Raw genomic sequence first — 57,671 nt, forward strand, 5'->3', positions numbered from 1 at the left:
TGCGTGAATCGCCGCAACTGCATTGCGCCCGTTGACGGCCAGCCGGCGTTCGCAGCATCTGCTCAAAGCCATTCTCCGAATGACCGCTCTGGCACCGCGGAGTGCCTTTGATCTGCAATTGGTCGAGCGGCCGAGCTGGGTCGTAAGGACGCGTTCGTCGATGTGAGCGTCGCCGCTCAAGATCCGGCTCGAGCGAACGGCCGGTTAGCGTCGTGCAGCCGCCGTATCCGTGTCGGTAGCTGAGCGTCTGCAATGGCCGACAACTGCGCGTTGAGCATCTGGCGGGTTTCAGAGTGGACCGGTCGTTCGAACGACCACCGCATGACCCAGGCGAGCGGCAGAAAGTGGCCGACCACTGCCCGATGCGATTGGAGGTTCGTCTACATTGCAGCGTCGTGCACCTCGCGAGCAAGGGCAAGACTTAGCCTGGAGCAAAGCACGGTAATCCAACCACACCACAAGCTCGGCTCGACCCGGCCGCAGAAGAGCAGCCCGCTCGGCTCAGCAGATGCCCAAATATACCGGACGTCGCCTTCGCGTCCGTACCAGTAAGCGCCATTTGGGTCAGCCATCCATCCATCGAGTGTCTCGTAGATGGCTGCGACTCTTCGCCAGTCCTCTGGCGATAGGTTGGTTGGCACATTGAGCGTTATCGATTGTTCCATAAGCATGGGAGTAGACGCTTTCAGCGAATCGACGAGATCTTGGTGGTGCGCGCTCAGCCATCTGCGCTCAATTCGAGCAGCGGATTGAGTATTTGCAGGATGTCTGCAACGCCTACAACTCGCGACCCTTCAGCTACTTCAACACGTCGACCGATCCAAAACGTTTGCGGGTATGCCTCGGGCGTTAAAAGCCAGACATCCGCCTTGCTCCGCTGCCCCGTGCAAACTCCAGTCGCGTCGACGAACTCGTGATGTGCGGATGACCAGTAGTCAGCGCGCACCTTGTAGATCGGGCGATAGCCTGAAAAGACCTCCTTCGACGAACCGTCTGATCGGTGTGCTGTTAGGGAGAGGTTCACAACCAGGTCGGGCGGACGAGGGGGGCGGGACATAAACTGGTTGGCAGTAGCGGGGGTATTGAAACGACGATTGTCATCGATTTAGCTCGTCGCGTCGAATGTCCCCTCCTGGCCGCGTGCTGCCCGATGCGGTCGGCATACTTCGACCGCAATATTCCTCGACCCCCGGCGGGGGCCGTGCGTCGAAGGCCGCATCTTAAGAGCAAAGTGACGACTTTATTTCGCGTCTAGCAAACCCATGCTGAGTATTGCTCGCCACGCTATCGGGGCGATCCGTAGCGCCGAGTTGGCGACTTTATAGGCGCAACGTTGCCCCCCCAGCAATCCTTCCAGGCCGATCCGACTCAGCGCATGGCCTTTTTGACATCTTTCTTTTTGACGTCATTGCCGGGCCGTTTTGTCAGGATTGCGCTCGTAATAAGGTGAACTAGATGATCCGCCCGTGGCGCGAATGAGGGCAGATCAACAAGCCAGCCCAGCGCTGCCATCAGGCCGAACATGTCGTCCCCATTCATATCGGCACGTGCTGTCCCCGCGGCTTGGGCACGCAGCAACAGCCGTGCGCTCGCTGAGTGCACGGCTGCGCATGAAGCGTAAAGCGCGGAGTCCGGGTTGGTATGAGCTGCCGCCATCAGGGCGACAACGCCCCTATAGCTTTGGGCAAATGCGATCCATTCGCGAAACCAGGACACGAGCGCTTCGTCAGGTGAATTCGACGTTTCGAGTTCGCCTGCCTTCTGCGTCAGTTCGTCCAGATTCGTACACAACAACGCTTCAAACAAGGCTTCTCGCGTCGGGAAATGACGTAGCAATGTAGCCAACCCGACGCCGGCCCGGCGGGCGATATCTCGCATCGACGCGTCGACACCGTCCTTGGCTACCACGTCGTGGGCGACCGCAAGTAGATGGCTGTAATTTTTTTGGGCGTCGGCTCGCATGGGGTCCCTTGACAATCGGATCACTGATCCGTATATTTGGATCACTGATCCGGATACTGCGAATCAGGATATGGATCGGTGATCCAAATGATACAGCGCCTTTGTACCAATGGGAACAGCGGCGCTGCCTGACACCCTAAACGAGAGGCGAAAGATCATGAAGAAATTGGAAGGTAAGGTTGCAGTCGTCACAGGCGGAAGCAGCGGGATTGGCTTGGCCACAGCCAGGCGCTTCGTGGAAGAAGGTGCGCACGTTGTGATCACCGGGCGACGGGAGCAAGAACTTCAGAAGGCCGCTGCCACCATCGGGAGAAACGTTACGGCGGTCGCGGGCGACGTGTCGCGCCTGGAAGATCTGGACCGGCTCTTTGCTGTCGTGAAGGAGAAACATGGTCACATCGACATTCTCTTCGCGAACGCGGGCGCAGGGACGGTCGCGCCGCTCGCGTTAGCTAGTGAGGCGCATTTTGACCAGACCTTCGACGTAAACGTAAAGGGAATGTTCTTTACGGTGCAGAAGGCCCTTCCCCTCTTCAAGGACGGTGGCTCGATTATCCTGACCTCCTCGGTCGCAAACGTGAAAGGGCTTCCGGCATTTACTGCTTACGCCGCGAGTAAGGCGGCCGTGCGCAACTTCGCGCGCGGTTGGTCTTTGGAATTGAAAGACCGCAAGATCCGTGTGAATTGTGTGAGCCCCGGAGCAATCGACACCCCGGCCTTGACGACGACGACCGGCCTTACCGCTGAACAGGCTGAGCAAGCGCTCGCGCAGTTCATCGCGCAGATCCCGATGGGCCGCAGGGGCATGCCTGAGGAACTTGCGGCGGCAGTCGCGTTCCTCGCCTCCGATGAAAGTTCTTACATCACGGGTATCGATCTTCCCGTCGATGGGGGCTGGGCGCAGGGCTGATTCTGTTGCGCTCCCGTGGCTGGCCCACAAGCCCCGCCAGTCGTGGGACCACGTTGCTGCAATGCCGGCCGGCCTCTTTCCAGGGTGTTTGACCGACGCGACCGACGACAGGCTGATCGGGGCAACGGATAGTGACAGCGAGTTCTGATTGAGACACTTCGCGCGCGATCCGAACCGAGAGAAATGGAGAATTTCCGATGAGTACCGAGAAGAACGTCCAGACCGTGAAGGACTTCTTCGCCGCGATTGGCCGCGGCGACAGGAAGGGTCTGCTGGCGCTGGCCGCCGAAGACATCGAGTGGATCATTCCGGGCGAGGACTGGCCGTTGGCCGAGTAACGCATATTTGATGCCTCCGAAATAGTAGAACCGCAGAACGAGACGTTTGAGCGTGGTCGGGCTGCACTGTTTCAGGTTGGCGTGCTCTTTGATAAGGTTGGTAAATTTCTGCCGTCCAAGGTTAGACGGTATACGAAATTTGAGTATTAGGGATGGTCTGCAAAAGTCCTGGCGTCGAAGTCTGGTTGTCCTATCCTGGAAGAACGGGAATTAAAGGAGTTCCTCGATGACACAGCTCGGTCTTGGCCTGGATCTTTCAACGAAACGCACGCGCAAGCGGGAATTTCTCGATGAGATGAGGCGCGTTGTGCCATGGTCGAGGTTGATTGCGTTGATCGAACCGCACTATCCGAAGGGTAAGACTGGAAGGCCGCCGTTTCCGGTTGCGACGATGCTGCAGATTCACTTCATGCAGCAGTGGTTTGGGCTTTCGGACCCGGCGATGGAAGAGGCGCTTTATGACGTGCCGCTGTACCGTGAGTTTGCGGGGCTGGACGAAGGTATGACGCGTTTGCCAGACGAAAGCACGATTCTGCGGTTCCGCCACCTTCTCGAAACGCACGGACTGGCCGCGCAGATGCTCGCCCTGGTCAATGAGATCCTGAGTGAAAAAGGCTTGATGTTGAAGGCAGGGTCAGCGGTCGATGCGACCTTGATTAGCGCACCGAGTTCGACAAAGAACGGCTCTGGCAAACGGGACCCGGAGATGCATCAGACGAAGAAAGGGAATCAATGGTACTTCGGGATGAAAGCGCACATCGGCGTGGACGCAGAGTCGGGGCTGGTCCACACCGTCATTGGTACGGCAGCCAACGTGCACGACATCAATGCGGCCGAAGCGTTGTTGCACGGCCAGGAAAAGGATGTGTACGCTGACGCCGGATATCAGGGTATAGAAAAGCGATGTCAGGCGAACCCGGTACGCTGGCATGTCGCGATGCGACCGGGCAAGCGTCGACAACTGGACCTGACCAATCGTCTGGACGCGATATACAACCAGATTGAGCGCCTGAAGGCTGGCGTGCGCGCCAAGGTTGAACATCCGTTTCGCGTGCTCAAGCAGCAGTTTGGTTACACGAAGACCCGCTACCGAGGATTGGTGAAGAACACCGCGCAGATCACGACACTGTTTGCGCTGGGCAACCTCTGGATGGCGCGCAAGGCTTTAAACAAAGCGTGAAACGCCCGGCGCATCAGGCCGTGAATCTCGGCAAACGAAGGTCATCATGCTTCAAAAGCCGCACGATCAACCTGCTGGCAGACTCTGCGGCCGATACGCCCAACGTGAAAAAAGATCGGCGCACATGAAAACATGTTGTGCAGACCTTCCTTAGAGGCTTGATTAATTGCCAAAGATACTCCATTGTCTTCGAAGCATTCGAGTCGTTATCTGGAACAGCAAGTAGCGCAGACGGGAGGCAGAGTCGGCCCCAAGTTGCGTGGGGTTGTTTCATCAAGCCATCTATTTCGACAAGGCTAAATCTGCGGGGACGTCGCGCGGTTCGCGCTTCATTGGGCTCTCCAATCCACATTGCGTACACACATTCATCGAAGACGTGAGTGAGACGCAGAAACTGGGCGTGACCGTCCTTTATCACGCGCAAGACCATTCCGGGTCGCGGATGTGATATAGGACGTGGTTGGAAGTCAGTCATTATTGACACGGCGCAAAACGACGGGGCAGTTTTTCGCGATCCGCCCTGTCAGAGCAATGGGAATGAGGCGACACCACGCGCAATAGCGAAAAAGATCAAGTGCGGTGTCCGGGCGAATTTGGAGACCTTTGCGTGCTAAGTCGACCACTTCGCTGAGAACGAGGTTGTTCTGATAGTGATCCATGAAAAGCTTGGCGAACTTGAAGGCGATCTCGGAATCCGGTGCCACCCTGTGTCGATACCAACCGCGAATGAAGCGCAGTGAATCGAGCACTGTTCTATCTAGCGCTGACGTCCCGACCAAACTCCAGCCGATGCCGTGTTCGTCGCACCACTGTTGCGCGACTTGCTTAAGTCGTTGGTTCCTCACGGTAATCCGAGCGGGGTTCTCTACTAACGCGACGGCTCGAAAAGTGACCCCTTCGGAAGCTGTCTCCGTAATGAGAAAGTCAAGACTGATTGGCTCCGGAAAAATGTCATGCTTGGGATGCGATACGCCAAACTCAGAGCATAGTCGCAGTGTGCTATTGATATCGAGGATCGGCCAAGATTCCCGCACGTCCACAATCTCGGGCACACGTTCCAGAAGGAGCAGGTAGGTCAAAGCCCGTTGGTCAAGCAATTCGTATCGTCGATTTACACGTATGCCGTGCACGCAGGCGGCAGTGCCTTTGATACCCGAGTTTTGAATATTACGCCAAGGTTTGTAGGCTGTGCGCGACCCAACACCCAACCCGCGCCGGATTCGGGAACGTAGATAAACAGGATAGAGGTTTGAGTCTCGTCCCCATTCCATAGTGCTTTGAGAGTAGTTCGAGGGACGTAAAAATCCAAGGATTTGGAGAAAAATCCCGCTACTTTAGGAAACCGACGCCAGACTTCAAAGTTCCAACGGAAATCGGTTCTTGCACTGCCCGGCAGCGGATTGCCAAGCGGGTCGCTGCGGGCAAGTGCCCGATCCTGGCTGCGCACAGAAAAGCGCAGCATAATCGGAGGCACGAGGTGCACGGGCGCATTGAATGCGGGCGCTTTCACAACAGCTTGGCATGTGCGAGCCCATCAGCGTTTCGCAACGATTCAAAGGTCAGATCGTGAAATCCGGACAAGGCGCGATATGCGTCGCTCTCACCGCCGCTGCGCTATTTGGCGCCGCCACGCCGTTGGCCAAAGCGTTGCTTGGATCAGTCGATCCGTTCATGCTGGCAGGACTGTTTTATCTGGGCAGCGGAGCCGGGCTCGGTTTGGGTATCGCGTGGCGTTCACTGATGTCGCCCGGCTCGCGCCCGAGCACCGGCCATCGCCTCAATAAAGGCGAGCTGCCTTGGCTTCTTGGGGCGATTGCAACGGGCGGCGTGGCGGGTCCGGCGTTGCTGATGCTGGGACTATCGAGCACGCCGGCGGCCACGAGTTCATTGTTATTGAACCTCGAAGGCGTATTAACCGCTGTAATTGCCTGGGTGATCTTCCGCGAGAATGTCGACGTTCAGGTCTTCCTCGGCATGGCGGCGATCGTCGCGGGGGGCATGATTCTGTCGTGGCATCCGGGATCGACGCGCATACCTGTCGGGGCACTGGTGATTGTCGGCGCGTGTCTGTGCTGGGCTATCGACAACAATCTCACCCGCAAGGTCGCTGCAAACGACGCAATGGTGATCGCATGCGTCAAGGGCCTCGTGGCCGGTCCGGTGAATCTCGCGATTGCGATCGCCGCCGGCGCTTCGCTTCCATCTGCTGGAACCGTGGCGGCGGCCATGCTGACCGGGCTGGCCGGTTACGGCGTTAGCCTCGTGTTGTTCGTCGTCGCTCTGCGCCATCTCGGTACGGCGCGTACTGGCGCTTACTTTTCGGTCGCACCGCTATTCGGCGTGATGCTGGCACTGATCATCTGGCCTGCGCTGCCCGATCTGTCTTTCTCAGCCGCCGCTCTTCTGATGGCGCTGGGAATCTGGCTGCACGTGCGGGAAAGGCACGAGCATCGCCATAGTCATGAGCGACTTGAACACACGCACCGGCATCGTCATGATGAACATCATCGGCATGAGCACGACTTTCCTTATTCCGGCGACGAGCCGCATACTCATCCGCACGTCCACCTGCCGGTCACGCATTCGCATGCGCATTTTCCCGATATTCACCACCGCCACCGCCATTAGCGCCCGGCCGCGATAGGCGAGGGCAGTCATCCGCTTGCGCTTAGCGCCTTGAAGAGCGCGTGATGATCGAACGGTTTCTGACAGCGCGGATAGTGACGATAGCGTGCATCGACCGCGTCGATTCCATAGCCTGTCGCGAAAACAAACCGTATATGTCTCGATGCGAGCGCGTCCGCCACCGGATACGACGGTTCACCATTCAGATCGACGTCGAGAATCGCCGCGTCGATGTGTTCGTTGCCTTCCTCGACCAACGTGACAGCTTCGCGCGCTCCCGAAATCGGTCCCACAACGCTTGCTCCAGCGCCTTCCAGCACAGTGGAGAGCGCAAGCGCGACCAGGTAGTCGTCTTCGACCACCATGATCCTTTGACCTGTGAGCACGTTTGCGAACCCCATGTTCAACCCCTTTTGACCGCTGCCGCTAATGAACCGCAGGCATCGGTATTTCGATATGACACGAGACGCCGTCCGCATTGAACAGGAGCGCCGTCTTTGCGCCGAGAGTGAACTGCAGCGCCTTTTCGATCAATTGCCGGCCGAAGCCGGTCCTCGTGCTGTCCGGAGCGACACGCAAGCCGCTTTCGATCCAGTCGAACACCAGCGACGCAGCGCCCGGCAATTGCGTTTCGACGCGCCAGCGCACCGCGAGCCGCGCCTCCTTGTCCCTGAGTGCGCCGTACTTCACCGCGTTTGTCGCCAGTTCGTGCAGCACGAGTGCAATTGTCTGCACGTTCCGAAAACCCAGCGGCACGACGGGCCCGCGCAGTTCGATGCGCTCGCTGTCGGCCACGCCGAGCGCATCCAGTTCGAGGCGCACGATCTCCCGGAGGTCGATCAGATTGCCGTTTGCGTCGCCGATTAGCCCCTGTAGACGACCAAGCGCCGCAAGGCGGCTCGTGAACGTGTCGAGCGCCGGATCGCCTGCGAGCGTTTGTTGCGCGATTGACTGGATGACCGCCAGCAGATTACGCGTGCGGTGTTGCAGTTCCGCAATCAGAACCTCCTGACGTTCTTCCGCATGCACCATGCCCGTTATCTCGACGAAGGCGATAACCACACCGTCGGTTTGCCGGTCGCCATTGCGATAGGGGGCGAGGCGCACGAGAAAATGCGAAAGACCGTCTTTCCCGCTTACCTGGCGCTCTCTCGGCTGGTTCGTATTGAAGACAGCTTCGATATCGAGCTCCAGTCCGGGCAGGTCGAGACGGCTGACGAGCTCCGTGATAGGGCGCCCGCGGTCAATGGGGCGAATATGAAAGATGCCGCCCATTGCCGGCGTAAACGAGCGAATGACCAGATTGCGGTCGAGAAAAACGGTCGCAACCGAGGTGCTCTCGAACAGGTTTTGCAGGTCGCTGTTGGAGCGGTCGAGCGCGTCGATCTTGCCGTTCAGTTCGAGATTGACGGTGTGCAGTTCCTCGTTGAGCGAAACCAGTTCTTCCTTCGACGCCTCGAGTTCTTCGTTCGACGACTGCAGTTCCTCGTTGACCGATACGAGTTCCTCGTTCGACGATTTGAGTTCCTCCAGCGCCGTTTCGTATTCTTCGATCATCGATTGCAGGCGTTCGCGCGTGTCGCGCAACTCCTTTTCGAACTGCACGGCCGTGCCGTCATGCATGGACTGAGCGCGTGCAAGCGCCTCCTCGCGCGCGAGCCCCGGGCCCTGGTCCTCGAAGACAACGAGATACATGTGCTCGCCGTGCACCTGCTCGCTCAGCGGTTCGACCGTCAGGCTGATGATCTGCACGCGACCGCCTTCGCCCTCGACCACCACGCCTGCACGCGTAACCGTGCGGCCCGACTCGACAGCTTCGCGAAACACCGAGCGCAGATCGAGGCTGAGCCCCTTGCGCGCCAAGGCGAAGAGTTGCCGCGTCGGCACACCGGGAGCGGGCTCCAGGTACTTGCCCGTGCGGCCCGAGTAATACACGACGTCGCCCTCGCGCGTGACCAGCACGTGCGGCGGGGTGAACCGCTCGAGCATGTGGTTGTCGACCACGTGCCGCAGCCCCGCGCTACCCAGCGAAGGACGCGTCGGCGTGAGTGAAGCAATCTGCCCGATCCTCAGCGCCGATATGGTGAGAGGCAAACGAAGTTGCGGCGCGACGTCGGCCCTGCGCCGGAAAATTCGGTGCTTCTTGTCGACGGGCGTAAAGAGTTCGTCGAACTGGCTGACGTTTTCCGACGTGCCGAGAAACAGATAGCCGTCCGGACGCAACGCGTAGTGAAATGTCGGGATCACCTGGTTCTGGATTTCACTGCCAAAGTAAATTAGGAGATTGCGGCACGAGACCAGATCGATGCGCGAAAAAGGCGGGTCGCGAATCACGCTATGCGGCGAGAAAATACACAGGTCCCGCACTTCCTTCGAAAGCACGTAGCTGCTGCCGTCTTCAACGAAGAAGCGCCGCCGCCGTTCTTCCGAGACACCTTCGAGCAGCGGCAGCGGATAGCGTGCCGCGCGCGCGACGCCGAGCGCGCCGTCGTCAATGTCGGTCGCGAAAATCTGCACTTGCGGCGCGGTGGCGCGGCCCTCCATCTGCTCGCGCAAAAGTATGGCGATCGAATAGACTTCCTCACCGGTCGCACAGCCCGGCACCCACACACGCACGGTGTCCTCGGCGCCGCGTCCGTCGAGCAACTTTGGAAGCACCATCTCGGCAAGCGTCTCGAAAGCCGGTGCATCGCGGAAAAAGCTGGTGACGTTGATCAGCAGGTCGCGAAAAAGCGCGGCGACTTCTTCCGGTTCCCCGGCGAGTCGCGCCACATAGGCGTCCGGAGTCTGTATTTCAAGCACCTGCATGCGCCGCTGTACGCGGCGCAAGAACGTCTTGATCTTATAGCCGCTAAAGTCGTGCCCCACCTGATTGCGCAGGATCGCGTAGATCGCGTTGCGGGCTTCGTTGAAGTCGCTCGCGTCGCCTTCGCCGGCCGGGCCCGCAGCGCGTTCGTCGAGCGTTTCGAGCCCGTCGAGCACGAAGGCTCCCGCTGCGAAGTTGACCAGCTTGCCGCCCATTTCTTCGGCAGGCACCGCGAAATCGACAAGGCCTGTCGCGATAGCGCTTCTGGGCATGTCCGCATGGTGCGGACCGTAGCCGTCGCTAGCCTGGGCAAGGGTAAGTCCGCCGCGTTCCTTGATCGCCTTGATCCCCAGCGTGCCGTCTGTGTCAGCGCCGGAAAGGATCACGCCGGCAGAGAGTTCGCCGACGTCGGCAGCAAGCGTGCTCAGGAAAATGTCGATGGGTTTGCGCTCGCGCCGGCTCCTGTCCTGTTCCTGAACATGAAGCGTCCGGTTTGCCACGCTCACGACGGCATCGCTAGGCAGCAGATAGACGTTGTCATTCTGGATTCGCATGCCGTCGGTGATGGCGTGCACCGGCATATCGGTAAAGCGCGCCACGATCTCAGGCAGCATGCTTTCGCGGTCCGGACTCAGGTGCGTGACGATCACGCAGGCGAGGCCCGGCTTTTGAGGCAAGCCGCGAAAAAAGCCTTCCAGGGCCTCTACTGCGCCAGCAGAGGCTCCCACGCCGACAATGGGGAAGTCGGTGGCTGGCGCCATGGTTTCTCCTTGGTTCATGCCTCGCTACGGCCGTGGGTGCGCTCAATATGCGTTGTGCGCACTGCGCCGTTGCCGCTGCCGGACACTGCACGACGTGCAACGTCCTGTTTCAGCAAGCACGAACCGACACCCACGACTTCACTCACGGTGCCGTAGCGGCCTTTATTGATTTCTTTCCGTACGAACGAAGCCAGATGCTCCGTCAAGCTGACATTGGATGCATGCTTGCTGAGCACGTGAACCTTTCGTGACTGGTGGGATCACTCAATCTTACCCTTTCAATGCCACGGTCGGCGCATTTGCTGCTAAGGGAGCCGCCTTGGGATTGGTCACTCAACTGGTCACGCAACGACCGTTCCCGCTGTGTCGGATGGATAGCCGGGCAGCCCGATACGGCCTCAACCGAAGAATGCTGCTTACCTGTCGGCACATGGGTCCAAATCCGACGGCTTGCGGGTGATGCGTCGATATCCGGCGCACGGCGAAAGCGCCGGCGCGCTGCCGCTTGCGTCGGTCAACGCGTTGGACGATGATGGTGCGATGGTCTTCGCCTGTGTGCGTGGGGGTAAATGTCATGGCTACTTTCGGTATCGACGCTGTGCGTATCGACCCTTCGACCGACCGCATCACGCACGTGCGCTGGGCGGCTGTCGATCCGGCAACACGGAGCTGGCTGTCTCCCACTTCGATTGTCGAGGTGCCTCAGGTCGTGGCCGCTATCCGTCGCGGCGACGCCGTCTGGTCTCTCTTTACGCTCGGCGGCACGCGCTTTCTCGGGCCGAAAATCGTCGCCGTCGCTCATACCAGCGGGCACGACGGGATCGACACCGACGTTCCGGACGGCCACATCGAAAAATGCATTGACGACCTGCCGCGCATCTAGCGCGCGCGGTCGGCTTTTGCTGCACTTCGTCGGCAACCGCAGTTCTCCACCTCGGCCGATGGTCCGACAATTGGCTGCGAGCCAGCTCGCAGCGAGCCGCTGCATGTTCTTTATCGAGTCATGTCGATTTCCCCGTAGTCGGATCGTCGTATCAGTGTGTCCAACTTCTCAACTGAAAGGCTGACCATGACTACTGGAACCATCCGACTCCACCGTGTATTGCGCGCGCCTGCGGAACGCGTCTATCGCGCGTTCCTCGAACCGGACGCACTGGCGAAATGGCTGCCTCCGTATGGCTTTACTTGTCAGGTCCACCATTACGAAGGGCGCGTGGGCGGTACCTACAAGATGTCGTTCCGCAATTTCGGCAGCGGCAATAGCCACTCGTTCGGCGGCGAGTATCTCGAACTCGTGCCGTCCGAGAAAATCCGCTACACGGATCACTTCGACGACCCGAACCTGCCGGGCAAGATGTCCGCGACGATCACATTCCGCCGGGTGTCGTGCGGGACCGAGGTCTCGATTCTGCAAGAAGGCGTGCCCGAGGTCATTCCCGTCGAAATGTGCTACCTCGGCTGGCAGGAATCGCTGATGCAACTCGCGAAACTCGTCGAACCCGAGATCGTCGACTGAGCACCGACACCACCCGATTTTGTCCGGCGCCATCTGCGCGTAGACTGAATACAGGTCCCGTATCCGCTTGTGACGTGTCGTTCGTTGCATCCGGAAGACGTGCTGCAAAGCGGCGATCTGCTGCAATGCGGCATACGACCAGGCGGGCGCCGGCTCACGACGGGAGGTGGCGATGACCGATTTCAACGAAGCGCGCGAACGGATGGTCGAGCGGCAGATCGTCCGGCGCGGCATTCGCGATCCGCAGGTGCTGGCCGCAATGCGCGCGGTACCGCGCGAGGCTTTCGTGCCGGATTATGTTCGGGATCTGGCGTACGAGGACAGACCCCTGCCCATCGGCAACGACCAGACCATTTCCCAGCCGGCCATTGTCGCGACCATGATCGAGGCCGCGGAACTGCAGCCCGGCGACATCGTGCTCGACGTGGGCACGGGTTCCGGCTATGCAGCTGCCGTCGCGGCGACGATTGCCGCGCATGTTTATTCCATCGAGCGACACGCGGAACTCGTTGAGACGGCCCGCGACATTCTCGCGCGGCTGAATATATCCAATGTGACGGTTCATCTTGGCGACGCGACGACAGGCCTCGCGGAACACGCGCCGTACGACGCGATCATTGCGGCGGCGGGCGGGCCGCATATTCCCGCTGCATGGCGCAACCAGTTGGCTATCGGCGGCCGGATCGTCATGCCGGTTGGCCGTGAACTGCATTATCAACGGCTCGTCAAACTGGTTCGCCGCGGCAAAGACGACTATCACAGCAGCACGCTCGGCGAGGTAAGTTTCGTTCCGCTGGTAGGCGCCGACGCGTGGCCGGCGCCGGATGCGGCTCAGTGCGATGCGGGCGGCACAGTCGGCACCGGCGGCGCGGACGACCGGCGTCCGTGCCCGATGAGCGCCGGCGCACACGCCAGCCGGCATCGCTTTCTCGCAGTGGCTTGAACGGTATCGCACGGCGCCGGGGAGACATCGACATGAACGGTTACCAGATCACGTTTTTCACACAGCACGATCGCCGTCATCGCGGCAAGCCGGTTGCCGACTGGCTCGTCCATCTGGCCGGCGAACTCGGCTTGCGCGGCGCGACCGTGATACCGGCAAGCGAGGGTATCGGCCACCATCGCCGCGTGCACTCGTCGCACTTTTTCGAACTGGCGGACCAGCCTTTGTCGATCGTGATGGCGGTGACGACCGAAGAATCCGGCCGATTGTTCGAACGCCTGCGGGCCGAGGGCGTGCATCTGTTCTACGTGAAGACAGCCGTGGAATTCGGCGTAGTTGGAGATGAGAACAGCGGCGGGGTCGCGAATTAAAGAGCCGCATTGATCGCGACACAGCGATCAATGCGGCTCTCGTGAGCGTGTCGAAAACGAATGTTAGCCGTCCGGCTACCGCGTTGGCATTCAGCCGTGTTGCTGCTTGCGCGCCCATTGCGCGAGACCGGCGCAGGCAATCAGCAAGCTGCCCGTGACGAAGAACACCGAATGCAATCCCAGGTACACGCCGATCTGCCCGCCGATCACCGGCCCGATCACCTGGCCGCTGAATTGCGCGGACTGCAGATAGCCGAGCATCTGGCCGGTTTTGCTTTCGTCGACGGAGTGCCTTGCAAGCTTTGAGATGGCCGGCAGAAGACCGGCGAGGCTCATACCCATCAACAATCGCAAGCCGGCGAGTTGCCACCATTGCGTGACGAAGGCTTGCGGAATCATCGCGATACCGGTCACGACCAGGCATGCGACAATCACGTTCCAACTGCCGATGCGGTCGGCGAGTGCGCCAAGCCGGGCCGCCGTCAATATGCTGCCCAGCGCGGAACACGCCATGACCACACCGGCGATACGAGTAATGTTCCCGGGCGCCACGCCGAGCCCGCCAATGTAGACGGTGATGATCGGTTCGATCGACATGTTGGCGAGCAGCACCATCATCGCGGTGGCGAGCAGCGCGGTGACGATCGCGTAGTTCGTGCGACGGGCAGGCGGCGCCGCGCTGGTGGTCTTGCGGGCGGCGGCGTCGGCAGGATGAAAATCTTCTTTGACGACGAAGATGGTCAGCAGGGCCGCGACCGCGATCATGGCTCCTCCGGCGAAAAACGTGCCGCGAATGCCGAGCCACGCCGGCAACACGCCGCCGACCAGAGGGCCGATCAGACTGCCGGCCAGCGCGCCGGTCGATAAAATGCCCAGCGCCCAGCCCGCGCGCTCGCGCGGCACCTGAGTGCCGACCATAACGGTAGACGCGGACGCATAACCGCCGACGAGTCCCGCAATCAACCTCAGCGCGACAAGTTGATGCACGGTATGCGCGACGCCGATCAGCGACATGACCACGGCCATGCCCACGGCGGCGCGGACCAGCATCGGCTTGCGGCCGTAACGATCGGCAAGCCGTCCCCACAGCGGCGCGGTAACGGCGGTTCCGAGGAACGTCGCGCCGAACGCGATGCCCGACCATTCGATGATTGCCGACTGCGATGACACGCCGAGTTGCTGCACATACAACGGCAGGAACGGCAGCAACATGCTCAAGCTCACGAGTGTGGTGAACGATCCGAACACGCAGACAACCAGATTGCGCCGCCAGTAGCTTTCGTTGCGTTCGGCGTAGCCCGGCCGCGCGGACTGCAGTCCGGAAGGGAATGGGGAGCTGGCTGCCTGGTTCATGTCGTCCTCTGCGCGATGATCCGACCTGTCTGAGTACAGTCAGTCTAGATTGCATCGCATCGCGCGAGAATCCACGGCACGCGGAAGATATTCTTCCGCCGGACGGTTCAATCGGGACCCGTGACGCTGCCGAGTACCTTGAAGTGCTTACGCAGACGTGGCGCGGCAAAGTCGACGAATGCACGCACCTTCGGAACCGAAAGCCGCCCATGCGGCGTAAGCAGATGAACCGGCAGCGGCGCCTGTTCGCTGTCGGGCAGGACGATCTTCAGCGATCCCTTTTTGACTTCCTCGGCGACGTGATACAGGAACATGCGCGTGACCCCGTGACCGGCCGCCGCCGACGCGACGGCCGCACGAATCGTATTGACGATGAAGCGCGGAGTGAACTGAACGACCTGCGGTATCGGCGAGCCGCTCGACGTGGGAAAGGTCCATGAGTCGACGCCGAAGTGCGTCATCGAAATAATCTGATGCTGTGCGAGATCGGCGGGGACCTTGATGCGCGGATGCCTTGCGAGGTACCTGGGCGAAGCAGCCACGACGCGCCTCACTTCACCCACCGGGACCGCGACGAGCGTCGAATCGGCAAGATGCGCGATGCGCAGCGCCACGTCGATTCCTTCGTCGATCAAGCTCACCGGCCGGTCGAGCAGCTGAAGCCGGATCGATACCGCGGGAAAGCGTTCGATGAATTCGTCGACGATTGGCCGCAGTAACTCTTCGCCCGCGGCGACGGGCGCGGTCACCGTCAGCAGACCGCGCGGCGCCGAGCGTTCGTGCGCGACGAGCATGTCCGCTTCTTCGAGGTCGGTCAGGATGCGCCGGCAGGCGGACGCATAACGCTTGCCCGCTTCGCTGAGCTTGATGCTGCGTGTCGTACGATGCAGCAGTGCCGTGTCCGTATGTGCTTCGAGGAACGCAATCGCACGGCTCACGGCCGCGGGCGAGCGGCCTAGCCGGCGGGCCGCGCCCGCAAGACTGCCTTCGTCCAGCGTGGCGATGAATACTTTCATCGCGTCGATTCGGTCCATGGCGATTCCCTCATGCTCGACCAGGTGATGGTGCAAGCATTATCGCTTCACGACCGCGCAAAAATAACGACGCCGCACCCGTAAAAGTGGCGGCGCCGCGGCGCTACGTTACTGCGGGCAGTTTCAAACGATCGCGATGACAACGTCGATATTGCCGCGAGTCGCCTTCGAATACGGGCACGTTTGATGTGCGGTATCGGTAATCGCCTGAGCGGTCTCGCGGTCGATTCCGGGCAGGCTGACGTTCAGCCGCGCTTGCAGGAAATAGCCGCTGTCGTTCATCGCCAGATCGATTTCGGCGTCGACGGCGGTGTCTGCCGGCAGCGCGACTTGCAGCTTCTTCGCGGCGAGCCCCATTGCGCCGATGAAGCACGCGGACCATCCGGCAGCCAGCATCTGTTCCGGATTCGTGCCGGTCGCCGACGCGCCGGGCGAGCCGAGCTTGACGTCGAGCCTGCCGTCCGAGCTGCGCGATGCGCCATCGCGTCCGCCGGTGGTATGGGTCTTGCCGGTGTACAGCACCTTGGTTGATGAGTTCATGATTGGAGTTCGCTTAATAGGTGGTGGGAACAGGTTGATCTCGAGTCCGACGCTTAGCTGCCCTGATAAAGCTTGTTGAGTGAAGCGATCTCACCGCTTTTCGTCGCGCGAGCCAGTTCCTGACGCACTTCGGCACGGCTTTTCGCCGCAGTTTGCGTCGGCGTCCACTGGTGCGTTTGCTGCGCGTCAACATTGCTCATCGCAACCGCGGAAGGATTGGCGGCAAAAGCGGAAAGAGTGGTAGCGGAAAGGGCCAAAGCCAAAGCGATCGTGGATACTTTCATGTCGTGCTCCGTAAGAGATAAAGTAAAAAGCGCCCGTGAACCGGGAAGCGCGCTGCAGTTCCGGCAATGCCGGTAAGACTGCGTCAGGAGCGCTGCCCGTGTTCCGTCGTTGAGGCATTAGAACGGCGGCGGGTATCTGGCTTGTGTCAGCAAAGCGGCGTATTGCAATGCTGTGTATCGCGTGAAGCCGCATATACACTGCGATACAAAGCCGCCGCCCGTGCAGTGAGATTTAGCGCATGACGCTATCTGGCGATCGTCCGGCTCTCTAACCTGTTCGCGGATGCGCCCGTGGATGAGTTTTTTGTCTGACCGAACCGCGACGCCGCGGGGCCGCCACGGGCGTCGGTGCAATGTTATGTGTCAGGCGCTGGCCCGGATACATTGCGACATAAATCGCCGCTCTCCGCGCGCTATAAAGCAGACATTCCCCTATCAGGAGAGTCCGCATGAACACCCATTTGCTGAAAGGAAGCTGCCACTGCGGGGCTGTCAAATTCGAAGTGAACACGCCGGTCTCGCCCGCGGCGCGCTGCAATTGCAGCTTGTGCCGGCGCAAGGGCGCGCTGATGACCCCGCCGTTCACGGCTGACCAGTTGACGATCAAGCAAGGCGAGGATGCGCTGACGCTGTACCAGTTCAACACGCGCGTGGCGAAGCATTTCTTCTGCAAGCACTGCGGTATTTATCCGTTTCATCAAACGCGCAAGGATCCGAAGCTCTGGCGCGTCAATATCGGTTGCCTGGAAGGCGTCGATCCGTATACGCTGGATGCCGGTCTTTCCGACGGCGCCAGTCTTTCCGTCGTGGAGGACGCATGAGGCGGCTGCTGGCAATCATCGCGTTCATCGCGGGCGGCATGGCTGCGGAATGGGCGCATCCGGTGCAGTGTTCAATGCTGTGTACGAGCCGGGTGCAGGTGAAACGTCAAAAGAGATGATCCATTGATGGACACGATCGACCACGTACTGATCGTCGACGACGATCGCGGAATCCGCGAACTGATCGCCGGCTACCTGGAAAAGAACGGCATGCGCGTTTCGCTTGCCGCCAACGGACGACAGATGCGGGCCGTGCTGGATCAAGGCGCGCCGGACCTGATCGTGCTCGATCTGATGATGCCCGGCGAAGACGGCCTCGTGCTGTGCCGCGAGTTGCGCGCGAGCAAGTTCCGCACGGTGCCCGTGCTGATGCTGACAGCGCGCAACGAGGAAGCGGACCGCATCCTGGGTCTGGAAATGGGCGCCGACGACTATCTGCCGAAGCCGTTTGCCGTGCGCGAACTGCTCGCGCGCATTCGCGCCGTGCTGCGCCGCGCGCGCATGCTGCCGCCCGGCATGCAGGTAACGGAGACTGCGCAAATGCTGGAATTCGGCGACTGGCGGCTCGACACCACGGCGCGTCATCTGCTCGACTCCGAGGGCACGATGGTCGCGCTAAGCGGCGCCGAATACCGTCTGCTGCGCGTGTTTCTGGATAATCCACAGCGCGTGTTGACGCGCGACCAGTTGCTCAATCTGACGCAAGGCCGTCAGGCTGATCAATTCGACCGCTCGATCGACCTGATGGTGAGCCGCCTGCGTCAGCGCTTGCGCGACGTCGCGCGCGAACCGCGTTACATCAAGACGCTGCGCAGCGAGGGCTATGTGTTCTCGGCGTCCGTCAGTGCGATCGAGGATCAGCAATGAGCCTTATTTCGTCGCTGCACTGGCCGCGCACGCTCTTCGCAAGGTTGACGGTGATCCTGTTCTTCGGGCTCGCCTCTGCGCAGGCGTTGTCGTTCTGGCTCACCATGACCGAGCGCGACCAGACCATGACGAACGTGATGATGGGCTACATCGAGCGTGAGGTCGCGAGTTCTGTCGCGCTGCTCGACCATCTGCCCGCTAACGAACGTGCGCAGTGGCTGCCGCGTCTCGCGCGGCGCAGCTACGAATTCATGCTTGGGCCGGGCGTGAGCGGTGGGCCGGTGGACGCCAATCTGTCGGCGCGTGTCGCGCGGTCTATCGACGAGGGCATAGGCACCAACTATCCGCTCACGGTGAATGCGGTTCCGGGCGACCGCGAACGGCTGCAGGTTCACTTGAAGCTCACCGACGGCACGCCGCTCACCATCGACATGCGCCCTATGTCCGGCGCGCCGTTATCGCGCTGGCTGCCGCTCGTGTTGCTGCTGCAACTCGTCGTGCTGCTTGGCTGCTGCTGGCTGGCCGTGCGCACGGCCACGCGCCCGCTGCACGATCTGGCGGTCGCCGCCGACGCGCTCGGCCCGGATCTCAAGGCTGCGCGCCTGAGCGAAAGCGGGCCGTCCGAGGTCGCGCGCGCGGCGCGGGCATTCAATGCGATGCAGGAACGCATCGCGATGTACGTTACCGAGCGCATGCAGATTCTCGCGGCCATTTCGCACGACCTGCAAACGCCGATCACGCGCATGCGTTTGCGCGTCGACATGATGGACGCCGAATCCGAAGGCATCAAACTGCGCCAGGATTTACAGGAAATGGAAGCGCTCGTGAAAGAGGGCGTCACCTATGCGCGCACTTTGCACGGCGCAACGGAATTGCCGTGCCGTATCGACCCGGATGCGCTGTTCGACAGTCTGGTTTGCGATTATGTCGACGCCGGGCAGGCGGTGTCGTTGGAGGGCCGCTTCGGCATGCCGCTCATGACGCGCCCGCAGGCGCTGCGGCGTATCGTCGGCAATCTGGTGGATAACGCTCTGAAGTTCGGCGGCAGCGCGGAGATCGAGGTGGCGATGTTGCCTGGTGGACAGGCGAGCGTTGCCGTCCTCGACCGCGGTCCCGGCATACCGGCCGATTCGCTCGAAGATGTATTCCAGCCGTTCTACCGGCTCGAAGCGTCGCGTAACCGCCAGACCGGCGGAACCGGACTTGGTCTCGCAATTGCGCGGCAACTGGCGCTCGCCATGGATGCAACGCTTGAGCTCCACAACCGCGCTGGCGGTGGGTTGGAAGCGAGGCTCACGTTGCGCAACCTCGTGATGGCGTCGCCTGCCGCGGTGGCGTAGAGCGGCCACGGCAGCGTTCGCTGCAATGCATATCACGATTGATCGTTTGGCCGCGGCGGCGTGCATTGCTAGCATCGTCGACTTCTTCATGAAGCGCCGCTGCCGCAATGACCTCAAGCAAAACGTCGCCCGATCTGCCGCCATCGCGTAGCCGCCGCCGGCTGCTGGGCCGTCTCGCCGCAGGCGGTCTGGTTGCGTCGCAAGCTGCGGCCGCTGGCGAGCTGCTGCGGCCGCTCGAAGTCGCACCGTCTAGCCGCACGCCCGGCGCGCCCGTACTCGATCATCCCTATGGCGTGCCGTCGCCGCGCGAGGCCGAAGTGGTGCGCCGCAGCGCACGCGCATGGCCGCTGCCCGGCGCGGCCTCGTCGATGACGCCGCTCGCCGATCTTTTCGGCACCATTACACCCAACGGGCTCGTCTACGAACGTCATCATGGTGGCGTGCCCGACATCAATCCAGATCAGCACCGCCTCGCGATTCATGGCCTCGTGCGCACGCCGAAGCTGTTCACAATGGACGATCTGCTGCGCCTGCCCGCGGAGTCGCGAATCCACTTTCTCGAATGTTCCGGCAACACCGGCAGCGAGTGGAACGGTCCGAGCGGTCTGCCCGTACAACTGACTCACGGCCTGTTGTCGTGTTGCGAATGGACGGGCGTGCGTCTTTCCACGTTGCTGGAAGAGGTAGGCGGCGTGTCGACCCAAGGCAAGACTAACGACGGCCCATGGCTGCTCGCTGAAGGCGCGGACGCCGCGGCCATGACGCGCAGCCTGCCGCTCCATCGCATACTCGATCGCGCGCTCGTGGTCTACGCGCAAAACGGCGAACGCTTGCGGCCCGAGAACGGCTATCCGCTGCGGCTCATCGTTCCCGGATTCGAGGGCAATACGAACGTCAAATGGCTGCGGCGGCTGAAAGTGGTCGACGCGCCGCTGCAAACGCGCGAGGAGACGTCGAAATACACGAATCTGCTGGCGGACGGCAGCGCGCGCCAGTTCGTGTTCGAAATGGACGCGAAGTCTGTCATTACCCGGCCGTCGCCGGGGCATCGCCTCACCACGCGTGGTTATTACCCGATCAGCGGCATTGCGTGGTCGGGGCGCGGCACCATTCGCAAGGTCGAAGTGTCGACCGATGGCGGCGCGTCCTGGCGGCTGGCGCGTCTGGACAGCGTCGCACGCGATCGCGCGCTGACGCGCTTCGAGGCGGATTGGCGCTGGGACGGCGCGCCGTCCTCGATCGTTTCTCGTGCCACCGATTCCACGGGCTACGTGCAGCCCACGCGCGCGGAACTGGTCGCGGCGCGCGGCCTGAATTCGCAGTACCACTACAACGCGATCCAGCAATGGCGCGTCGATGCCAGCGGCGAGGTGCGCAATGCATGAGCGCCGTTCAACGGGTAGTTCCGTACGTTCAGCGTGCGTCGCGCTGGTGTCGATCATGGCGCTCGTTGCATGTTCAACGGTTGCTCCCGATGCTCGCAACGTAAGCGCGCCGCACGACATCGGCACGCCGCTCACGGAGCAGGCTATCGCCGCATGGAACATCGACGTCGCGCCCGACGGCCGCGGCCTACCCGCGGGCAGCGGCGATGTTGCGACCGGCGCGCACGTGTTCGCCGCGAAATGTGCAGCGTGCCACGGTGCGCAGGGCGAAGGCGGTCTCGGCGATCCGCTGGTGGGCGGCTTGGGCACGTTGTCGAGCGCAAAGCCGAGGCGCACCGTAGGCAGCTACTGGCCCTATGCAACGACACTCTTCGACTATATCCGCCGCGCGATGCCTTACAACGCGCCCGAATCCCTTTCCGCCGATGAGGTCTATGCGCTCAGCGCGTTCCTGCTGAACCGCAACGGCATCGTTCCCGCCGATACGCGGCTGGATGCAGCGTCGCTGCCGCGTGTCGCCATGCCGAATCGCAACGGATTCGTGCCCGATCCGCGTCCCGGACGACTGTGACGCACCGCGCAAACAAAGGCTCTCGCGCGGCTCTCGCGCGTTGAAACATCGGGTTTATCACTCCAGCAGATATCCGTATCGGATTTGCTTCGTTGTCCTCGCGCGCGTGCGCCGGTACATTCATCTGACTGCGCCGGTACGGCGTTCCGCGAACAGATACGACGAAGAGTTTCCCGTGACGACAGCCTTTGCTCCCATCGCCGCGCACGACGCCGGCGGCGCCATCGCCGATCAGCACATCGAGATTCGCGCTTTCGACGGCCCCGTCGGAGCCGAAGTGCTCGGGCTCGATCTCAGCAAGCCGCTCAGCCCGCAGAACTTCGCGCGCATTCACCGCGCGCATCTCGACCATCATGTGCTGGTGTTCCGCGATCAGCGCATCACACCGGATGAGCAGATTGCATTTAGCCGCCGCTTTGGTCCGTTGCAGATCCACGTGCTGCACCAGTTCCAGTTGCCTGGCCATCCGGAAGTTCTGGTGGTATCGAATATCGTCGAAAACGGGCAGCCAATCGGCCTTGGCGACGCCGGCCACTATTGGCATTCGGACCTGTCGTACAAGGAAAAGCCGAGCCTCGGCTCGTTGTTGCACGCGCAGGAATTGCCGGCCGAAGGCGGCGACACGCTGTTCGCGAACATGCACCTTGCGTGGGACACACTGCCCGCGCATCTGCGCAGCGCGGTGGAAGGGCGGTCCGCCGAGCACACCTATCTCGCGAAATACGCCGAGTTGCAAAAACGCAGCCCGTGGCGGCCGAATCTCTCCGCGGAGCAGATCGCGCAGGTAAAGCCGGTGGTCCATCCAATTGTGCGCACGCACCCTGAGACCGGGCGCAAGGCGCTGTTCGTGAGCGAACATTTCACGACGCGCGTGATCGGTTTGCCGGAAGACGAGAGCAGGCAATTACTCGACGAAATCTTCGCGCATAGCGTGCGTGACGAGCATGTGTACCGGCACCGCTGGGCCGAACACGACATGGTGTTCTGGGACAACCGCTCATTGATGCACCTCGCGGCGGGCACGCCTGACCATCTGCGTCGCAAGCTTTATCGGACGACGATCGAAGGCGATGTGCCGTTCTGATTACGTCTCGCGCGCCGAGCGTAGCGCTACAGCTGACAACTCAGACAACTCAAACAATTCACACCTCTCGCCGACCGGAGTTCCGATGTTTGCCAGGTTTCATTCGACCGCCGCGCAGTCGTTGCTTGCCCGCCGTTTCGCTGCCACGTTGATCGCCGTCTCTGTCGGCGCGACCGGCATGAGCGCTGCCGCGCCTGCGCGAGCCGAAGGGCAGATCCGTATCGCCGAGCAATTCGGCATTGTCTATCTGCTCTTGAACGTTGCGCGCGATCAGCAGTTCATCGAGAAGGAAGGCCGCAAGCAAGGCCTCGATATCAAAGTGGACTGGGTGCAACTCTCCGGCGGGGCAGCCGTCAACGACGCATTGCTGTCGGGCGCGGTGGACATTGCAGGCGCCGGTGTGGGCCCGCTGCTGACTATCTGGGACCGCACGCATGGCAAGCAGAATGTGAAGGGCGTCGCTTCGCTCGGCAATCTGCCGTACTACCTGGTGAGTAACAATCCGGACGTCAGGAGCATCGCCGATTTCAGCGCCAAAGACCGCATCGCCGTTCCCGCAGTGAATGTGTCGGTGCAGTCGCGCGTGTTGCAATATGCCGCGGCGAAGCGGTGGGGCGACAAGGAATACAACCGCCTCGACAAATACACACAGGCACTGCCGCATCCTGATGCGGCGGCGGCGATCATTGCGGGCGGCACCGAAATCAGCGGGCATTTCGGCAATCCGCCGTTTCAGGATCAGGAGCTCGCAGCGAACCCGAAGGCGCATATCGTGCTGAATTCTTACGATGTGCTCGGCGGGCCAAGTTCGGCAACGGTGCTCTACGCGACAGAAAAATTCCGCGAAGGCAATCCAAAGACCTACCACGCGTTTGTCGATGCACTGGCCGACGCGTCCAGGTTCATCGCCGCGAATCCGGAAGCTGCGGCCGACATTTATGTGCGCACGAACAAATCGAAAATCGACCGTGCGCTGCTGCTGAAGATCATCAGGAATCCGCAGGTTGAGTTCAAAATCGCGCCGCAAAATACATTGGGGCTCGCGCAATTCATGTATCGCGTGGGTGCGATCAAAAACGAACCGAAGTCGTGGAAAGACTATTTCTTCGACGACCCCGCAACGGCCGCCGGCAGTTGAGCATGACGCGCCGCGTTTTCAACATCGACGGAATGCAGCGAGTGCCTGACGGTTCCGCGCAATCCACATCTCGGGAGCGATCCGATGGTGGCTAATCCTACGCTTCTCTTTCCGCACAACACCGACCGCACGGCGCGCAGCGGGCCCGCCGTCAGCGAAAAGCTGCTCGCGGTGGAGAACGTCAGCCTCGAATACCGGACGCGCGAGCGCATCGTCCGCGCGACGCACGATGTCAGCTTCGACGTCTTCGGCGGCGACCGCTTCGTGCTGCTAGGACCGTCCGGTTGCGGCAAGTCGACGCTGCTCAAGGCGGTGGGCGGCTTCATCGAGCCGGCGTCAGGCACCATTTCGCTCGACGGTCAGATCGTTCGCGGCCCAGGCGCCGACCGCATTGTCGTGTTCCAGGAGTTCGACCAGTTGCCGCCGTGGAAGACAGTGCTGCAAAACGTAGCCTTTCCGCTGCGCGTTGCGAAGAAGCTCTCTCGCGCGGAGGCCAATGAGCGCGCTCTGCATTATCTGGAGAAAGTCGGCCTCGCTGCGTTTGCGAACGCTTATCCGCATACGTTGTCGGGCGGAATGAAGCAGCGCGTGGCCATCGCGCGGGCTCTCGCCATGCAGCCGCGCGTGCTGCTGATGGATGAACCGTTCGCCGCGCTCGACGCATTGACGCGCCGCAAGATGCAGGAGGAACTGCTGCGCCTGTGGGAAGAAGTGAATTTCACGCTGCTCTTCGTCACGCATTCAATCGAAGAGGCGCTCGTCGTGGGCAACCGAATTCTGTTGCTGTCGCCGCATCCGGGCCGCGTGCGTGCGGAATTGAACAGTCATCAGTATTCGCAGGACAGCTTTGGGCGCAGCGATTTCCAGCGCAGCGTCGCACGTATCCATCATCTGTTGTTCAACGAGACGGAGGCTGTGCAATGAGTTCGCCCGCTACATTACTGCCGCCGGTTCGCGAAGAATACGAGCGCCCTCTGGAACCGCTCGGCGAACTCGTCATTGAGGCACCGTTGCCGCTCGCGAGGCGCATTTTCGCGCAGAGCTGGTTGCGCAAAACGCTGATTGCGCTGGTGCTGATCGCTGCATGGGAAATTGCGGCGCGCGTGGTCAACAACGACCTGTTGCTGCCCACGTTCGGCGCGACGTTGAGCGCATTCGTGCAGGGCGTGTGGTCCGGCGAATTGCTGCAAAAGACGGCCGTGTCGATGTCGGTACTGCTGCGCGGTTATTTGCTGGGCGCGACGCTTGCGTTCGTGCTGACATCGCTTGCGGTGTCCACACGAGTGGGGCGCGATTTGCTGTCGATGCTGACCGCGATGTTCAACCCGTTGCCTTCCATCGCGCTGTTGCCGATTGCATTGTTATGGTTCGGCCTCGGCACGGGCAGCCTGTTGTTCGTGCTCGTGCACTCGGTGCTGTGGCCGCTGGCGCTCAACACGTATTCGGGCTTTCAATCGGTGCCGGCCACGCTGCGCATGACCGGACGCAACTATGGCCTGACGGGAATGCGCCATGTATTGCTTATTCTGGTGCCGGCCGCATTGCCGTCGATTCTCGCGGGCTTGCGTGTAGGCTGGGCATTTGCCTGGCGCACGCTGATCGCGGCAGAACTCGTGTTTGGCGCGAGTTCGGGCAACGGCGGACTTGGTTGGTACATCTTTCAGAACCGCAACGAGTTGTACACGGACCGCGTTTTCGCGGGGCTCGCCGCGGTGATCGTGATCGGACTGCTGGTCGAACATTTGGCGTTCGATACGCTGGAGCGGGTTACGGTGCGGCGCTGGGGGGTGCAGCAGTAGTTGGGGGCACTGCGGCCGCTGGGCGAACGGCACGCACGCCGCCTCGCGCTTCGATGCACAACCGATCCGGGCACCCACGCACCACCACGGTAAAGCATCGACGCAACCGCACCATCACCCGCGCGAACGTGCCGCACCCACCGACAACGGCCGGTCCTTCTCTTCGTCCTTCACTTTGTTGCGTCCCGCGAGTTCGGCCGTCGTTTCCGCGCCGAACAGAAACACCGCTGCGGAGAAGTAAAGCCACATCATCAACACCGCGAGCGAGCCCGCTGCGCCGAACGAACTGGCTGTGCCCGCATGCGTGAGGTAGAGGCCGAACAGGTGCCGGCCGACCGAGAACAATACTGCCGCCGTCATCCCGCCAATCGCGGCGTGCATGAAGCCCACGTGCGCATCCGACATCCATCTGAGAAGCGCGGTGAATGCGGCGCCCAGCACGATAAGTCCGATTACCGTTTGCAGGATCGCGGTGACGACGACCAATGGCGAATCGCCGAAAATCGCATGGCCTGCATACGTGATCGCGGTGTCGAGCACGAGGGATACGACGAGCAGAAAGCCGAGGCCGAGCACCATGCCGACCGACACCAGCCGGGTCCGCACGAGCCAGGTGATGCTGCCCTTGCTTTTGGCGTCTTTCGCAGCTTCGAGGACGACATCGAGCGCGGTGTTCAATGAAGTGAAAGTCGCGGATGCGCCGACGATCAGCAGCACGAGGGACACCACCGCGGCAATGCCCCCGCCGCTGGCCCGATGCGCGTGCTCGACGATGGTCTGCATCGCCTCGGCCGCGTCTTTGCCGAGAATGCCGCGCATCTGATCGAACAGACGTCCGCGTGCCGCATCTTCACCGAAGAACCAGCCGGCGACCGCGAGCACCATGAGGAGCGTGGGCGCCAGCGAAAAAGCCGAATAAAAGCCGACGCTGGCGGCCATCATCGGGCAGCGGTCCGACATGAAACGCTTGCCTGCGTTCACGCCGACGGTGAAAGCGTTACGCAACCATCCGTGGTTTTTCGACACCGCCGCGTGGGATGAGATCTTGTTCATATACGCCTCGCCATTGAACTTGATGACGCTCCGCGGCTCCGGTTTACCGGCGGCTAAGCCCGCCCGGCGGGCCGCAGCGCTGGATTGCATTGCGCATCCCTTGTGCCTGCCCGCCACGCGAGCCACGGCTGTCAGCGTCGGAATCGACCCCGGCCGCCGCGGCTTGCCCCTCTACGCTGTCCGATGTCGACTAGCGCCTCGTCGAAACGCGCGACGCCGCCGTAGTTTTTCTTTTCCGCCGCAGCAGATCTTCTCGTTTGTCCAATGGCCGCGCAAAGCCGATAGTTCAGTCACCGAGGGCGCACTGCAAAACCCGCTCAGCAAGCGGCACCCGGCCAGGCAGCACGGCAGGCAGCACGCTCTCATATCTGAATCTAAATACTTTGGAGCACAACATGAATACGTCGGAAAAAGTCGCAGTGGTGACGGGCGCATCGCAAGGCATCGGCGCCGAATTGGTCAAGGCATTCCGTCAACGCGGTTATCGCGTGGTCGCAACGGCGCGCGGCATTACCCCGTTCGACGACCCGAACATCGCCACGGTCGCCGGTGACATCGCCGACCCGGCCACCGCGCGGCGAGTGATCGCAGAAGGTGTGGCGCGTTTCGGCCGCATCGATACGCTCGTCAACAACGCGGGCGTCTTTCTCGCGAAGCCTTTCACCAGCTATACCGCAGAAGACTACGCATTGGTGAAAGGCGTGAACCTCGACGGCTTTTTCAACATCACCCAACTCGCCATTGCCGAAATGGAAAAGCACCAAAGTGGGCACATCGTCACCATTACGACGAGCCTCACGGACCACGCTGTTAGCGGCGTACCTTCGGTGCTTGCATCGTTGACGAAAGGCGGCCTGAACTCAGCGACGAAGTCGATCGCCATTGAATATGCAAAAGCGGGGATTCGCGCCAACGCGGTGTCGCCTGGCATCATCAAATCGCCGATGCATGCTGTTGAAACGCACGCAGCGCTTGGTGCGCTGCACCCGGTCGGCCACATGGGCGAAATGGACGACATCGTGCAGGCTGTGCTGTACCTCGACGCGGCGCCGTTCGTGACGGGCGAAATCCTGCACGTGGACGGCGGCCAGAGCGCCGGTCACTAAACCCATCGAAACTCATCGGGCGCCGATCCGCGGCGCCCGCTTTGCCATGGAGGAAGACATGCCTATCGTCACGATTCAGGTTACGCGCGAGGGAACGAAGCCAGGCGCATCGTCGGTCACCGCCGACGAGAAAGCGCGCTTGATCAGCGGTGTCAGCCACGTGTTGCTCGACGTGCTGAACAAGCCGCTTGAAGCCACGTTCGTCGTGATCGAAGAAGTGGACATGGAAAACTGGGGTTGGGGCGGCTTGCCAGTTCAGGAATACCGCAAGCAGAAAGCGCTGAAAAGCGGCGAGAGCGGCAAGACCGATTGAGCCACGCGTCTACCGCGCGCTGGCTTCCGCAAGAAGCCACTCCTTGAATGCGACCACCGCGGGCTCGTTGCCGTTGTCTTTCCGGTGGACCACGTAGTAAGCGAGTTCGCAAGTCTGCGCCTCCGGAAATGGCCGGACAAGACGGCCTTCCGCTATGTCCCGTTCCACCAGACAGGTTCTGCCGAGTGCCACGCCATTGCCTGAAATCGCAGTGTGGATCGCGGCGGCGGAGTCGTTGATTTGCAGCCCGCGGTCGCAGTCGACGACGCCCGCGTTACCCGTCTTCTGAACCCACGAACGCCAGGTGGGGAAGGTGGGAGCCATGCGCATCGATATGTCGTGTATCAACGGATGGTAATTCAGATCGGCGGGTGTCTTAAGCGGATGTTCACCCGCGAGTAGCGCGGGGCTGCACACCGGGAAGAACTCGTCGCGCATCAGGAACGTCGCGGTAAGGTCCGGCCACTGGCCCGTGCCGTAGCGAATGCCGGCATCCACTCTGTCGGCGGTGAAGTCGACGAGTTTGAGCGACAGGTCGATGCGCAGATCGTAGCGCGGATAGTTGCGCTGAAATCGTTCCACGCGGTACAGGAACCACTTGTCGGCGAGAGCGGGCGGCACGGTGACCGTCACCGTGATGCGCTCCTTGCTGGCCTTCAAACGCTCGACAGCCGTTGCGAGCAGTTCAAAACCCGCCTGCAGTTCGGGCATGGCCGCGCGGGCCGCGTCGGTCAGCATGAGCCGCGACGCGCCCGACGTCGAGCGATGAAACAGCTCGATCTCCAACGTTTCCTCCAGCCCGCGAATCATCTGGCCGATCGCGGCGGGGGTCACGTGCAGTTCTTCCGCAGCGGCGACATAACTCAGATGCCGGCCGACCGCCTCGAAAGCGCGCAGTGCATTCAGATGATTGGGTGCTCGCATGGGCCGTCGCCAAGCCTGGTTAATTTAGATTGACGCATGCTCGCAGGCGGACCTGGCGTCGTCAATACCGGAATGCGGCGGCGCCGCATGGCGTCAACCCGGTTGCGCCAGCAACTCGCGAATCTTTGCCTCTGTCTGTGCATAATCGCCTTCGCCGAAGTGGCTGTAGACGACGTGGCCTGTCTTGTCGAACAGATACAGCGCGGGCCAGTACTGGTTATTGAACGCGTTCCACGTCGCGTACTGGTTGTCGAGCGCCACCGGATATTGAATGTCGAACTTCTTGAGTGCCGCGCTCACGTGTCCGGCGTCGCGCTCGAACGGGTATTCCGGAGTGTGAACGCCGATTACTTCCAGTCCCTGATTGCCGTATTGCTTGTACCAGCCCTTCACGTACGGCAGCGTGTTGACGCAGTTGATACACGAATACGTCCAGAAATCGACCAGCACGACCTTGCCGCGCAGTTGCGGCAGTGTGAGCGGCGGGCTGTTGAGCCACTTGTCGATGCCGGTTATCTGGGGCGCGGCCGGCGGATTGCGTTCGGCGGCGGTAATCGCGCTGCCGCGCGTCGCAAGCAGACTGGCAAGTAGCGCAAACGCGATAAATGAGCCGACAGTGGCGATCGTTTTGAGTCGGGCGTGCATGATCGAATGTCCTTTTAGAAGACGCGGGTTGCGCGCAAGGGTTGATCGGTAGGCATGACGTCATTGGGCGCCGCCGACGTATCTGGCATGTGTCGCCGCCCAAGCTCGTACGCAATGTTTTGTGTCAGCACTGCCGCCCGATACGCTGAGATACAAAGTCATGTTCGTCCGGCCAGGCTCAACGATTTTTGTGTCGCACTGTATCCAGGCAGCCGCGGATACATGAGCTTGCACTTCGCCGCGTGCACCGACACAAGCCCGATACGTGCCGGTAGTTCAATGCATGTAAGCGTTCCGCCCTGGTCTACTGACCTGGCCGACGAACTCATTGAACGAAAGGACATCGTTATGCTGCTCATACCTCTCGCCTTTGCCGGCGGCATGCTCACCATTCTCAGTCCGTGCATTCTCCCGGTCGTGCCTCTCGTGTTTGCGCGCGTCGATCAGTCGTTCGTCCGGCACGGGTTGCCGCTGCTGGCCGGCATGGCGCTTACCTTTGCGGCCGTCGCGAGTCTCGCCGTGGCCGGCGGCACCTGGGTCGCACATGTCAACGAATACGGCCGGTGGATTGCGCTCGCCTTCTTTGGCGTATTCGGCGCTGCGCTGCTGTTTCCGTCGCTGGCCGAGCGACTCACTCATCCGCTCGTCAGTGCCGGCAATCGTCTCGACGGCGCGCTGCGCCGCGACGGCGGCCAACCGCGCGTGGTGTCGTCGGTGCTGCTCGGCGTCGCGACCGGGCTGTTGTGGGCTCCGTGCGCGGGCCCGATTCTCGGTCTCGTGATGACCGGCGTGATCCTGCATCGGCCAGGCGGTGCGAGTGTCTTGCCGTTGCTCGCGTTCGCAGCGGGCGCGGCGGCTTCGCTTGCCATCGTCCTCGCAATCGGCGGGCGGCTGCTCACCGCGCTCAAGCGCTCGTACGGAGTGAGCGAGCGCGTGCGCCAGGTGCTCGGCGTGGCGGTGCTCGTTTCCGCTGGGGCAATCGCGCTCGGCGTGGATACGCGTGCGTTGGCCTATGTGCCTTCGCTGAATACCACTGGCATCGAAGGAAAACTGGTTCAGCGCTGGTCGCCGAGGGCGAACGCGCAGCGCCCTGACCACGGCGCGTTGCTGAAGGTCAGCGCGAGCGCTGAGGGCAGCGAAGTATCTAATCCGATGCGTGTTGCCGCGCCGCTTGCGCTGCCCGTGGAAGGCGCGATGCCGTCGCTGTCAGGCGCGGTCGGCTGGCTGAATTCGCCCCCGCTGAAAACGGCCGATCTGCGGGGCAAAGTGGTGATCGTCAACTTCTGGACGTATTCTTGCATCAACTGTCTGCGTACGTTGCCGTATCTGAAGACGTGGTCGAGCCGTTATCGCGATCAGGGGCTCGTCGTCATCGGTGTGCACGCACCGGAATTCGCGTTCGAACACAACATTGTGAACGTGAAGCGAGCCGCGGCGGATCTCGGTGTCGATTATCCGATCGCGATCGATAACAAGCTCGTCGTGTGGCAGGCGTTCGACAATCAGTATTGGCCGGCCTTTTATATCGTCGATGCGCACGGCGACATTCGCTATCACCATTTCGGAGAGGGCGGGTACGAGCAATCGGAAGAAGTCATCCGTCAATTGCTGGCGGACGCAGGGCATACGAAGCTGCCGGCACCGGCGGGTGCGGCGAAGGCGACGGGAATTGAAGCCGCCGCCGCCCCGCGGGATTTGCGCTCGGGCGAGACTTACGTCGGTTATCGGCAGGCGGAAGGTTTTGCGTCGCCGGAAACGCTCGCACCGGACGTGCTTCGCACTTACACGTCGCCCGCCCGACTGCCTTCCGGAAGCTGGAGCCTCGACGGCGAGTGGAACGTCGGCGGCGAGCGCGCGCAGTTGGCTAAAAGCGGTGGAAAGATCGCCTACCGGTTCCACGCGCGCGACCTGCATCTTGTGCTGGGGCCGATGGCGGACGGCAAGCCTGTGAGGTTCAAAGTCACGATCGACGGCAAACCGCCGGGCGCTTCGCATGGCGCGGACACGGACGCGAACGGCATCGGCGTTGTCGATGAAGACCGGCTTTATCAGCTCGTGCGGCAAAGCGGGCCGGTTCAGGACCGAACGTTCGAGATCCAGTTTCTCGATTCCGGGGTGAGCGCGTACGCATTTACATTCGGCTAGCACAACCGGAGTTCGCTTGCGGAGCCGGCGGGACAGGCAACTGTGGCACGCTGTCCGTGCCTGCGCGGCGCGACGCAGGAGGGCGACGCGAGGACCTTCCTGCAAGCCCGCCGTGGAATGCGACTTGCTGCGCTGCGATAGTTTTTATTGCAAAATCGTGACACATGTCCCAGACAACGAGTAGCTGCCAGAGATGGAGCGCCCGCCAGGTGCGGGTATTGCACGAGGTGCCGCGCGTCCTCGTGGTCGACGACAACGCGGGCGCTGCGGAAGCGCTCGCTACCTATCTTTCGTACGAGGGTGTAGAAGCGCGTGCGGCAATTGGTTGTAACGAGGCGCTGCGCTGCGTGAAAGACTGGGTGCCCGACGTGGTGGTGCTCGACATCATGATGCCGGAGCGCGACGGCTACGAAACGGCAAGCGCATTGCGCACCTATCTCCCCACGCCGAGTCTTGGCATTGTCGCGTTTACCTCGCTAGACGAGGACCATGTGCGGGAAACCGGGCGTGGCCGCCACAATTTCGACGGCTACTGCCAGAAGGGCACCGCGCCGACCGCTTTGCTTGCGCTGATGCGCAATCTTTGGCGCGAGACAAACTGATTGTCTTCCGTGAAGGCGGCCGTGGGGGTTTCTGAGGGCGAGCGACCGGGAAAAATGAGAGCGGTGTCCATGCAGTTCGTGCGGCTTGCTCGCGCCCCAGCCGCACGGCCTTCGTCAGCCCTTGACGTGGCTGCTCGAGAGCCAGCCGCCGCTCACGCCGATCTGCGCGATCTGCTTCGCCACCGCATCGGCCAGCCGCGTGGCGTCGGCGGACACGCCAGCGCGCTTCGTTTCGGAGACCGCGTGCAAACCGCCGCCCACGGCCGCCGACGTCACGATACCTCCCGCCGCCGCGCCCACGCCGGCCGTCTCGGCCATGCCCGGCGTCTTGCCGCTGTCGGCGCTTGCGTCGAAGGTTTGCACCAGCTGCGGCGCGCCGCCTGCGGGCTTATAGAAGATTTGCACCGAACTGCTCACCTCGCTCTTGCCGGCCCCGAGACCAATCAGTGTCCGACGGCGGCGGTTTCCCGCGTCGATCTTATCGAAGCTGCCTTGCACCATCAGCACGTTCTGATCGGCGGGCGCGGGTATGTCGGAGCGGATCGCGCGCAGGCCCATCGACTGCAACTGGTGCACGATTTCGTTCGCGACCTGCTCGCGGACTTCGGTTGCGTCGTTGGATTGCTCTTGTGCTGCCGATGAACCGCCGATATGCGTCTTCAATTTCTGCAGCATGCCGCCGTCGAGCTTCACCTGGTCGGCTTGCGTATCGAACGTGTAGACGTAGATGTTGTCCGGAAGCACGGTCGGCTGCGCGGTCGCTGCGCTCGTATTGGTGACGCTGCCGCCCGCGCAGCCCGTCAGCAACGCGCTGACGCTGACAAGTGCGATGCAGGCAACACGGGCAGTGTTCTTCTTGATGAGCTTGATTGAACTGAGCATGGTTGTCTCGTTGTCGGCACGCGGTGCCGTAGTGTTCGAACGTATCTTCCGATGACCGGCAACCGGGGGATCGTGATCATCGGCGATAGGTATCGCACGTAAAGCACTCTTGATCGCTTGCGTTCCGTTTCGTACGCACCGGCAGCGAAACGAAGTATGGGGGAGGCGCTTGTCCAACTCCATCGAACAATTATTTCGCGCAATGTCACGCGCCGGGCGGGCGTTTTTGCGCGGGTTTAATGCACCGTGGAAAGCTGAGAAGCGTCGCCCGGCCATGGCCGGCGCAACGTGGAGGAAGGTTCAGTTCAACGCAAGCGTCACGATGCAGCAGAGCACGAACACAAGCAAAGCGGCGGCAACGGCCACATCGACTGGATAACGCATGCTTCACTCGCACTGGCGTTTAGACAGCCTTTATCGTAATCACCTGACGGAAGACGAAAAAGCGCCCAGTGAGCGGCAATGTGCGAGAACTAACGCTGCGCGACGAACGTCGGCGAGGCCTCTTCGCGGCAGCGCTTCCAGTGGGAATAGTGTTACTGCGAGTGTTACTGCGGCTTGGTCTGCGGCGCGTTGTCAAATGGCATGCGCGGCGGCTTGCTGGCCGCGGCGAGGTCTTCCGACAGGCTCGTGCGCAATGTGGCGATCGCCTGGTCGGGATTGGCGGGCTTCAACTGTTCGCGGGCAAGCGAGTCGTACACGTAGTGACGCAGCATCGGATCCTGCGTCCTGTTGAGCACGTCGTGATACACGGCGACGATGTCACCCGGGCGTCCGGTCAGCGCGTACAGTCGGCGCAACTGTTCGAGGTCGTTGATCACGGCGAAACCGGGGCCGATGGGACCCATTGGACCCATTGGACCCATCGGACCCATTGGCCCCATAGCGTCATGCGGATCTCGCGCGCCCTCGCGATGCGGCGCTTCGCCATGGTGAAAGGTAGGCGGCGCCGGCAGGCCGTCTTCCGCATATGCGGCCATTGTTGCCATGGTCAGCACGGCGGCCACCGCCGCGCCGAAAATCTGTTTCTTCATAAGGTCGCTCCTATCGACAGAGCGCCGGCGCGACAGTGCGCCGGCTCATCCTAACGATAGACGAGACGCCGTTGTGCCGGGTTACACACTGGCTTCTCCACGCTTACGAAGTCTTGCGCCCATGCCTTTCGCCCGACGAGCTATTCGCGTCGCGTGGCGCGCGGGAATGGCGCATGCGCTGGCGCAATAGCGTGGGATGGCGCATGATTGACGCAATGTGCCGTCCGACCCCACAACCGCGCAACGCTGTGGCGGGGCGCGGCGCACCGGATACCGCGGGTGCCTGCATCGCGTGAATCGTGCGGCGAGGCGCCGGTGGCGATTGTTCAACCGTAAAGGAGGATTTCGCATGGACCGACCTGATACCGCCAATCCGTTTGGCGATTTCACCAAAATGCTGGAGCAGTTCAAGCTGCCCGGTTTCGACGTGCCCGCCATCATGGAAGCACGGCGCAAGGACGTCGAAGCACTGGTTCAGGCGAATCAGACAGCATTCCAGGGCATGCAGTCGCTCGCGCAGAAACAGGCCGAGATGCTGCGCACGACGCTCACCGAGTTGCAGTCGCTAACGGGCCAGCTTTCGGCGAGCGGTTCCACGCCTTCGGCGAAGACAGCCGAGCTGATCCAGCAAAGCCTGCACAAGTCGCTCGCGGATATGCAGCAGCTTGCACAGGCGGCGTATCAGACGCAAGCCGAGTCGTATGCGGTGATCGCGAAACGCGTCGAAGAAAACGTGCAGGAATTGCGCTCGCTTTTGCAACAGCAACAGCCGAAAAAGTAAGCGCGCAAGAGTGCTGAATCGCTTCTCTGCGGCAGGTGTTGCAGAAAGCCAATGCCGCGAATGGTCGTCGGATTCCGGCGAGCCGTTCGCGGCTTTTTCTTGTATTGAGGCCGCCCGAATGCGGCGCAATGTGCGTCAGCGCACGCTTTACGTTGCCTGCTTCGCCGCCGCTTCCTTCGCCGGACTTTTCGAGCTTTGCGAAGTCGATGATTTATTGCCTGCGTCCGCAATCACGCGATGCACGAAGCGCAGTTTGTCCACTACCGGTACGGCCAAAGTGAACGGATAACCGTCCGGCATGCCGAGGCTGCGGTTCAGGCTGTTCAATGCATAGGTGAGTGGATACCAGCGCTTCATCAGATTATCGAAGCTTGCGTCTTCAACCGGCGTACGGTCGGTCAGCGTCGGTTCGCTCGGATCGTCGGGTAGCAGCGCCACGCCGTACGAGGTCGATGTGTCAAGCACGTCGACGATCAACATGTAGTGCGCCCACGTTTCGGCCCAGTCTTCCCACGGATGCATCGTCGCATACGCGCTGATGTACGACGCCTGCCAGTCGGCCGGCGCGCCGTCGCGATAATACGCGTCGAGCGCTTCGGCATAGTCGGCGCGCTCGTCGCCAAAAAGCTTGCGGAACGGTTCGAGCCAACGCGGGTTGTTCTCCACCAGCTGACTGAAGTAGTAGTGTCCGGTCTCATGGCGGAAATGGCCGAGCAGCGTGCGGTACGGCTCGCCCATCGCGGTGCGCACTTTTTCGCGGTGGGCGTCGTCGGCCTCGGCGATATTCAGCGTGATGAGTCCGTTGTCATGCCCGGTCATCACACGTGAACCGTCGCCGCCGTCCTCCAGAAACTCGAACGCGAGACCGTGCTCGGGATCTTCCTGGCGCGATTCGATATCGAGGCCAAATTCGGCGAGCGTGTACAGCAGCCGGCGTTTCGCCACTTCCAGCCGATACCAGTAAAGCCGGTTCTCGGGCGCGCCGAGGTTGGGAATGGTGTGTGTCAGCTGGCATGACTGGCACAACGTGTCCTCCGAATCGGCCGGGATCATCCAGTTGCAGACGTTTTCAACGGAGTAGTTATGGCATTGCCGGTAAAGCGCGCCGTCCGCATCCGGGTGCAGGCTGCGCCAGCGTTCTTCGCCCGCGTCTTCGAAAGCGCTGATCTCACGCAGTTCCGGCACATAGCCGAGTAGCGCCTCGCAGCGCTCGCACAGGACGTTCTCGAAGAACACGAGGTGCGAGCAGCGATTGCAGTGGAACGTTTTCATGGACGAAGCCTGAGCGGTAAGTGACGGTAAGGAGCGTCGACGTCGCGCAATGTTCATGCCGCATTTGCCAGACGTCACCGCTTTAACGCACAGTATGGGCATGATCGTGCATCGGCGCCGCCTCTATTTGGTGCACGGCTCTGCCAACAGCAGTACCGTGGCTGCATGCGGCTTTCACACGAACGGCATAAAGCTTGCTTTTGGCGGGCTGCCAACCATAGACCAGGAGTCCGGTGTGTCCATACGCGTCGCGTTGAACCACGTCACACATTACCGTTACGACAGGCTGGTTTCGCTGTCGCCCCAGGTCGTGCGTCTGAAGCCTGCGCCGCATTGCCGGACTCCGATCCTTTCTTATTCGATGCGGGTCGAGCCGGCTCAGCACTTCATCAACTGGCAGCAGGACGCGTTCGCCAACTATCAGGCGCGGCTCGTTTTCCCGGAAAAGACGCGTGAGTTCAAGGTGACTGTCGATCTGGTTGCCGAAATGGCCGTCTACAATCCGTTCGATTTCTTCCTGGAGCCGTCGGCCGAAAAATTTCCGTTCGACTATTCGCCTGACCTCGCTCTCGAACTCGCGCCGTATCGCGTGACGCGCCCCATGACGCCGCGCTTTGCTGAGTTTGTTGAAAGCATCGACCGCGCGCCGACGGCGACCGCGGATTTCCTCGTCGCGTTGAATCAGCGGCTGCAACGCGAAATCCGCTACCTGATACGGATGGAGCCCGGCGTCCAGACGCCCGAGGAGACGCTCGTGAGCGGCGCCGGATCGTGCCGCGATTCAGGCTGGCTGCTAGTCGAGACGTTGCGCCAGTTGGGCCTTGCGGCGCGCTTCGTGTCGGGCTATCTGCTGCAGCTTGCGCCCGATATCAAATCGATCGACGGCCCGAGCGGCACCGAAGTCGACTTCACTGACCTGCACGCATGGTGCGAGGTCTATCTGCCAGGCGCCGGCTGGATCGGGCTCGACCCGACTTCGGGGCTGCTTGCGGGCGAAGGTCACATTCCGGTCGCCTGCACACCGGAACCCGGCAGCGCCGCGCCGATTTCGGGCGCGGTGGACGAATCCGAAGTCGAGTTCAGCCACACCATGTCGATCAGCCGAGTGCTCGAAACGCCGCGCGTGACAAAGCCCTATAGCGACGAAGTCTGGAGCGACGTCCTCGCCATGGGCGCGCACGTCGACCGTCGACTCACGGACACGGACGTGCGCCTGACGATGGGCGGCGAGCCGACGTTCGTGTCGGTGCGCGACCGCGACGCCGCCGAATGGAACACGGACGCGCTAGGCCCGACCAAACGCGGCTACGCCGTCGCACTGATGGACAAGCTGCGCTCACGCTACGGCGCGAACGGCTTCCTGCATATCGGTCAGGGCAAATGGTATCCGGGCGAGCAGTTGCCGCGCTGGGCGATGTCGTTGTACTGGCGCGCCGACGGCGAGCCGTGCTGGCAGAACCCGGAGCTGTTCGCCGACGAACGCGAGCCCGGCACCTACACGGCCGCCGACGCGCAGCGCTTTCTCACGCACCTCGCCGCGAAGCTGTCGCTCGACGAAGACTGCATCCTGCCCGGTTTCGAAGACGTCTGGTACTACCTGTGGCGCGAACGGCGTCTGCCCGTCAACGTCGATCCGCTCGATGCGCGCCTCGACGACGAACTCGAGCGCGTGCGTTTGCGCCGCGTGTTCGACGCGGGACTCGGCGGCGCGACCGGCTATGTGCTGCCGCTTGCGCGCGAGCGCGATGTGCCGCACGAGGCGCCGAAGTGGGTCAGCGGCCGCTGGTTCTTTCGCGACGAACGCATGTATCTGATTCCGGGCGATTCGCCGATGGGTTATCGCCTGCCGCTCGATTCGCTGCCGTGGGTGTCGAAGACCGACTATCCGTATCAGCACGCACACGATCCGTTCGCGCCGCCGGTGCCGTTGCGTTCGGCCGCGCAGTTGCGCATGCAGTACGACGGCGAGCGGCAAGAAATGACTGGCGCTGACGCGCGGCGCGCTGCGACGTTGTCGTCGTCGGCGGGCGATCTGTTGAGCGGCATGCCCGGCAGTGCGGTCCTCGCGTATGCGCCTCAGCGTGGCGATACCGGCGCGTCTGTTGCGCCCGCGCGCGGCGAGTCGTCGAAGGAAACGCTTCGCACCGCGATTTGCGTCGAGGCGCGCGATCCGAAGCGCGCAGCCGGTCCCAAAGCGGAAGCCGCTGGGCTCGGCAGCGGCCGATCGCTCCTGCACGTGTTCATGCCGCCGCTCACCGAACTCGACGACTACCTCGATCTGCTGGCCGCCGTCGAAGCGACGGCTTCTGAGTTGCGCATGCAGGTCGTGCTTGAAGGGTATCCGCCGCCGCGCGATGCGCGTTTGAAGATGTTGCAGGTCACGCCCGACCCCGGCGTGATCGAGGTGAACATTCATCCGGCAGCGGACTGGGATCAACTGGTCGATCACACCGAGTATCTCTATCAGTCAGCGGCGCAGAGCTATCTGAGCAGCGAGAAGTTCATGACCGACGGGCGCCACACCGGCACCGGCGGCGGCAATCACCTCGTGCTCGGCGGCGCGACGCCCGCCGACAGTCCGTTCCTGCGGCGTCCGGATCTGCTCGCAAGTCTGATCGCGTATTGGCATAACCATCCGTCGCTTTCGTATCTGTTTTCAGGGCTTTTTATTGGCCCGACGAGCCAGGCGCCGCGCATCGACGAAGCGCGCAACGATCAGGTCTATGAACTCGAAGTGGCGTTGCGCGAATTGCAGCGGCAGATCGATCTGCTCGGCGGACGCGATAGTGCGAACCTGCCCGCGTGGATGATCGACCGCTCGTTGCGCAACATCCTGATCGACGTAACGGGCAATACGCATCGCGCGGAATTTTGCATCGACAAGCTGTACTCGCCCGATGGACCCACGGGGCGCCTCGGCCTGCTCGAACTGCGCGGTTTCGAAATGCCGCCGCACGCGCGCATGAGTCTCGTGCAGCAGTTGCTGCTGCGCGCGCTGGTCGCCCGTTTCTGGCACACGCCGTACACGCAGCGGCTCACGCGCTGGGGCACGGAACTGCATGATCGGTTCCTGCTCGGCACCTTCGTGAAGATGGATTTCGACGACGTGCTGGACGAACTGAACCGCGCGGGTTTCGCGTTCGACAGCAGCTGGTTCGCACCGCATTTCGAGTTCCGCTTTCCGCTGGTCGGCGAGACCACGGTGAGCGGCGTGTCGCTGACTATTCGTAACGCGCTCGAACCATGGCATGTGATGGGCGAGGAGGGCTCGCCGGGCGGCACGGTGCGTTATGTGGATTCGTCGGTGGAGCGTCTCGAGGTGCGTGCGCTGGGGCTTAACGAGAATCGCCATGTGCTGACGGTCAACGGCGTGCCCGTGCCGTTGCAGCCGACAGGCCGCGTCAGCGAATATGTGGCGGGCGTGCGGTTTCGTGCGTGGTCGCAGCCTTCGGCGTTGCATCCGACCATCGGCGTCGACGCGCCGCTCACGTTCGATCTGGTCGATACATGGAATGGCCGCTCGGTGGGCGGATGCCAGTATCATGTCGCACATCCTGGCGGGCGCAACTACGAGACGTTCCCCGTGAACGCCTACGAAGCCGAAAGCCGACGGCGCGCACGGTTCTTCGCGTCGGGCCATACGCCGGGGCCGCTTGCAGTCGATGCGCCGCAACGTAGCCTCGAATTTCCGTTCACGCTCGATTTGCGCTACTGGTAAGACAGCTCACCTTCAATAACGACACGACCTTGGCTTTTCAATCGACTTTTCCCTTCGAAACGTCCGCGACCCGTGCGGACGCTTCGTCCCTGCTGCGGCTTTTACCCGCTCACGAGGGACATTGGGACGAGTTGCGCGACGCGTCCGGCGCGCTGCGCGCCCCTTGGCGGCAGTTCTTCGAGCGGCTCGGCGAAGACGGCATCGCGCGGCTCGAAGGTCACCGCGCTTCGGTCGCGCAGCAGATCCGCGATAACGACATCAGCTACAACGTCTACGCGGATAACGGCGAGCCGCGCGCGTGGGCGCTCGATCTGCTGCCGTTCCTGATCGGCGAAGCCGAGTGGGCGCATATCGAGCGAGGCGTCATACAGCGCGCGCATCTGCTCAATGCGATCGTCGCCGACATCTATGGGTCGCAAACCTTGCTCCAGCGCGGACAGTTGCCTCCCGCGCTGGTGTTCGGTCATCCCGGCTATCTGCGCCCCGTGAAGGGCTATGCGCCGCCTGGCGGGCAGTTCCTGCAAGTGGTCGCAGTGGACCTCGCGCGTGCGCCCAACGGCGAGTGGACGGTGATGGCGCATCGCACCGAAGCGCCCTCTGGCCTCGGCTATGCGCTGGAAAACCGGCTGATCGTTTCGGCGCTATTTGCCGATCCGTTCCGTTCGATGCACGTAAGCCGACTCGCGCCCACGTATTCGCAGCTGATGTCGACGCTGGTTCAGGCGGCGCAGGCGACCATGCGTCACGATTCGCCTCGCGCCGATGCTTCGCCTCACATCGCGTTGCTCACACCGGGGCCCTTCAGCGAGACTTACTTCGAGCACGTGTTTCTCGCGCGGTATCTGGGCGTCACACTCGTGGAAGGCAAGGACCTCACGGTGCGCGGCGACATGCTTTATCTGAAAACGCTCGCCGGTCTGGAACGCGTGCACGTCGTGTTGCGCCGTCTGGACGATGCGTTCTGCGATCCCGTGGAATTACGAGCCGACTCGACCATCGGCGTGCCGGGCCTGCTGCAGGTCATGCGTGCCGGCAACGTGATCGTTTCGAACGTGCCTGGGTCCGGCTTTGTCGAGTCGCCCGCCTTGCACGGATTTTTGCCCGGCATAGCCGAAACGCTGTTCGACGAAGACCTGGTTTTGCCGAGTGTGGCCACCTGGTGGTGCGGCGAACAGGCGGCGCGCGAGCACGCGTTCGCGCATCTCGAAGAAGCCTTTATCGTGCCCACGTGGCCGGTTGCGGCCCGCGATGCGCCGCCGGGCGTCGAGCAGGGCAGACAGCGGCTGTCGACTTGGCGCGAGCGTATCGAGGCGACGCCTGGCAACTTTACGATCCAGCAGGCGCAGCGTCTTTCCTGCACGCCGCGTTATGAGGACGGCACGATCGGCGGACGTCCTTCCGTGTTGCGCGCGTATGCGATCGCCGATGCGAACGGCGGCTGGCACGTCATGCCCGGTGGCTTCACGCGCATGGGCGCCGAGAGGCAGGCCACGGTATCCATGCAGTACGGCGGCAGCAGCGTCGACACGTGGGTGCTGTCCAGCCAGCCCACGTCGACCTTTACGCTGCTACCTTCGCCGATGCAGCCTGCGGATCTCGCGCGCAAGCATCGCACCGTGTCGAGCCGCGCTGCGGAGAATCTCTTCTGGGCCGGACGTTACGGCGAACGCGCGGAAAACAACGTGCGTCTGCTGCGCTTCATTCTGGGCTCGCTCGAAGGCAGCGATGCCGACACGATGCTTCCGACGCTCGTCGAACTTGCGCTGCACTGCGGTCTTCTGCAAGCGGGCGACATCTCCGTGCCGCACACGCCGCAAGCATTCGAGCGCGCGCTGGTCGCCAATCTGAGCGAGAGCACGGGCGCCGCGAGCATCGGTCAGAACCTGAACTGTCAGGCTCGCTCGAATGGCGAAGTGCGCGGGCGGTTGTCGAACGATCATTGGCGCATCGTTCTCGCCGCGCGCAACGACTTCCGCGACGCATTGCAAACGCTGATGCCGGCTGCCGGTATCAGCGACGCTTTGCCGCCGGCAGCGCTGAACGGCCGTGCTACGAATGGCAGCAGCCGTTACGACCGCGTCACGCTGATGAACGCGCTCGAACGGCTGTCGGTGCAATTGTCGGCGATCAGCGGCGCACAGGGCGACCGTATGACACGCGACGAGGCGTGGCGGCTCCTGTTCGTCGGGAGGCATATCGAACGCGTGTCGGCCATGAGCACGTTTGTGCGCGTGGCCGCCGACAAAGGCCAGCTTGCAACGCCGGCCGGTTTCGACCTGCTGCTGCAATTGTTCGACAGCACGCTCACCTACCGCTCGCTTTATCCGGGACGCTTCGAAGTGCCGGCTCTGCTCGATCTGCTTGTAATCGAGCCGACCAATCCACGCGGCATTTACGGTGTGTATGAGCGTTTGCGCAAGAAGCTCGACGAAATCGCGGTGGCTGCGGGCAGCACGCGGCATCGTCCGTTTGCGGAATTGATGCCGCCAGCCGCATCGTTGCCCACGCTTGCGTCGCTGTGCGAGGTTGACCGGGAAGGCGGATATTGCAGTCTGACTGCGGTATGCGATCAGATCGGCGGGTTCGTCGGCGCGGCGGCGCATGAAATCAGCGCGCGCTATTTCAGCCACGCCAGCACGGTCGCATCGCAGGTGTGGTCATGAAAAACGCGCCCGTCGTGCTGTCGGTTTCGCACCGCACCACGTATCACTACTCAACCTATGTCGAGACCGCGCAGCATCTTGCGACTATCCGGCCTATTGTCTGCGCATGGCAGCGGGTCGTGTCGCACGACGAACGCATCGAGCCGCGGCCCTCGTATCTGAATAGCCGTATCGATGCGTTCGGCAACGACGTTCTCTATTTCGCGCTCGACACGCCGCATGAGCGGCTGCAACTCGTCAGCGAAACGACCGTGGCGCTCACACCGCGCTGGGCCGACCTCGATCCCCAGGCGACACCGGCGTGGGAAGAAGTGGCCGACGCGCTCGAATTTCGCGTGGGCGGAGAGTTTCGGGCCGAGGCGGAGTTCTGTTTCGCGTCGCCAAATATCGTGCCGCGGCCGTCGCTGCGCGATTATGCGTTGCCGAGTTTTGCGCCCGGCACGCCGGTTGCCGCTGGTGCAATCCATCTGATGCACCGCATTCACGAGGACTTCGCGTACAAGCCTTCGGCGACCATGTTCGATACGCCCGCCGAGCGTGCGTTCGAATTGAAGAGTGGCGTATGTCAGGACTTCGCGCAGGTGATGATCGGCTGCCTGCGCTCGCTCGGTTTGCCCGCGCGCTACGTGAGCGGCTATCTGCGTAATGATCCTCCAGCGGGGCAGCCACGGCTGATCGGCGCGGATGCGTCGCATGCCTGGGTGTCGGTGCATTGTCCCGGCAGCGGCTGGATCGACCTCGACCCAACCAACGACGTGCTCGCCGATACCGATCACGTCACGCTCGCTATCGGCCGCGATTACAGCGATGTGTCGTTATTGCGCGGCATGATCCTCGGTGGGGGCGCGCATCGCGTCGAAGTGGGCGTGACGGTTCTTGCGCTTTAAAATCGAGCCTATGCGGTGTAAAAGTACTTGACGAAGTGCATATGCACACCTAGACTGCGAAGCATGAACCGTCCTCTCTCCTACGATGAATGCAATTGCTTTGCGCTGCGGCAGGCGGCGCGGCACATTACGCAGCTGTACGAACGCCATCTCAGCACGGTGGGGGTCACGGCGGCGCAATTCACCATTCTCGCGAAACTCGCCCGCACGCCGAACTTGCCGATCCTCGATCTGGCAGACGCAATGGTGATGGAGCGCACCACACTCGTGCGCGCCATGAAACCGTTGCAACGAGACGGTCTGGTGGTTGCTGAATCGGCTGAACACGACGGCAGGACGTATCTGTTCAGCCTGACGGAGAAGGGCGAGAAGACTTTCGATCAGGCGGCTATCGCATGGCGGGCCGCGCAAAGCGAGTTCGAAGAGAAGTTCGGACGCGATCGCGCCAAAGCATTACGCGCCGAGTTGTTCACAATTACCGGCTAACGCCGAAGCATGGCTCGCGAATAGTGTCGTTCGCGAGCTTTTTATATCTGCGTGTGTGCGTATGCACTCATTGGAGTCCCAGCGATGGAAGAGCCATTCGACGACGATTGTTTCGCGATCCGCCAAGCGGCGCGTTATGTCTCGCAGATCTACGACCGCCATCTGGCAAGCGTGGGCTTGACGATCACACAATTCTCCTTGCTTGGCCGCCTCAAACGCACGGGCCCAATGACGATGAAGCAGCTGGCTGAAGCCATGCGCATGCAGCGCACCACGCTGGTTCGCACGATTCAGCCGCTGCGCCGCAGCGGGCTGCTGTCGAGCGAGGCGCACGGCCCGGACGCACGAGCGCTGTCGGTCACGCTCACACCAGAAGGTGAGGTGCGGCTCGAGGCGGGGCGTAAGCACTGGCACGCCGCGCAGGCTGAATTCGAGCACAGCTTTGGCGGGCAACGTGCGCAAGCGTTGCGCGGCGAGTTGTTCGCAATCACCGGCCACTTGTGAATTGAGCACAGGGCAATGACCGACCGGTAGCAATCAAAGCAATGAACGGGCGCCATCAATCGGCGCTATTTTTTCAACTTTGCCAGTGCATACGCACACATACAACCATCATGTCCACCACACCTTCGACTGTTGCGCCAGCGGGCGCCGCGCAGGCCGGCAAACCGGCCAGGCGCGTTCCGTGGATGCTGCTCGCGATCATCACGGTGCTTGCCGTGCTGGCGCTCGCCGCGTCGTACTGGTTCTTCCTGGGACGCTTCGTCGAAACGACGGACGATGCCTACGTGGGCGGCGACGTCACGGTCATGGCGCCGAAGGTGAATGGCTTCGTGGCTGACGTCCTGGTGAAGGACAACCAGTTCGTGCATGCGGGGCAAGTACTCGTCAAGCTGGACTCGCGGGACTACGACGCACGCCTCGCGCAAGCCACGGCAGAGGTCCGCAGCGCCCAGGCCGCCGTGACCGAATTGCAGGCGAAGAAATCCTTGCAGCTTGCAACGATCGACGAACAGGCGGCAGAAGTTCGCGCCAACGGTGCAGAACTGACACGCAGCGCAGCGGATCAGGCTCGCTATCGCGAACTCGTGAAAGACGACGCGGTATCGAACCAGGTCGTGGAGCGTGCCAATGCCGATCTCACCAAGGCGCATGCCGCCGTGGATCGCAGCGGCGCGTCGTTGATCGCGGCGCAGCGGCAAATAGCCGTGCTCGACGCGCAGATCGGCGACGCACTGGCCCGCATTGCCACCGCGGAGGCGGCGCAGCGCGTGGCGGCGCTGAACGTCGAGTACACCACCATTCGTTCCCCGATCGACGGCTACGTGGGCAACCGCACCGCGCGCGTCGGACTGCTCGCAAACACCGGCGTTTCGCTGCTGACGGTGGTGCCAGCGAGCGGATTGTGGATCGACGCGAACTTCAAGGAAGACCAGCTGAAGAAGATGAGCGTCGGCGACACGGTCGATGTCGATCTGGATGCTTCCAGCACACGCATCCGCGGCGTGGTGGAGAGCCTCGCTCCCGCAACCGGCGCAACGTTCAGCGTGCTGCCCGCCGAGAATGCGACCGGCAACTTCACGAAGATCGTGCAGCGGGTGCCGGTGCGAGTGCACCTGATCGTGCCGCAGAACATGCAAGGCGTGCTGCGTCCCGGTCTCTCGGCGACGGTAAAGGTTCACCTCGACCACGTCGACCACGCCGGCGCTCAAAGCGCACCGGTTCGCGGATAAACCATCATGACCGACGTTTTCGCCAATCCCGCCGACCAGCCGACACGCACGAAGGTCTTTGCATTCGCGCTGATGTGCCTCGGCTTTTTCATGGCGACGCTCGATATCCAGATCGTTGCGTCGTCGCTCAAGGATATCGGCGGCGGCTTGTCCGCTAGTCAGGACGAACTCTCGTGGGTGCAGACCTCGTATCTGATCGCTGAGATTCTCGTGATTCCGATGTCCGGCTGGCTTACGCGCGTGTTTTCCACGCGCTGGCTGTTCGCATTCTCGGCACTTGGCTTCACCGTCACGAGCATGTTGTGCGGACTCGCATGGGACATCAATTCGATGATCCTGTTTCGCGGCCTGCAAGGTGCGCTAGGCGCAGCGATGATTCCGACCGTGTTCACGACGGCATTCGTGTTGTTTCCGGGCAAGCAACGCCTGATCGCGTCGACCACGATCGGCGCGCTTGCGTCGCTCGCGCCGACTGTGGGGCCTGTAATCGGCGGATGGATCACGTCGCAATGGTCGTGGCACTGGCTGTTCTATCTGAACCTGGCGCCGGGTCTTGTCGTCGCGTTGACAGTGCCGAAGTACGTGCATGTCGATAAAGCTGATTTGTCGCTGTTGAAAAAAGGCGACTACCTGGGCATTGCGCTCATGTCCGGCTTTCTCGGCTGCCTCGAATATGTGCTCGAAGAAGGACCGCGCAAGAACTGGTTCGGCGACGACGTGATTGTTCTGTGCACCTGGATATCGGCTATTTGCGGATTTCTTTTCCTGGTGCATGCGTTTACCGCAAAGGAGCCGATTGTCGATTTGCGCGCGTTGGCGGTTCGCAATTTCGGCATCGGCAGTTTGCTGTCGTTCATCACGGGCATTGGGATCTTCTGCACTGTTTTTCTTACGCCGGTATTCCTGTCACGCGTGCGCGGGTTCGACTCGCTGCAGATCGGCTTTGCGTTGTTGTCGGTAGGCTGCTTCCAGTTGCTAGCGCTCGTCGCGTACTCGACGCTCGCGCGCTTTGTCGACATGCGACTCTTGATGGTATTTGGCCTCGCGTTGTTCGGCCTTGGTTGTTATCTGTATGTGCCCCTCACTCATGAATGGGGCTGGCAGGAGTTGCTGATTCCGCAGGCGCTGCGGGGGATCGGTCAACAGTTCTGCATTCCCCCAATCGTCACGATGGCGCTCGGCTCACTACCGCCGTCTAGACTTCGGTCCGCAAGCGGCCTCTTCAATCTGATGCGTAATCTGGGCGGCGCAATCGGCATTGCAGTGAGCAGCACGATGCTGAACGACCGGCTCAATTTGCACTACGAGCGGCTCGATGAACACTTGACGGCGGGTCGTCCGGTAGTCGAATCGATCTTGCAACAGCAAGCCGCGCATTTCGCGGCACTCGGTGGAAACGCGCTGAATGCAGCCAATGCAGGACTCGGCGCATTGCATGCGGTTCTGATGCGGGAAGCCCTGGTGCTTACCTTCTCCGACACCTTTCTCGCCGTGTCGCTGTGTTTTGTCGTGGGCTTATTGAGCGTGCTTTTCTCGCGCCCATTCGGAAATGCCGCGCCCCCGCCCGATGCTCATTGAGGACCTGATGATGAAAACGATCGCTCTCAGAGTACTGACAAGCGCTCTAACGCTGGCGCTTGCCGCGTGCGCCGTGCAGCCGGCGACGCACGCGGATCTGCCGCAGACGGTGAGCCCGCTCGCGCCGCAAGCATGGAGCGTGGACGCGCCTCAAGACAGCGTGAGCGCCAACGTGTGGTGGGATCAGTTTGGCGACCCTGTCATGCATCGGCTGGTCGAGTCGGTATTGACCGGCAATCTTGATGTGCAGGCGGCAGTGGAGCGCGTCAGGCAGGCGCAGGACCTGGTCACGCAGAATCGCGCTGCCTTGCTCCCTGAGTTGAATGCTGGTGCCACCGCGTCGTACTCGCGTCAAAACACACCGCCGCCGCTCGGATACGTGCGCCAGGCGGGTGCTGGACTCGCGGCCAGTTGGGCGCCCGATGTATTCGGCGGCGAGCGTCTAGCCGTTCTGACGGCGCAAGCACAAGTGTCGGGCCGGCAGTCGGCGTTGAACGAGGTACGGCTTGCGCTCGCCGCCAATGCGGCAGCGGCCTATATCGATCTCCGTTGGGCTCAGGCGCAGCTGCAGATTCTCAACGAGAACGAGCAGATACGCGCTCGCGCGCTGAAGCTCACGCAACAGCGTCTGCATTACGGCCTGTCGTCGCAACTCGACGTTGCGCGCGCGCAGAACCAGTTGCAGGACTTGCAGGCGCAGATTCCACGCATGCAGACGGCCGTGCAGCATCAACTCAGTCTGATCGCGGTTTACTCGGGACGCACACCGGAGAGCGTGGATAGCCTGTTGCTCGCCGATGCGCGCGACATTCCCGTGCCTGCACAGCGTGTGCCGCAAGTGCTGCCTTCAGAAGCACTGCTGCAGCGGCCCGATGTGCGTACCGCGTATGCCACCGTCGAGCGGCGCGCTGCGGAAGTGGGCGTCTCGAAAGCCGAGCGCTACCCCAAGTTCCGGTTGAACCTCGCCGATGGTTTGCTGGCCTCATCGTACCTCGGACTGCCCACGCTGACCGATAACCTGTTTAGCGCCGCATTGAGCGCGACGAGCCCGATTTTCAACGCCGGCCGAATCACCGCGAATATCGATGCGAGCGAAAGCCGCATGCGTGAGTCGCAACTAGGCCTGCAGCAGACGATGTTGCAAGCGCTAAAAGAGATCGAAGACACGCGGAGCGAGCTGGTGAACGGCGCCGTACAAGTCGAGCGCCTTGGAGGCGCGCTGGATGCGTCCAATCAAGCGTTGCGTTTGTCGAGCGACCTGTACAAAGGCGGTGCATCCAGTTTCCTCGATGTCCTCGCCGCGCAGGAGGCGTACTTGCGCGACGCCGAATCGCTGAACCAGGCAAGGCGCGAGCATGCGCTTGCCGCCGTTGCCTTATATCGTTCGCTGGGCGGTGGCTGGGATGTTCCTGAAACGGTGACGGCAGTGTCGTTGAATAATTGACTTGCTGTGTGACCGGTGCGCTGCGGGTTGAGATTGTGCGGGCATGCAGAATGCGTGGGCGAAAGTGCAGGCGGGAAGGCGGCTGGCTTTCGCCTTGGTAACGATACAATCCGATGACACGACGAAGCCGACGAGGTCATGATGGCACGGCCGTTCTTCACAATTGGGCACTCCACGCGCACGCTGTCCGAACTGATTGATTTGCTCAATACTTCGGATATCGAAACATTAGTCGACGTGCGTAGCATTCCACGTTCTCGTACTAACCCGCAGTTCAACCGCGATACGCTGCCGGAGTCGCTGGCGCCGGCACATATCAAGTACGTGCATCTGGCGGAACTCGGAGGGCGTCGTGGCCGCCGCAAGGATGAGGGTCCGTCTCCGAACGGGTACTGGACGCACCCCGCGTTTCGAAACTACGCCGATTACGCCATGACGGACCCTTTTCAAAAGGGTCTGGCTGAACTTCGAGAACTCGGACATCGCCGGCGCTGCGCGATGATGTGCTCAGAAGCAGTGTGGTGGCGTTGTCACCGGCGCATCATTACGGACTATCTGCTGATGCACGGTGAAACGGTAATGCACATCATGGATGCGCATCACGTTAACCCGGCGACTATCACGCCGGGTGCCAGCGTGCAGCCCGATGGTTTGCTCGTCTATCCGGCGCAGTCCGCTTCGCATTGAAGCGAACCGATTTCAATTAGCCCGCTTTGCCGATGGGCGCAAATCGCCGTTTGCCACGCGCCGGCGTCAGACGGCGAAACCGCTCTTTCTTGTGCTCTTCTTCAAAGTGACTGAGCGACGGCTTGACGAGATCGCTGCGCGAGACGATGCCGAGAAGACGCATCGACTTTGCATCGGCTACAACGGGCAATCGTTCGAGGTCGTGTACTGCCAGCCTCGTCGCTACGAGGCGACAGGTCTCGGAGGGCAACGCGAACGCCAGTGAACGCTGAGCGAAGACGTCCGCGACGCTCATGGCGGGCCGCAGGTTCGGGTCCTCGTCGCGAAACTGTTCGAGCAGCGCGCGGTCGGCCACACCGATTACCGCGGCGCCACGCGTCACCGGATACGCGCGACGCGTCTGCTTTGCACCGAAGAATCTGTCGAGCGCCGCGCCGACCGTCATGTCTGCTTCGATCGACTCGACGGAGGTTGTCATCACCTCGTCCACATGATGGCGCTCAAGAGGGTCCACGCCGTATTCGCGGTAGATGTGATAACCACGTCGCGCGATTTTTTCGGTCATGATCGAGCGGCGCATAGTGACCGTGGCAAAGCCGTGAGCGACCAGCGTAGCAGTGAGCAAGGGCAATAGCGCGTTGCTGTCGTGGGTGAGGCCGAACGCGAAGACAATCGCGGTCAACGGCGCACCGAGTGTCGCGCCGAGCGTTGCGGCCATACAGACGAGCGGCCACAGTGCAGGTTGATTGCCGGGCAGCCAGTGTGAGAGAACGGTGCCGAGTCCCGCGCCGAGCATCAGCAGCGGGGCGAGCACGCCACCGGATGTACCCGACCCGAGCGCGACGACCCACATGATGGCTTTCACCGCGAGCAGCACGATGGCAATCTGCAATGCAATGTGTTGATGCAGAAGGTCGCCAATCACGTCATAACCTACGCCAAGTGCTCGCGGCTCGAGCCACCCGCCGATACCCACTACGACGCCACCGAGTGCGGGCCACCACATCCAGTGGATTGGCAGCTTGCCGAACAGGTCTTCGGTTTTGTAAAGCGCGGCGGAAAGTCCCGACGCGAGCGCGCCGGACAAAAGCCCTGCAATCATGCAAGAGAATAGCGACCACCCATCTGGCGCGGCTGTTTCGAGCGGAAACAACGGATCTGTGCCGAAGAAGGCCGCGCGAGCGAAACCGGCCACAGCGCAGGCCACGGCCACGGGCAGAAAACTGCGTGGCCGCCATTCGAAGAGCAGTAATTCCACGGCCAGCAGCACCGCCGCCACGGGCGTGCCGAACACGGCGGTCATGCCTGCTGCGGCGCCTGCCACGAGCAGCGTCTTGCGCTCCGCGGACGTGACTTTGAAGCATTGCGCAATCAGCGACCCGAGCGCGCCGCCGGTCATGATAATGGGGCCCTCAGCGCCGAACGGGCCGCCGCTGCCGATCACGATGCCCGACGACAGCGGCTTGAGCACGGCCACCTTGGGTGACATCCGGCTTTTGCCGAACAGGATCGCCTCGATCGCCTCGGGAATGCCATGCCCGCGAATCTTTTCCGAGCCGAACCGCGCCATCAATCCGACGATCAGTCCGCCGATTATCGGCACGCCAATGACCCAAACGCCAAGGCTGTTATGGGCGGGCGAACGTTCGACGAACGACAATGTGCCGAAGAAAAACAGGTTCGTGAACAGATGAATCAGGTTGAGCAACACGAAGGCTGCGAGCGTGCTGACTGCGCCAATGCAAGCGGCGAGCGCGAAAATGCCCGGCAGTCGCGCGTTGGCGGAGAAGTCCCGCTTGTGGGAGTCGGTGTTCATGATTAGTCGAGATCGATCTGAGGAACCTGGAAGGCGCCCTTGAGCGATCTGAGCTCGGCGCGATGAAGCTCGGCAAGTCGCGCAAGCACTCTTTCGCCCGCTTTTTCAATGTGTACTTCGACTTGGCGGCGGTCGGTCTCGCTAGTTTGACGGCGCACCAAATTGAGTGCTTCGCAGCGCGACACCAGCGCGACGACGCCATGATGCTGAGCCTGAAGCCGCTCCGCGAGTTCGCCGACGGTCGCCCAGTCGCGCTCCGGGTATCCCTTGATATGCAGCAGCAACAGATACTGCAGCGGCGTAATGCCTTCGCTCTGCGCGGCCTGTTCCGAGAACCGTTCGAAGCGCCGCATCTGATAGCGAAACTCCGACAGTTGCTCGAAGTCGGCTTTACGCAATCCTGGAGACCGTTCTTTCATTGCTCACCGCCAGTGTAGATAAGCAAAAATTATATCACGAAATGATGTAATTTTGAGGGCGGAACTTTCCGTCAAACGTTGTCGTTGCGGTTTGGCGTGCAACCGCGCGCAGTGCCGTGCGGTGCTGCGATCACGCGGCCTGCTGCGCCTTGACCACTGTCTGCCGATAGAGCCCGGATATGAGATCCACTTGCGTAATCATGCCGACCACGTGGCCAGCGGTATCCAGCACAGGAATGTGGTGGTGACCGTAGGTGGCGAACATCGGCACGAGTTCGGTAATCGGCGCATTGGTCTTGACGGTGCGGACGTCGGTGGTCATTACGCTGCCGACGGTTGGCGCACGCAGTGCATCGCCGCGCAGCCAGCCATCTATATAGGCAATGAACGGCACGAACTGGCCGAAAATTCTTTTATCGACGAGATCTGCACGCGTAACGATGCCGATCAGGCTGTGGTCAGTGTCGATCACCGGAAGCGCTTTCACCTTGTTGCGTTTCAACAGTGCCCATGCAGCGACCGCGCGGGTGCCCGCCGACACCGATACCACATGACGCGACATGATGTTCTCGCAGGTCAGTTCGTTGAAACTGCGTGAGAAGGCTTGAAGTTGGGTCTCGCGCAGCAGCGATTCCAGGTCGTCCGGGTCGATGTCGAGCATTTCGCTGCGGCGCTTGAGTACGGCTTCCAGATCGGCGCGTGTGAAGCTGGCGCGGGAGTCGGCGTCCGCGGTATTGCCCGCCGTGCCGCGCGCCGCGCGTGCCGAATGCGGATACCGGTGGCCGGTGGCGGCGTGGTAGGCGATCGCGGCGGCGAGCAGCGCGGCCGACTGTATCGCGATCGGTTCGAGCACGAAGCGGTAGCCGAGCGCATGAATGGCCGGGCCCCCGAGCACGGCGGTCAACGCGACGGCGCCCGACGGCGGGTGCACACAGCGAAGCGCGAACATACCGCAGATGGCGAGCGCGACGGCCAGCGCGGCCGCCAGTGTGGGATCGGCGATCACGTTCGCGCACGTCACGCCGATCGTCGCGGAAACGAGATTTCCGCCGATGATCGACCATGGCTGCGCAAGCGGACTCGCCGGCACAGCGAAAAGCAGTACGGCGGAAGCGCCCATCGGCGCAACCAGCAGAGGAATGTTCGCGCCCGGTCCCAACAGCAGATACATGGAGCCGCCGGTGAATGCGATACCGAGCAGCGCACCCAGACATGCGCGCGCGCGCTCCTGCCATTTGACGGTGACCGGAACGGGAATAAAGCTGGAAAGCCAGCGCAGGACAATGGAGCGGGACAAGGTGCGAACGAGGAGTTAGTCGATTGTACTTGGCTGCGAAGATACCCGCGAAAGCTGCGCCAACGCGAATACCGTGTGGTCATAATTATATTTCAATATGATATAAAATGCCGGCCGTACCTAGGGGTGACGCGGGCGGCGAGGGGCATTCACGCGACAGGGCTCTTTGCGATTGGCGATCAGCTTGATCAGATTCCGCACTTCGCCAGAGAACTGAATGTGGATCTGATTTCCGGCGAAGGAAACCAGCGGTTCAACGAATTTCGCACCCACCGTTCGCGCGTTCGACTTCGTTGACCCGATCAATAGCAGGGTGCCGCGCATACATGTACGTCCGATTGAACGGATAGTCGCTGTGAGCCCATGGCATGCGGCCCGCGTGACCATCATCGGCTTTTACCGACTCTGCGGGGCGCGACGCGACGATCTGGAATAGCGACGTCCAGCCGCGCTCGAATCCCATTGCAGATCCCGCCAGATACAGCCGGTACGCGCGGATGATTTTCTCCGCGTCCTTGCCGAGCACTTCGCGTGCTTGATCGAGATGTGCTTCCAGTGCATCCGCCCAATGCCACAGCGTTTTTGCGTAATGCGGACGCAGGCATTCAGCGTCTACCGGATCGAGATTGCCGCGCGTCATCGCATTCATCATGACGCTGACGTGTACCAGTTGGCCGCCCGGAAAAATGTATCGGTCGATGAAGTCGCCCATACCGCCGCCGACCTCCGCGTTGTCGGCGCCGCCCGCGGTAATGCTGTGATTCATCATGAGACCGCCCGGTCTGAGCAGACGCCGCATCTTCGCAAAGTACGCCGGCAGGTTCGGCCGACCGACGTGTTCGCACATACCGACCGACGCGATCTTGTCGAACGTCGCGGATTCATCGACGTCCCGGTAGTCCTGCAGCAGGATTGTCACGCGGCCCTGAAGTCCCTTTTGTTCGATCAGTTGGTTGACGTACGCGTGCTGGTTCCGGGAAAGCGTAATGCCGGTCGCAGCAACCCCGTAGTGTTCGGCAGCCCACAGCAACAGCGCACCCCAACCCGCGCCGACGTCGAGAAAGCGCTCGCCCGAGCGCAACATGAGTTTCCTGCAGATGTGGTCGAGCTTGGCTTGCTGCGCGTCGGCGAGCGACATATCCGGCGAAGAAAAGTAGGCGCATGAGTACACGCGTAGCGGGTCGAGCCACAGCGCGTAAAAATCGTCGGAGACGTCGTAGTGATGCTGAATCTGAGCGGCGTCTTTGGCGCGGCTATGGTGCGTGTGCTCCCAGATCGCGCGGCGCGCGCGGCTCACGTGGTCCAGCAGCCATCCATGTGTTTCGTGCGTGGGATCACTGCGCAGCAAAGCCGGCGCCGCTGCCATGAGGTCGTGCATGCTGCCGTCTATTTCCAGCCGGCCTTCCACGTAGTCTTCCGCGAGTCGCCCGATCGCGCCCTGAGTCAGATGCAAGAGCGCCCTCGTGTCGCGTATTTCGAACGACAGACGCGGCTCGCGCGCGCCGATGCGCTGACCGTCGGGCAGGGCCACGGAGCATGGCACCGGCATGCCGGCGATCTGCTGTTCCGCTGGCGAACGCAAGAGACTCCAAAGCGTCATGGCGTTGACTCCTTGCAACAACCCTGATGATTTTCCCGAGCATCATTCGTGCCGCGACGCCAGTGAACCGGTCGTTACAGTGAGCTACCCGGAGCTTTTCCTGACTCGGCATACCGCCGTGGGTCGAGGGTTTTCCATGAGAGTCGAATGCCAGAGAATCGACGTTGCAGCGAGGATCACCGCGCAAGTTCAGTCTGCTTCTACTCATTGCCAAGCTTTCAGCACAGTGACAGGATACTTACATGACGGCGCCATCGGGGGCGCCATAGAACCACACGTCGATACGATCATGCAGCGCAGGAGCTTTGTACTCGCGGCGTTGAGCACGGCCGGCATGCTTGGCAGGCCGCATGCAGGGTCATCTGCCGACTTCGACATCGTTCATCCGCGAATCCGCACCGGCGGTGAGGTTCATGCGGCATTTGCTCTTGCAGTGCTGGACCTCGCGATGAGATCGGCAAAAGTCACCTATACGATCCGTCAGGCCGACGTGGCCATGGAGCGCGGCCGCGCGCTGGCTGAGCTGGCCGACGGCGACTCCGTTAATCTTCTTTGGACCAGCATGGATAGCCGGGCGGAAACCGGGCTGAACGTGGTGCACATTCCGGTGAACCGCGGCTTGATCGGCTATCGCGTGTTCGTGATAAGGAAAGACCGTCAGGCCGACTTTGACAAGGTCGACAACGTAGCAGATCTGCGCCGGTTGACGGCGGGCCAAGGGCTCGACTGGGTCGACACGGAAGTCCTGCTCGACGCCGGCCTGAAAGTGGAGACGTCCAGCACGGACACGTTATTCGCAATGACGCGCGCGGGACGAATAGACTATTACCCGCGAGGCGTAATCGAAGCGTTCCCCGAACTTGAAGCGCGCAAGCAGGCGGAGCCCGACCTGACGGTTGAAAAACGTTTGCTGCTCAAGTACCGGTCGGACTTTCTCTTTTACGTGGCTCGCCGTGATCCTAAGCTCGCTATAACATTAGAGCGCGGCTTCATGGCGGCTTACAAAGACGGCTCATATATGAGGCTCTTCGATTCTCACCCGTACATTCAGCGCGCGCTGGCGCAAGCCAATTTGCGCGAGAGGAAAGTGATAGAACTGGACAACCGCTATCTGTCCGCGGCTGACCGAAAGATTCCGGAAGAGTATTGGGCGCAGTGGCCGGTGGCCGTGCGCGCGCGTGCGCCTTAGCGGGGAGAGCAGGGAATTTAGCCTCGCTCGCGCGAACCGGCGAGCGGGGTCAGGATTTCCTTACGCTCGAATCAGGATACCCTTGACGGATCATCCGCGCTGCCTGACTGTTGCGCGACGACTACCGTTCTATGATGGATGAATCAAAATGGCCTAACCGGGTAACAGAGATGATTTCCTATCCGTCGCAGCGTGAGACCGAGGTGGAGCATATCAACTCGATCTGCTTCCGTCTCTTCGATATCTGGTGCGAACGACGCAGCATCACGCCGTTAGGTTATCTGATGCATTGCTGGCCGCTAGTCGATAGCGGACCCAAGGCGATCCGGCGAGTTGGAGAAACGCTGCGGGAACTACGAAAGTCGCATCCAATGGAACTGGATGACGAGGCGACGGCAATGCTTCGCGAGCTAACCGAATGCGTCGACGAACTGCTGCTTCGTGCGGTTCACGAGCCGCAAGGCGTAATTGAAATCCGGCTGTCATCCTGAGCGATGCGGGAAATTGGCGCGCACTGCGGCAAGCAATGGAGTAGGTAACGAAGCAGAGTACATTGCGACGCGCGCGCATCGCGTCATAACATGGTAACAACCGCTTTTCGGCGTGGGCGCTTGAAATAGCGGCGCGCTGCGCCAGCACCGAACGAGTAACGACATCACCATGCTTGCGGGGGCAATATGGCTGTCAACCCCATGGGGGAGTGGTGGTATCCGCTCAGGCGGTTACGGCACAGTATCGTGCTCCGGCTTCTTGCCATCGCGATCCTGTTTAGTTGTGTGCTGACCTTGTTGTTGACCGCGTTGCAGATTCACCGCGATTACAGCCAGGGCATTGCGCTCATAGAAAACCGCCTTTCGGACATCGACAAAAGTTACCGCGACAGTCTGGGCGAGGCGCTGTGGCGGCTCGACGAGGCGCAGTTACGGCTTGAACTCGGCGGCATTCTGCGTCTGGCAGATATCAGTGTGGCTGAAGTGCGCCAGTCGGGCGGGAGTTCGGCGCCCACGCTCGTAAGCGCGGGCCGACCGGTCAACGGGCCGGCGATAGCGCGTGAGTACCCGCTCATGCATCGCGTGCTCGGCAACGACCAGCGCATCGGCACGCTATACGTGCAGGCGACGTTGAGCGATCTGTACGACGATCTTAAACACACGGCGTTGCTGATTCTCGTCACTCAAGCCGCCAACATTTTCCTTGTTTCGCTTTTCATCGTCTTTATTCTGAATCGGCTCGTGACGCGCCATCTTGCGGTGCTTGCTCGTACCGTAGACGGCTACGACTTTCGCGAGCCAGCCGAACCTCTTAAGTTAAACCGGCGTGCGCCCCGCGAGCCCGACGAACTGGAGCGCGTGGTGACGGCGTTCAATTCGATGGGCGCCCGGTTGCATCGCGCATATCTCGACGAACGGGAGGCCGGTGCCGAACGCGAGGCGCGCCGCGCCGCCGAAGCAGCGAATCGAGCGAAGGGCGAGTTCCTTGCCAATATGAGTCACGAGTTGCGCACGCCGCTGAACGCGATTCTCGGCTATGCGCAGATCTTGCGGCGCGACCCGGGTTTGAGCGAGAGACAACGCGACGGCGTCGGCGTCATTCAACGCAGCGGCGAACACCTGCTCGGACTGATTGCAGATGCACTCGATTTCGCGCGGATCGAAGCGGGCCGGTTGCGCGTCGAGATTGGCGACGTGCCGCTTGCCGGCACACTCGATGCGATTCGCGAAATCATCGAAGTGAAAAACGCGCAGAAGCATGTCGAGTTCATCTGGCGG

53 protein-coding genes and 1 pseudogene (1 of these 54 running past the window's edge) are annotated in these 57,671 nt (G+C 61.7%); 34 read left to right on the plus strand and 20 right to left on the minus strand.

Annotation, left to right across the window (positions count from 1 at the left end; all coding sequences use genetic code 11):
* Positions 1-718: 718 nt before the first annotated feature.
* Positions 719-1,024 (minus strand): hypothetical protein, encoded by a 306-nt coding sequence (locus tag OH764_RS19380; protein ID WP_498850382.1) that lies wholly within the window; start codon positions 1,022-1,024, stop codon positions 719-721.
* Between the two features lie 344 nt (positions 1,025-1,368).
* Positions 1,369-1,962 (minus strand): TetR/AcrR family transcriptional regulator, encoded by a 594-nt coding sequence (locus OH764_RS19385; RefSeq protein ID WP_498850383.1) that lies wholly within the window; start codon positions 1,960-1,962, stop codon positions 1,369-1,371.
* Between the two features lie 157 nt (positions 1,963-2,119).
* Between OH764_RS19385 and OH764_RS19390 the strand changes: the two genes are divergently transcribed.
* From OH764_RS19390 to OH764_RS19400, 3 genes and pseudogenes are all read left to right on the plus strand, one after another.
* The gene (locus OH764_RS19390) at positions 2,120-2,872 is read left to right on the plus strand and encodes an SDR family NAD(P)-dependent oxidoreductase (protein WP_498850384.1); all 753 of its coding nucleotides are present in this window, start codon (positions 2,120-2,122) and stop codon (positions 2,870-2,872) included.
* Positions 2,873-3,069: 197 nt separating this feature from the next.
* Positions 3,070-3,204 (plus strand): annotated as a pseudogene (locus OH764_RS19395) (nuclear transport factor 2 family protein); the annotation flags it as partial.
* A 232-nt stretch (positions 3,205-3,436) separates the two neighbouring features.
* Positions 3,437-4,390 (plus strand): IS5 family transposase, encoded by a 954-nt coding sequence (locus OH764_RS19400; protein ID WP_498847679.1) that lies wholly within the window; start codon positions 3,437-3,439, stop codon positions 4,388-4,390.
* 467 nt (positions 4,391-4,857) lie between these two features.
* On the opposite strand, the gene OH764_RS19405 is transcribed toward OH764_RS19400, so the two are convergent.
* Positions 4,858-5,469 (minus strand): PDDEXK family nuclease, encoded by a 612-nt coding sequence (locus OH764_RS19405; RefSeq protein ID WP_498850385.1) that lies wholly within the window; start codon positions 5,467-5,469, stop codon positions 4,858-4,860.
* Positions 5,470-5,911: 442 nt separating this feature from the next.
* Between OH764_RS19405 and OH764_RS19410 the strand changes: the two genes are divergently transcribed.
* Positions 5,912-7,018 (plus strand): DMT family transporter, encoded by a 1,107-nt coding sequence (locus OH764_RS19410; protein ID WP_498850386.1) that lies wholly within the window; start codon positions 5,912-5,914, stop codon positions 7,016-7,018.
* A 26-nt stretch (positions 7,019-7,044) separates the two neighbouring features.
* Here the strand turns inward: OH764_RS19410 and OH764_RS19415 are convergent, their stop codons facing one another.
* From OH764_RS19415 to OH764_RS19425, 3 genes are read right to left on the minus strand one after another with little or no spacing between them, the layout of a single operon-like run.
* A complete protein-coding gene (locus OH764_RS19415) occupies positions 7,045-7,416 on the minus strand; it encodes a response regulator (protein WP_020068096.1) in 372 nt (123 codons plus the stop codon).
* 25 nt (positions 7,417-7,441) lie between these two features.
* Positions 7,442-10,582 (minus strand): CheR family methyltransferase, encoded by a 3,141-nt coding sequence (locus OH764_RS19420; protein ID WP_498850387.1) that lies wholly within the window; start codon positions 10,580-10,582, stop codon positions 7,442-7,444.
* Between the two features lie 14 nt (positions 10,583-10,596).
* Entirely contained in the window at positions 10,597-10,818 is a 222-nt protein-coding gene (locus tag OH764_RS19425; protein WP_498850388.1) for a type II toxin-antitoxin system ParD family antitoxin, read from the minus strand.
* Positions 10,819-11,156: 338 nt separating this feature from the next.
* On the opposite strand from OH764_RS19425, the gene OH764_RS19430 reads away from it, so the two are divergent.
* The 4 genes from OH764_RS19430 to OH764_RS19445 all read left to right on the plus strand — a co-directional run bounded on the left by OH764_RS19430 (position 11,157) and on the right by OH764_RS19445 (position 13,412).
* A complete protein-coding gene (locus tag OH764_RS19430) occupies positions 11,157-11,465 on the plus strand; it encodes a hypothetical protein (protein WP_020068099.1) in 309 nt (102 codons plus the stop codon).
* A 186-nt stretch (positions 11,466-11,651) separates the two neighbouring features.
* Complete coding sequence (locus OH764_RS19435; protein ID WP_110404297.1) at positions 11,652-12,098, plus strand: SRPBCC family protein; 447 nt, start codon at positions 11,652-11,654, stop codon at positions 12,096-12,098.
* A gap of 172 nt (positions 12,099-12,270) precedes the next feature.
* A complete protein-coding gene (locus tag OH764_RS19440) occupies positions 12,271-13,041 on the plus strand; it encodes a protein-L-isoaspartate O-methyltransferase family protein (RefSeq protein ID WP_498850389.1) in 771 nt (256 codons plus the stop codon).
* 32 nt (positions 13,042-13,073) lie between these two features.
* A complete protein-coding gene (locus tag OH764_RS19445) occupies positions 13,074-13,412 on the plus strand; it encodes a DUF190 domain-containing protein (protein WP_020068102.1) in 339 nt (112 codons plus the stop codon).
* Positions 13,413-13,502: 90 nt separating this feature from the next.
* Here OH764_RS19445 and OH764_RS19450 read toward each other — a convergent pair whose 3' ends face one another.
* The 4 genes from OH764_RS19450 to OH764_RS19465 all read right to left on the minus strand — a co-directional run bounded on the left by OH764_RS19450 (position 13,503) and on the right by OH764_RS19465 (position 16,623).
* The gene (locus tag OH764_RS19450) at positions 13,503-14,765 is read right to left on the minus strand and encodes an MFS transporter (protein ID WP_498850390.1); all 1,263 of its coding nucleotides are present in this window, start codon (positions 14,763-14,765) and stop codon (positions 13,503-13,505) included.
* A 107-nt stretch (positions 14,766-14,872) separates the two neighbouring features.
* Positions 14,873-15,799, minus strand: a complete 927-nt coding sequence (locus OH764_RS19455) for a LysR family transcriptional regulator (RefSeq protein ID WP_498850391.1) — start codon at positions 15,797-15,799, stop codon at positions 14,873-14,875.
* 123 nt (positions 15,800-15,922) lie between these two features.
* Entirely contained in the window at positions 15,923-16,339 is a 417-nt protein-coding gene (locus tag OH764_RS19460) for an organic hydroperoxide resistance protein (RefSeq protein ID WP_114200133.1), read from the minus strand.
* A 53-nt stretch (positions 16,340-16,392) separates the two neighbouring features.
* A complete protein-coding gene (locus OH764_RS19465; protein WP_498850392.1) occupies positions 16,393-16,623 on the minus strand; it encodes a DUF4148 domain-containing protein in 231 nt (76 codons plus the stop codon).
* A gap of 449 nt (positions 16,624-17,072) precedes the next feature.
* On the opposite strand from OH764_RS19465, the gene OH764_RS19470 reads away from it, so the two are divergent.
* The 9 genes from OH764_RS19470 to OH764_RS19510 all read left to right on the plus strand — a co-directional run bounded on the left by OH764_RS19470 (position 17,073) and on the right by OH764_RS19510 (position 25,628).
* Entirely contained in the window at positions 17,073-17,444 is a 372-nt protein-coding gene (locus OH764_RS19470; RefSeq protein WP_498850393.1) for a GFA family protein, read from the plus strand.
* Positions 17,445-17,570: 126 nt separating this feature from the next.
* Positions 17,571-18,311, plus strand: coding sequence for a response regulator (locus OH764_RS19475; protein WP_020068109.1), 741 nt, complete (start codon positions 17,571-17,573; stop codon positions 18,309-18,311).
* The gene (locus OH764_RS19480; protein ID WP_498850394.1) at positions 18,308-19,651 is read left to right on the plus strand and encodes a two-component system sensor histidine kinase family protein; all 1,344 of its coding nucleotides are present in this window, start codon (positions 18,308-18,310) and stop codon (positions 19,649-19,651) included. Before OH764_RS19475 ends, OH764_RS19480 begins: the two co-directional genes overlap by 4 nt.
* A gap of 107 nt (positions 19,652-19,758) precedes the next feature.
* A complete protein-coding gene (soxC, locus tag OH764_RS19485) occupies positions 19,759-21,036 on the plus strand; it encodes a sulfite dehydrogenase (protein ID WP_498850395.1) in 1,278 nt (425 codons plus the stop codon).
* Positions 21,029-21,607 carry a c-type cytochrome gene (locus OH764_RS19490; protein WP_498850396.1) on the plus strand — a complete coding sequence of 193 codons (579 nt, stop codon included), beginning with the start codon at positions 21,029-21,031 and terminating at the stop codon, positions 21,605-21,607. The genes soxC and OH764_RS19490 overlap by 8 nt, the downstream gene beginning before the upstream one ends.
* A gap of 175 nt (positions 21,608-21,782) precedes the next feature.
* Positions 21,783-22,691, plus strand: a complete 909-nt coding sequence (locus tag OH764_RS19495; RefSeq protein ID WP_498850397.1) for a TauD/TfdA dioxygenase family protein — start codon at positions 21,783-21,785, stop codon at positions 22,689-22,691.
* A gap of 85 nt (positions 22,692-22,776) precedes the next feature.
* A complete protein-coding gene (locus tag OH764_RS19500) occupies positions 22,777-23,829 on the plus strand; it encodes an ABC transporter substrate-binding protein (protein ID WP_498850398.1) in 1,053 nt (350 codons plus the stop codon).
* A gap of 84 nt (positions 23,830-23,913) precedes the next feature.
* Positions 23,914-24,753 carry an ABC transporter ATP-binding protein gene (locus OH764_RS19505; RefSeq protein WP_498850399.1) on the plus strand — a complete coding sequence of 280 codons (840 nt, stop codon included), beginning with the start codon at positions 23,914-23,916 and terminating at the stop codon, positions 24,751-24,753.
* Positions 24,750-25,628: an ABC transporter permease gene (locus OH764_RS19510; protein ID WP_498850400.1), complete on the plus strand. Its 879-nt coding sequence runs from the start codon at positions 24,750-24,752 to the stop codon at positions 25,626-25,628. The genes OH764_RS19505 and OH764_RS19510 overlap by 4 nt, the downstream gene beginning before the upstream one ends.
* A 114-nt stretch (positions 25,629-25,742) precedes the next feature.
* Here the strand turns inward: OH764_RS19510 and OH764_RS19515 are convergent, their stop codons facing one another.
* Positions 25,743-26,681, minus strand: coding sequence for a YihY/virulence factor BrkB family protein (locus OH764_RS19515; protein ID WP_498850401.1), 939 nt, complete (start codon positions 26,679-26,681; stop codon positions 25,743-25,745).
* A gap of 395 nt (positions 26,682-27,076) precedes the next feature.
* Here OH764_RS19515 and OH764_RS19520 point away from each other — a divergent pair, with 395 nt between their 5' ends.
* Positions 27,077-27,787, plus strand: a complete 711-nt coding sequence (locus OH764_RS19520; RefSeq protein WP_020068118.1) for an SDR family NAD(P)-dependent oxidoreductase — start codon at positions 27,077-27,079, stop codon at positions 27,785-27,787.
* 58 nt (positions 27,788-27,845) lie between these two features.
* The gene (locus OH764_RS19525; protein ID WP_027777491.1) at positions 27,846-28,100 is read left to right on the plus strand and encodes a tautomerase family protein; all 255 of its coding nucleotides are present in this window, start codon (positions 27,846-27,848) and stop codon (positions 28,098-28,100) included.
* 9 nt (positions 28,101-28,109) lie between these two features.
* On the opposite strand, the gene OH764_RS19530 is transcribed toward OH764_RS19525, so the two are convergent.
* Complete coding sequence (locus OH764_RS19530; protein WP_498850402.1) at positions 28,110-29,024, minus strand: LysR family transcriptional regulator; 915 nt, start codon at positions 29,022-29,024, stop codon at positions 28,110-28,112.
* 93 nt (positions 29,025-29,117) lie between these two features.
* A complete protein-coding gene (locus OH764_RS19535) occupies positions 29,118-29,669 on the minus strand; it encodes a thioredoxin family protein (RefSeq protein WP_498850403.1) in 552 nt (183 codons plus the stop codon).
* A 348-nt stretch (positions 29,670-30,017) separates the two neighbouring features.
* Here OH764_RS19535 and OH764_RS19540 point away from each other — a divergent pair, with 348 nt between their 5' ends.
* Positions 30,018-31,814: a cytochrome c biogenesis protein DipZ gene (locus OH764_RS19540; protein ID WP_498850404.1), complete on the plus strand. Its 1,797-nt coding sequence runs from the start codon at positions 30,018-30,020 to the stop codon at positions 31,812-31,814.
* A gap of 164 nt (positions 31,815-31,978) precedes the next feature.
* A complete protein-coding gene (locus OH764_RS19545) occupies positions 31,979-32,416 on the plus strand; it encodes a response regulator (protein WP_174447052.1) in 438 nt (145 codons plus the stop codon).
* A 114-nt stretch (positions 32,417-32,530) separates the two neighbouring features.
* Here OH764_RS19545 and OH764_RS19550 read toward each other — a convergent pair whose 3' ends face one another.
* Entirely contained in the window at positions 32,531-33,298 is a 768-nt protein-coding gene (locus tag OH764_RS19550) for a DUF4410 domain-containing protein (RefSeq protein WP_498850405.1), read from the minus strand.
* Positions 33,299-33,846: 548 nt separating this feature from the next.
* Positions 33,847-34,332 carry a hypothetical protein gene (locus tag OH764_RS19555; RefSeq protein ID WP_498850406.1) on the minus strand — a complete coding sequence of 162 codons (486 nt, stop codon included), beginning with the start codon at positions 34,330-34,332 and terminating at the stop codon, positions 33,847-33,849.
* Between the two features lie 349 nt (positions 34,333-34,681).
* On the opposite strand from OH764_RS19555, the gene OH764_RS19560 reads away from it, so the two are divergent.
* Positions 34,682-35,113, plus strand: coding sequence for a phasin family protein (locus tag OH764_RS19560; protein ID WP_027777497.1), 432 nt, complete (start codon positions 34,682-34,684; stop codon positions 35,111-35,113).
* Positions 35,114-35,260: 147 nt separating this feature from the next.
* Here OH764_RS19560 and OH764_RS19565 read toward each other — a convergent pair whose 3' ends face one another.
* On the minus strand, positions 35,261-36,385 hold the full coding sequence (locus OH764_RS19565; protein WP_498850407.1) for a zinc-binding metallopeptidase family protein: 1,125 nt from the start codon (positions 36,383-36,385) through the stop codon (positions 35,261-35,263).
* Between the two features lie 235 nt (positions 36,386-36,620).
* On the opposite strand from OH764_RS19565, the gene OH764_RS19570 reads away from it, so the two are divergent.
* From OH764_RS19570 to OH764_RS19610, 9 genes are all read left to right on the plus strand, one after another.
* Positions 36,621-40,103 carry a transglutaminase family protein gene (locus OH764_RS19570; RefSeq protein ID WP_498850408.1) on the plus strand — a complete coding sequence of 1,161 codons (3,483 nt, stop codon included), beginning with the start codon at positions 36,621-36,623 and terminating at the stop codon, positions 40,101-40,103.
* Positions 40,104-40,132: 29 nt separating this feature from the next.
* Positions 40,133-42,766: a circularly permuted type 2 ATP-grasp protein gene (locus tag OH764_RS19575; RefSeq protein WP_498850409.1), complete on the plus strand. Its 2,634-nt coding sequence runs from the start codon at positions 40,133-40,135 to the stop codon at positions 42,764-42,766.
* Complete coding sequence (locus tag OH764_RS19580) at positions 42,763-43,653, plus strand: transglutaminase family protein (protein WP_498850410.1); 891 nt, start codon at positions 42,763-42,765, stop codon at positions 43,651-43,653. The genes OH764_RS19575 and OH764_RS19580 overlap by 4 nt, the downstream gene beginning before the upstream one ends.
* A gap of 63 nt (positions 43,654-43,716) precedes the next feature.
* Positions 43,717-44,139, plus strand: a complete 423-nt coding sequence (locus OH764_RS19585; protein ID WP_027777502.1) for a MarR family winged helix-turn-helix transcriptional regulator — start codon at positions 43,717-43,719, stop codon at positions 44,137-44,139.
* 84 nt (positions 44,140-44,223) lie between these two features.
* A complete protein-coding gene (locus tag OH764_RS19590) occupies positions 44,224-44,643 on the plus strand; it encodes a MarR family winged helix-turn-helix transcriptional regulator (RefSeq protein ID WP_498850411.1) in 420 nt (139 codons plus the stop codon).
* 110 nt (positions 44,644-44,753) lie between these two features.
* Positions 44,754-45,872, plus strand: coding sequence for an HlyD family secretion protein (locus tag OH764_RS19595; RefSeq protein ID WP_498850412.1), 1,119 nt, complete (start codon positions 44,754-44,756; stop codon positions 45,870-45,872).
* 6 nt (positions 45,873-45,878) lie between these two features.
* Entirely contained in the window at positions 45,879-47,450 is a 1,572-nt protein-coding gene (locus OH764_RS19600) for an efflux MFS transporter permease (RefSeq protein WP_498850413.1), read from the plus strand.
* 10 nt (positions 47,451-47,460) lie between these two features.
* A complete protein-coding gene (locus OH764_RS19605) occupies positions 47,461-48,894 on the plus strand; it encodes an outer membrane factor lipoprotein domain-containing protein (protein ID WP_498850414.1) in 1,434 nt (477 codons plus the stop codon).
* Between the two features lie 141 nt (positions 48,895-49,035).
* The gene (locus OH764_RS19610) at positions 49,036-49,581 is read left to right on the plus strand and encodes a DUF488 domain-containing protein (protein WP_498851244.1); all 546 of its coding nucleotides are present in this window, start codon (positions 49,036-49,038) and stop codon (positions 49,579-49,581) included.
* Positions 49,582-49,597: 16 nt separating this feature from the next.
* Here the strand turns inward: OH764_RS19610 and OH764_RS19615 are convergent, their stop codons facing one another.
* From OH764_RS19615 to OH764_RS19630, 4 genes are all read right to left on the minus strand, one after another.
* Positions 49,598-51,397, minus strand: coding sequence for a chloride channel protein (locus OH764_RS19615; protein ID WP_498850415.1), 1,800 nt, complete (start codon positions 51,395-51,397; stop codon positions 49,598-49,600).
* A 2-nt stretch (positions 51,398-51,399) separates the two neighbouring features.
* Positions 51,400-51,816, minus strand: coding sequence for a MarR family winged helix-turn-helix transcriptional regulator (locus OH764_RS19620; protein WP_027777509.1), 417 nt, complete (start codon positions 51,814-51,816; stop codon positions 51,400-51,402).
* Positions 51,817-51,946: 130 nt separating this feature from the next.
* Positions 51,947-53,113, minus strand: a complete 1,167-nt coding sequence (locus tag OH764_RS19625; RefSeq protein WP_498850416.1) for an HPP family protein — start codon at positions 53,111-53,113, stop codon at positions 51,947-51,949.
* 253 nt (positions 53,114-53,366) lie between these two features.
* Complete coding sequence (locus OH764_RS19630; RefSeq protein ID WP_498850417.1) at positions 53,367-54,713, minus strand: class I SAM-dependent methyltransferase; 1,347 nt, start codon at positions 54,711-54,713, stop codon at positions 53,367-53,369.
* A 289-nt stretch (positions 54,714-55,002) separates the two neighbouring features.
* Between OH764_RS19630 and OH764_RS19635 the strand changes: the two genes are divergently transcribed.
* The 3 genes from OH764_RS19635 to OH764_RS19645 all read left to right on the plus strand — a co-directional run.
* Positions 55,003-55,902 carry a transporter substrate-binding domain-containing protein gene (locus OH764_RS19635; protein WP_498850418.1) on the plus strand — a complete coding sequence of 300 codons (900 nt, stop codon included), beginning with the start codon at positions 55,003-55,005 and terminating at the stop codon, positions 55,900-55,902.
* Between the two features lie 170 nt (positions 55,903-56,072).
* Positions 56,073-56,393, plus strand: a complete 321-nt coding sequence (locus OH764_RS19640; RefSeq protein WP_498850419.1) for a hypothetical protein — start codon at positions 56,073-56,075, stop codon at positions 56,391-56,393.
* 186 nt (positions 56,394-56,579) lie between these two features.
* Positions 56,580-57,671 carry the 5' portion of a hybrid sensor histidine kinase/response regulator gene (locus OH764_RS19645; RefSeq protein ID WP_498850420.1) on the plus strand. 1,068 nt of this gene lie beyond the right edge of the window, so the window shows 1,092 of its 2,160 coding nt (coding positions 1-1,092); it begins with the start codon at positions 56,580-56,582; the stop codon falls past the right edge of the window.

Source organism: Burkholderia sp. M6-3 (assembly GCF_050858985.1).
Classification (GTDB): Bacteria; Pseudomonadota; Gammaproteobacteria; order Burkholderiales; family Burkholderiaceae; genus Paraburkholderia; species Paraburkholderia caledonica.

Bases quoted from the DNA above. Each gene is read 5' to 3' on its own strand.
- OH764_RS19385 (WP_498850383.1), bottom strand. From the start codon at position 1,962: ATGCGAGCCGACGCCCAAAAAAATTACAGCCATCTACTTGCGGTCGCC.
- OH764_RS19390 (WP_498850384.1), top strand. From the start codon at position 2,120: ATGAAGAAATTGGAAGGTAAGGTTGCAGTCGTCACAGGCGGAAGCAGC.
- OH764_RS19400 (WP_498847679.1), top strand. From the start codon at position 3,437: ATGACACAGCTCGGTCTTGGCCTGGATCTTTCAACGAAACGCACGCGC.
- OH764_RS19410 (WP_498850386.1), top strand. From the start codon at position 5,912: ATGTGCGAGCCCATCAGCGTTTCGCAACGATTCAAAGGTCAGATCGTG.
- OH764_RS19415 (WP_020068096.1), bottom strand. From the start codon at position 7,416: ATGGGGTTCGCAAACGTGCTCACAGGTCAAAGGATCATGGTGGTCGAA.
- OH764_RS19420 (WP_498850387.1), bottom strand. From the start codon at position 10,582: ATGGCGCCAGCCACCGACTTCCCCATTGTCGGCGTGGGAGCCTCTGCT.
- OH764_RS19430 (WP_020068099.1), top strand. From the start codon at position 11,157: ATGGCTACTTTCGGTATCGACGCTGTGCGTATCGACCCTTCGACCGAC.
- OH764_RS19435 (WP_110404297.1), top strand. From the start codon at position 11,652: ATGACTACTGGAACCATCCGACTCCACCGTGTATTGCGCGCGCCTGCG.
- OH764_RS19440 (WP_498850389.1), top strand. From the start codon at position 12,271: ATGACCGATTTCAACGAAGCGCGCGAACGGATGGTCGAGCGGCAGATC.
- OH764_RS19445 (WP_020068102.1), top strand. From the start codon at position 13,074: ATGAACGGTTACCAGATCACGTTTTTCACACAGCACGATCGCCGTCAT.
- OH764_RS19450 (WP_498850390.1), bottom strand. From the start codon at position 14,765: ATGAACCAGGCAGCCAGCTCCCCATTCCCTTCCGGACTGCAGTCCGCG.
- OH764_RS19455 (WP_498850391.1), bottom strand. From the start codon at position 15,799: ATGGACCGAATCGACGCGATGAAAGTATTCATCGCCACGCTGGACGAA.
- OH764_RS19460 (WP_114200133.1), bottom strand. From the start codon at position 16,339: ATGAACTCATCAACCAAGGTGCTGTACACCGGCAAGACCCATACCACC.
- OH764_RS19465 (WP_498850392.1), bottom strand. From the start codon at position 16,623: ATGAAAGTATCCACGATCGCTTTGGCTTTGGCCCTTTCCGCTACCACT.
- OH764_RS19470 (WP_498850393.1), top strand. From the start codon at position 17,073: ATGAACACCCATTTGCTGAAAGGAAGCTGCCACTGCGGGGCTGTCAAA.
- OH764_RS19475 (WP_020068109.1), top strand. From the start codon at position 17,571: ATGGACACGATCGACCACGTACTGATCGTCGACGACGATCGCGGAATC.
- OH764_RS19480 (WP_498850394.1), top strand. From the start codon at position 18,308: ATGAGCCTTATTTCGTCGCTGCACTGGCCGCGCACGCTCTTCGCAAGG.
- soxC (WP_498850395.1), top strand. From the start codon at position 19,759: ATGACCTCAAGCAAAACGTCGCCCGATCTGCCGCCATCGCGTAGCCGC.
- OH764_RS19490 (WP_498850396.1), top strand. From the start codon at position 21,029: ATGCATGAGCGCCGTTCAACGGGTAGTTCCGTACGTTCAGCGTGCGTC.
- OH764_RS19500 (WP_498850398.1), top strand. From the start codon at position 22,777: ATGTTTGCCAGGTTTCATTCGACCGCCGCGCAGTCGTTGCTTGCCCGC.
- OH764_RS19505 (WP_498850399.1), top strand. From the start codon at position 23,914: ATGGTGGCTAATCCTACGCTTCTCTTTCCGCACAACACCGACCGCACG.
- OH764_RS19510 (WP_498850400.1), top strand. From the start codon at position 24,750: ATGAGTTCGCCCGCTACATTACTGCCGCCGGTTCGCGAAGAATACGAG.
- OH764_RS19515 (WP_498850401.1), bottom strand. From the start codon at position 26,681: ATGAACAAGATCTCATCCCACGCGGCGGTGTCGAAAAACCACGGATGG.
- OH764_RS19520 (WP_020068118.1), top strand. From the start codon at position 27,077: ATGAATACGTCGGAAAAAGTCGCAGTGGTGACGGGCGCATCGCAAGGC.
- OH764_RS19525 (WP_027777491.1), top strand. From the start codon at position 27,846: ATGCCTATCGTCACGATTCAGGTTACGCGCGAGGGAACGAAGCCAGGC.
- OH764_RS19530 (WP_498850402.1), bottom strand. From the start codon at position 29,024: ATGCGAGCACCCAATCATCTGAATGCACTGCGCGCTTTCGAGGCGGTC.
- OH764_RS19535 (WP_498850403.1), bottom strand. From the start codon at position 29,669: ATGCACGCCCGACTCAAAACGATCGCCACTGTCGGCTCATTTATCGCG.
- OH764_RS19540 (WP_498850404.1), top strand. From the start codon at position 30,018: ATGCTGCTCATACCTCTCGCCTTTGCCGGCGGCATGCTCACCATTCTC.
- OH764_RS19545 (WP_174447052.1), top strand. From the start codon at position 31,979: ATGTCCCAGACAACGAGTAGCTGCCAGAGATGGAGCGCCCGCCAGGTG.
- OH764_RS19550 (WP_498850405.1), bottom strand. From the start codon at position 33,298: ATGCTCAGTTCAATCAAGCTCATCAAGAAGAACACTGCCCGTGTTGCC.
- OH764_RS19555 (WP_498850406.1), bottom strand. From the start codon at position 34,332: ATGAAGAAACAGATTTTCGGCGCGGCGGTGGCCGCCGTGCTGACCATG.
- OH764_RS19560 (WP_027777497.1), top strand. From the start codon at position 34,682: ATGGACCGACCTGATACCGCCAATCCGTTTGGCGATTTCACCAAAATG.
- OH764_RS19565 (WP_498850407.1), bottom strand. From the start codon at position 36,385: ATGAAAACGTTCCACTGCAATCGCTGCTCGCACCTCGTGTTCTTCGAG.
- OH764_RS19580 (WP_498850410.1), top strand. From the start codon at position 42,763: ATGAAAAACGCGCCCGTCGTGCTGTCGGTTTCGCACCGCACCACGTAT.
- OH764_RS19585 (WP_027777502.1), top strand. From the start codon at position 43,717: ATGAACCGTCCTCTCTCCTACGATGAATGCAATTGCTTTGCGCTGCGG.
- OH764_RS19590 (WP_498850411.1), top strand. From the start codon at position 44,224: ATGGAAGAGCCATTCGACGACGATTGTTTCGCGATCCGCCAAGCGGCG.
- OH764_RS19595 (WP_498850412.1), top strand. From the start codon at position 44,754: ATGTCCACCACACCTTCGACTGTTGCGCCAGCGGGCGCCGCGCAGGCC.
- OH764_RS19600 (WP_498850413.1), top strand. From the start codon at position 45,879: ATGACCGACGTTTTCGCCAATCCCGCCGACCAGCCGACACGCACGAAG.
- OH764_RS19605 (WP_498850414.1), top strand. From the start codon at position 47,461: ATGAAAACGATCGCTCTCAGAGTACTGACAAGCGCTCTAACGCTGGCG.
- OH764_RS19610 (WP_498851244.1), top strand. From the start codon at position 49,036: ATGGCACGGCCGTTCTTCACAATTGGGCACTCCACGCGCACGCTGTCC.
- OH764_RS19615 (WP_498850415.1), bottom strand. From the start codon at position 51,397: ATGAACACCGACTCCCACAAGCGGGACTTCTCCGCCAACGCGCGACTG.
- OH764_RS19620 (WP_027777509.1), bottom strand. From the start codon at position 51,816: ATGAAAGAACGGTCTCCAGGATTGCGTAAAGCCGACTTCGAGCAACTG.
- OH764_RS19630 (WP_498850417.1), bottom strand. From the start codon at position 54,713: ATGACGCTTTGGAGTCTCTTGCGTTCGCCAGCGGAACAGCAGATCGCC.
- OH764_RS19635 (WP_498850418.1), top strand. From the start codon at position 55,003: ATGCAGCGCAGGAGCTTTGTACTCGCGGCGTTGAGCACGGCCGGCATG.
- OH764_RS19640 (WP_498850419.1), top strand. From the start codon at position 56,073: ATGATTTCCTATCCGTCGCAGCGTGAGACCGAGGTGGAGCATATCAAC.